The sequence below is a fragment of the Pseudomonas sp. GW821-FHT04D07 genome, assembly GCF_059420225.1.
On record NZ_JBWKTH010000011.1, the window covers coordinates 97,635 to 152,336 of the forward strand.

Below are 54,702 nucleotides of genomic sequence, written 5' to 3' on the forward strand. Positions count from 1 at the left end.
GCTCTAACCAACTGAGCTACGTGCCTGCTGTAGGGCGACATTTTGCGGATTTTCTCGCGACTGTCAACCCCTTTATTTCGCTAACCCCTTGAATATGCATATTTTTTACTGAGTATCCAGCAAACCGGCTTTTTCCCTGGGCGGCTGGCGGGGGTATTTCATCTGAGGTAGGATCAGGCCACTCGTAAAAAATATAAAACAGAGGTTGCAGGATGGCGAACACCCCCTACCCCCAGTCCTATTATGCCGCTTCGGCGAATCCGGTTCCTCAACGCCCTGCCTTGCAGAATGACGTCGAGACCGATGTGTGCGTGATCGGCGCCGGTTATACCGGGCTGTCCAGCGCATTGTTCCTGCTGGAGAACGGTTTCCGGGTCACGGTAGTGGAGGCCGCCAAGGTCGGTTTCGGCGCGTCGGGCCGCAACGGCGGGCAGATCGTCAACAGCTACAGCCGCGACATCGATGTCATCGAGCGCAGCGTTGGCCCCAAACAGGCACAGTTGCTCGGGCAGATGGCCTTCGAAGGGGCCCGGATCATTCGCGAGCGCGTGGCCAAGTACAACATCCAGTGCGACCTCAAGGACGGCGGCGTATTTGCTGCTATTACCAAGAAGCAGATGGGCCATCTCGAATCCCAGAAAAAGCTCTGGGAGCGCTTCGGCCATACCCAACTCGAACTGCTGGACGCGCGCCGTATTCGTGAAGTGGTCGGCTGCGACCAGTACCTGGGCGGCATGCTCGACATGAGCGGCGGCCATATCCATCCGCTGAACCTGGCGCTGGGCGAAGCGGCCGCGGTCGAGTCGCTGGGCGGGATGATCTACGAACAGTCGCCGGCAGTGCGCATCGAACGCGGCGCCAACCCCGTGGTGCATACGCCACAAGGCAAGGTCAGGGCCAAATTCATTATCGTCGCCGGCAACGCCTACCTGGGTAACCTGGTGCCGGAACTGTCCGCCAAGTCGATGCCTTGCGGTACCCAGGTGATCACCACCGAACCCCTGAGCGATGCGCTGGCAAAATCGCTGCTGCCCCAGGACTACTGCGTCGAGGACTGCAACTACCTGCTGGACTACTACCGTCTTTCCGGGGACAAGCGTCTGATCTTCGGCGGCGGCGTGGTGTATGGCGCACGGGACCCGGCCAATATCGAGGCGATCATCCGGCCAAAAATGCTCAAGGCCTTCCCGCAACTCAAGGATGTGAAGATCGACTACGCCTGGACCGGCAACTTCCTGCTGACGCTGTCGCGCCTGCCGCAGGTCGGTCGCCTGGGGGACAATATCTATTACTCCCAGGGCTGCAGCGGTCATGGCGTGACCTACACCCACCTGGCGGGGAAGGTGCTGGCCGAAGCGCTGCGCGGCCAGGCCGAGCGCTTCGACGCCTTTGCCGACCTGCCGCACTACCCTTTCCCCGGTGGCCAGTTACTGCGCACGCCGTTCACCGCCCTGGGAGCCTGGTATTACACGCTGCGGGACAAGCTGGGGGTTTAAACCCCACAGCCTGATGCAAACATTGCCGTCAGTGCCCGGCCAAGGCCTTGGTGGCCTGGGCCGCAGCCTGTTCCTGACCGGCCTGGGCCAGGTCGTTGGCGGCTTTCAACCAGCGTTGCCGATCGACCTGGGCCGGCAATTGCGTTGGCGCCTGGATCAGTACCGCCCAACTCCCGGCATCCTCCCAGGCCGAAGCAAACGCGCTGAACTTCATCGGCGTTCGAGGATGCATGCCCGAGCGCAACAGTACGGTCTGCTTGGTTCGGTTGTAACCGACCAGTACCGCATAGCGCGGGGTCGACCAGACCCGGCCCTCGCTGAACCGCACCATTACCGGATAGCCGGCCGCCACCTGGGCCAGCAACGCCGACAACTCAGGGTCGAGCGGATACACCACCATGCCGTACTCACGGGCCAGGACCTGCATGTTGCGCTCAAGACCGTCCTCGGCCCCCGGTAACTTCAGCGGTTTCTCCAGCAACCCCGGGGTCACGCTGACACTCTGCTGCGACAGCATGGTGGCCAGGGCCATGGTGCCGCCTTGATAGGCCTCCCCACGGAAGAACGGCACCGCATTGAGCTCAACCCGCTCCGGCAGGCGCTGGACGCCTGGCGCAACACCGCCGGCACACCCACCCAACCCCAGCAACAATGCGCCCACCAGCCACAAGCGCCGCCCCGATACCCTTCGCAAACTTGTTGATCCCTTGAACATCTTCACTCTCTTGGTCAATCGCCAGGTCGCTCAACACCTGGCAGGGCCCCTGATCATAGGTCGCGCGCCGACGAGGGTATAGCCTTTCGTTACAGATTGCCTGAGGCGATAGAGCGAAATGACTGGCCCCACACGACCTTTGGTCAATGGACTGAAACACAGCAGCGTCTAGACTGAACCTGGAAAGAGGAAGTGAGTGAGCCTGAACGGGCGAAGGAGGCACTGATGAGCCTTGTAGCGATAATTGCATTGTTGGTGCTCGGCTGGGTAACCGTCGCAGCGGCCATGTTATGGGGAGTACTGAGAATCTCCCGCCGCCATCACCACCCTGCCCTGCCTGCGCAACCCACAGCCAGTGAACAACCCCAAGCCCGGGCCGCCACCGCCCACTGACAGGCTTTCAACGAGAATGGCCGCCTGAATCCAGGCGGCCTTTTTATTGACCCGCCAGGTATCAGCCTTCTGCCACCTGACGCCTGTGCCGGGCACGTCGGGCCAGCATGTTCAAACCTTCAATCATCGCGGAGAAGGTCATGGCCGCGTAGACATAGCCCTTGGGCACATGGGCACCGAAACCTTCGGCGATCAAGGTCATACCGATCATGATCAGGAAGCCCAGGGCCAGCATCACCACCGTCGGGTGGTCATTGATGAACTTCGCCAACGGCTCGGATGCCAGCAACATCACCAGCACCGCCACCACCACCGCGAGCACCATGATCGGCAGGTGCTCGGTCATGCCCACGGCGGTGATGATGCTGTCGATGGAAAAGACCATATCGAGCATCAGAATCTGACCGATCGCCGCGGCGAAACCCAGGGAGATACCGGCCGTGCTGTCTTCAGCCGCCTTGGCCTCGGGGTCCATGCTGTGATGAATCTCGGTGGTGGCCTTCCACACCAGGAACAGGCCACCAGCAATCAGGATCATGTCCTTCCAGGAAAACGCCTGGCCGAACACCTCGATCACCGGCGCGGTGAGCTTGACGATGTAGGCGATGGTGCCCAACAAGCCCAGGCGCAGGATCAAAGCCATGCCGATGCCGATACGCCGGGCCTTGGTGCGAAACTGCGCCGGCAGCTTGTTGGTCAGGATCGAGATGAAGATCAGGTTGTCGATGCCCAGCACGATTTCCATGACGATCAGCGTCGCCAGGGCAATCCAGGCGGTGGGGCTGACGGCGAGTTGCAACAGGTATTCCATGGTTCAGTCCTGATTCCGGGGGAAGGCGGCCACGTCCTGGCCCACCAATAGCGGGCTATTCTAAGGAAGCTAATACTTCAGGAAAATTCGTATTTTTAAGCGCTATACTTCGGTTTTAACGAACTGAATAGTGCCCGATGCTCAACTATCGCCAACTTCACTATTTCTGGGTCGTGGCCAGGACCGGGAGTATCGTCAGGGCCTGCGAGCAGTTGAACCTGACGCCGCAAACCATCAGCGGGCAGATCAGCCTGCTGGAACAGAGCTTCGGCGTGGAGCTGTTTCGCAAGGTCGGGCGGCAGTTGGAACTGACCGAGGCCGGGCGCCAGACCCTACCCTACGCCGAGCAGATGTTCCAACTGGGCAACGAACTGGAAGCCATGTTACGCACCCAGCCGAATGAGCAGCAGCGGCTGCTGCGGGTCGGCGTCGCGGATGTGGTGCCCAAATCCATCGTCTACCGCCTGATCGCACCGACCATGGAGCTGGATGAACCGATCCGCATCACCTGCCGCGAAGACAAACTCGAACGCCTGCTCGCCGACCTGGCGATCCAGCGCCTGGACCTGGTGATTTCCGACAGCCCCATGCCCAGCCATCTGGACATCAAGGGTTATAGCCAGAAACTGGGGGAGTGCGGGATCAGCTTCTTCGCCACGGCTTCACTGGCGGCGCGCCATGCCGATGATTTCCCGCGCTGCCTGCACGCTGCCCCGCTGCTGATTCCCGGACAGGAAAGCATGGTACGCAGCCGGCTCCTGCGCTGGTTTGCCGAACAACAGTTGCACCCGAGGATTGTCGGTGAGTTCGACGACAGCGCCCTGATGCAGGCATTCGGCCAATCCGGCAGCGGGATTTTCATCGCGCCCAGCGTGATTGCCGAGGAAGTGTGCCGACAATATGGTGTCGAGATGATCGGCCAAACGGAGGCGGTGAGCGAGTCGTTCTACGCGATCTCGGTGGAACGCAAGGTCAAGCACCCCGGTATTGTCGCTATTACCGAGGGCGCTCGACGCGAGCTGTTTACCACCCTGGAAGACTAAGCACTGACCGTGCGCGATTTGGCGCTCATCAGCGCCAGCAGGATCGACGGCAGGATAAAACCGGCGGCGGTAAAACCGAGGCTGCCCAGACCCAGGTTGTCGATCACCCGACCACCCACCAGCGCGCCCAGGCCAATCCCCAGGTTGGCGCCGGCAATGTTCAGCGACGCGGCAAAGGCCGGCGCATGGGGGGCGACCTTCATCAGGCGGACATGGCTGACCAGGAACAGCGCCGCCTGGGTCACGCCCCAAACGCCCATGGCGACTGCCAGCCGAGGGTGGAGTGAATGCTCGGCACCAGGGCCACCATGCCGCCAATCATGAAAGTGCAAAAGACCATCGAAGCGATCAGCGGATGGCGATCAACCATACGTCTAACAGAAGGTTTGTGGCAAGCGGGCAGGCCCGCTCGCCACAAGGTCTCACCGGTCAGTCAGGTTTGAACCGGTATCAGCTCGTACGAAATCAGAACGCGCCCATGTAGTCACGCTTGCCGATTTCTACGCCGTTATGGCGCAGGATCGCGTAGGCAGTGGTCACGTGGAAGAAGAACTGTGGCAGGCCGTAGCTCAGCAGGTAGGCCTGGCCAGTGAAGCGCTTCTCTTTCGGGGTGCCCGGACGGGTCACGATCTCGATGCCTTCCTTGCCGTCGATCTGGGCCGGGGTGATGCTGTCGAGGTGAGCCAGCACCTTGCTGATCAACGCCTGCAATTCGGCGAAGGTGGTTTCGCTGTCCGGGTAGGACGGCACTTCGATCTCGGCCAGACGCGAAGAAACGCCCTTGGCGAAGTCGACCGCGATCTGCACCTGGCGGTTCAGCGCGAACATGTCGGGGGCCAGACGGGCTTGTACGAAAACGCTCGGTTCGATGTTCTTCGCCACCGCATGGGCTTCGGCCTTGTTCAGAACGTCGCTCAAGGCATTGAGCATTTGTTTGAAAACCGGAATGGAAGCTGCGTACAGGGAAATGGTCATGAGGATCTCGCAGTGAAAATGGCAGGAGTGACGCTGGGCGATTATAGCCAGGGTCAAGGCCATCGCGGCTTGTCTTTTTACGGCTGAAGGCCCTACGCTTACGACCTTTCAACGCACAGGGAAACGCACAATGGGCAGCGAACAAGAGACTTCCGTCGATCAGCCACAATTGAACAGCACGGAAATCCGCATCCTGGGCTCCCTGATCGAAAAACAGGCCACCAGCCCGGAAACCTATCCCCTGACCCTCAATGCCCTGGTCCTGGCCTGCAACCAGAAAACCAGCCGCGAACCGGTGACGAACCTCAACCAGGGCCAGGTCGGCCAAAGCCTGCGTGCCCTTGAAGGGCGCGGCTTCACTCGCCTGGTCATGGGCAGCCGTGCCGATCGCTGGGAGCATCGGGTCGAAAAAGCGCTGGAACTGGTACCCGCCCAGGTGGTGCTGATCGGCCTGCTGTTCCTGCGCGGTCCGCAGACAGTCAACGAACTGCTGACCCGCAGCGGTCGGATGCATGATTTCGAAGACAGCGAACAGGTCGTGCACCAGTTGGAGCGCCTGATTGCCCGTGGCCTGGCCCTGCTGATTCCACGCCAGGCCGGGCAGCGGGAAGACCGCTACACCCACGCCCTGGGCGACCCGGCGGATATCGAGACGATCCTCGCGGCCCGTCAGCAAGGAGCGGAGCGCAGTGTGGCCGGCGCGGTGTCCGTGGAGCGCATCGAAGAACTGGAAGCCCGGATCGCCGCGCTTGAAGAACGTCTGGCGCGATTGGAATAGCTATTCAGCTGCGCGCAAACGCCACCGCCTTCTGGAACTGTTCGTCATCCGGCCGTACGCCGGTGTACAGCACGAACTGTTCCAGCGCCTGGATGGCAATCACCTCAAGCCCGGTGATCACCCGCTTGCCCTGGGCCCTTCCGCGCAGAATCAGCGGGGTTTCCGAGGGCACCGCGACCACATCGAACAGGGTGTCGGCCGCATCCACCGCCGCGGCCTCGAAGGCCAGTTGATCCGCCTCCGGGCCGCCGCTCATGCCGATCGGCGTGACATTGACCAGCATTTGCGGGCGCAACGCCCCCAACTGCGCCTGCCATTCATAACCGCAACTCTGTGCCAGCGCCCTGCCCGCCACTTCGTTGCGGGCCACGATCACGCCCTGGCGGTAACCGCCGTCACGCAGGGCCGAGGCCACGGCCTTGGCCATGCCGCCGCTACCGCGCAAGGCGAAGCTGATGTCCTTGGGCACCGCATGGGTCTCGAGCAACTGCGCAATGGCGATGTAATCGGTGTTATAGGCCTTCAGGTGGCCGGCGGTATTGACGATGGTGTTGATGGACTGAATCGCCGCGGCGGACGCATCCAGCTCATCGACCAAGGCGATGCACGCCTCCTTGAATGGCATCGACACCCCACAGCCGCGAATGCCCAGGGCCCGAATCCCAGCGACCGCGCCGGGCAGGTCCTGGCTACTGAAGGCCTTGTAGTAAAAGTTCAGGCCTAGTTGCTCATAAAGATGATTGTGGAAACGCAAACCGAAATTCCCGGGGCACCCCGACAACGACATGCATAATTGGGTGTCTTTGTTGGGGTTCATCTGCATGTTTCATCTCCTGATGGGTGTTTTCGGACAAATGGGATTAGGCATTTACCCCACTTTCGTCGATCATAGCGACCAGCTGCAAGGCTCTGGCACCTGCGCTCGGATGCCTGTCAAAGAAGCCGCGCCAAGAACCTTACACAAAATTTACTCAACGGCTGGGCAATTTTTCAGAAAGTCGTTGTCATAGAAGTATCCCCGCGACAGTCCTTGAGTCTATTGCAGACAACAAGCGCTGGGGTTGGAACCCGAGGAATAATCATGATTCGTACAATCCCCAAGATAGCCTTGCTCATTGGTGCACTCGCTGTCGCAGGTCAGGCCTCTGCCCACGGTGGCAACTGGGTCGGCCCTGCCTTGTTGGGTGGCGTGATCGGCGGAGCCATCGTCGGTTCGATGGTAAGCCGCCCGGCTTACGTTGAGCAGCCGGTATATGTGCAACCGGCCCCGGTTTATGTGCAGCAACCACCTCCGGTCTACTACCAACCCGCACCGGTCTATGTACAACCCGCTCCAGTCTATGTCCAGGGTGGTTACTATGGCCGTCCGGTGTACTACGGCCACCCGCATCATTACTACGGCGGTGGTCCACGCTGGTAATCGACAGGCAGAACACCCAGGCCCTGCTCGCAAGAGCGGGGCTTTTTTTGCCTGATCCGCGCACGAATGTCTGAATTGCGCTATCAAAGGTCGCTGGCAAGACAACCGCCCGCCCTCGATAAAAGGCATGATGTGACCTGTCGTCGCCCAGGATGGGCATTAACACGACTGTCATATTTATGCCATGCCCGATCAGCAAGATCTGGCTGACTGATAAGAACAAGGACGAGTCATGCCTACACAAAACCCGCACCGCACCGCCGGCCTCTGCACTTCCAGCAAGGTCTACAGCGCCCTTACCGAGCTCAAGCAGCTCGAAGGCCACCGCACGGCCAAATTTCTCTCGTTGCTGGCCGAAAACCTGGTCCACAAGGGGCTGTTGAATGAGCAGGAAGTATTGAAGATGCTCGATCAGGTCGTCGACTGACGCACTCTATTGCAGCCAGTCGATCTCGTCGATGTCCACTATCGAGCGCGATGATTTTCCTCAGACCGGACCGGGCCTTAAGGTAGCTCCACAGATTGATGGAGGTCCTCATGGCCAAGGTACAAATCATGTCGGTTATCGGCAGCGCCGTTCCCGCCTCGCTCAGAGAGCTGGGCCTGCTCGCCTGCTGGTACCTGGTTCGAGACGGTGTACCGATCAGCGGACCGTTCACCTCGCTACCGGCGGCCAAGGCTTCGTCACAAAGCATCAACCTGCATGCACTGAACGCCTGAGCGGCCCAAGATTCCCGAAAACGTGCGTTGCTCCGCACACCCCTTTGCCCGCATTCGTTGCGGGCTTTTTTATGGGCCAGCGCTAATCAACCACGCTCGGCCAGTGCGGCATTGACCTGGGCCCGGTGGGTGAGCTTCTGCAAGCGTTTCTCCAACTCGATCATCACCACGCGGTCGCTACGCCCACTTTCCAGCTCGTCGATCAGCGCCTGGGTGACCTGGCGCAGCTCATGGCTGATGACGATCCGGTCGTCGTTCAGGTCGTGCTTGTGCGACTCGAACAGGCGCTGCAGGAAATCCTCGAGGGTACGCTGGCAGCGATGCCGGTCCGTGGCCCGCAAGTGAGCCAGGTTGGCGCTGATACGCCCCAACAGGTCCAGCAGTTCGATGCCGAAATAGTGCAACCGCCGCGCGTAACCCACCTCACGCTCACGGCATTGCTTGCGCTGCTCCTGGAACTCCTGTTTGCGCTGGATCGCCGGCACACTGATGGCCACCATCAGGCCGACCACCAGGCCCACGGCCTGGATCCAGCCGTACCAGTCCGCCGATTTAGGGAAGAAGGCGAACCCCAGCAACAGCACCGCCACCATTCCCGCCCAGACCACCATGGGCAGGTAATCCCTGCTGATCAAACCCTTCGGCATTGCCAGACTCCTGAGTCATTGGATCGCGCCGGTTACGCCGCAAGTACCGATGCTAATCGGTGCGCGAGGCCCACACCACCACGTATCAGGCCGGATACACAATTAAATAGCCATCACTCAGGGAAAACCTTAAATTCTTCTTACTTTTTAAGGGTTTTTTACCGCCACTCGAAGAACACGGATAGGCGAACAGCTCATGTGCGAATCGTACGCCGAGCTGAATGTGCAGCCCTGGCCGTATGACCGAAGCACCGATTTCACTCGCTGCCTCTCAGTGCTTCCAGCGACCCGCTCAAGCGCCTGAATAGTGCTCAGTGGAGCAATTACTGTCGCAGGTAGGCGAACATGTGCTGTACGTAATCGGCTTTCCCGAGGGGTACGTCGTTATGGCGCAGGATGTTATATGCCGTGATTAGGTGAACGTAGAACTGTGGCGTGGCCCAGTTCACCGCGTATTCACTACCGGTCATATCGAAAGCTATGCCATTTGGTAACTCAATCACGATTTGGCGCTCCGCGCCTTCATCAATCTGGGTGCGATCCGCCGAAGCAAGAACTGCCAGAGCAGCCTCGATCAGCGCCTTCGCTGCAGCAAAGTTTTCGGGAGGATCAAGCGATTGCAATGGCTGTTTTGCAAGCCGCCGAACAGCCTCCCGCGCCTGAGTACAAGCATACTGAACTTGCCGGGCCAGATCGTGCATATCTGGTGCAAGCCGTGACTCAAGTAGAACTTGCGGATCGTAGCCGCGCTCACGAGCGTAAGTCTCGCCCGTAGACAGCATGGATGATAAGGATCGCAACATCTGCGCGAAACAGGGGATGGTAACTGCGTCGACCGACATGGCTTTTCCCTAAGTAGTCATTCAATCCGGGCACAGGCGATTTACCTTTCTCGTTATCGCCTAGCGCCCTGAATCCTAGCAGATCGCTGCACTTCGACGGCTAACAGCAATTTCCTCTTATCCGACACCACTCGCATGCACTCCCCTCCGCGCCCAACGGCAACCAGCCGAGCATGGGGCTGCCCTACCAGGAAGAGCGCGAAACGTATTGACAGATGGGCGCTTCAAGGTTTTTTCGATTCATCAATAACTATGTCCTGGTCATGCTGAAAAATTATTTCTTTCAGCTGTTTTACCGGATCGAAAAGAGGATCTGCAAGGGGAGCTGGATTGTTCTCCAAGTCCAGCAGTAAACCATCTATACGGCTCCGGCTTAGCCTGTTGCTACGCCACTTCCTTTCAAATCCTCCGGAAGCTGACAAACCGGATAAAGCGGCTGCAACTGCCGTCAGAGTAGACGCGATTATTTTAAAGCGATCCGGCTCTGCTTGGATAATGGCTCCCGCTGCGATACTGCAAATGATTGTCCCGAAAACTGCAACGTGGTGCGCCACACTCCACCACTTCTGGCCCTTTAGATAAAAGCCGTGCCATTTTTTGCACTCGTCTTTCAGTGCTGAGCTTTCCATTTCTACCTCCTTGAGCCAATCGCGTTGCGGATTGGTTCCCACTATTCCGTGGCGAGTTGTCAGCCTAGACACATTTATTGCGCCCTCTAATATCGATTTCTGCTGAGGTTTATTCCGATGAACATAGAAAACAAAGTCGCGTCAAACATCCAGGCAGCGCTCGATTAATCCCGTAACTTCGCCACGACCAAACCGAACATCGGGCTGACTGAAAAAGAGCATATCGAGGGCCTGGCAAACCTGTTGGAACGGACGGTCGCCGGGCGTGATGCCTTGCAACGGCACCTGGACGCAGCGGATCAGCGGACGAACCAGATTGAAGGGTTGTCGCGGCAGTTCTCCAAGACCGCACACGGCAGTTTTCTGGATGACGGCCACACACTGACCACCATCCTGCAAGAGCCTCGCTTGATTAGCTGGAACAAGCAAACAGGCAAGATCAAGGTCTCCGCCAAAGGACGCCACTACATTTGACTTGCCTTCAAAGGTCGTCTGGGTGCGTAAGGAGTCCATCTGCCCCCCCACTCCCTCCCCTTCAAAGTCAGCCGCTATAGCGGCCAAGGAATCGTCAGGCTCAAGGCGCTTACGCGAGGACGGTGATGCTGAACAGTCGCGCCTTGGGCGCCCTGGCCAATGCAGAGGAGATGGCCAGGGCGCGCGACGATGACCTTCGGCGCGTCCGAAAGTCATCTCAATACGTGTTCCAGCCATCAGGAAGCTCCGAATACATCAGGCGCGTCGCGACCCCATCCAGTCACTTCGCCAAGGCCCTGGAAGCCCTGAAAATAAGGGGCCGCAATCCATACAACTGCCGCCATACGTACGCTACTATGTGTCTTATGGCCAGCATGAATCCAGCGTTCATCGCCGGCCAGTTAGGACATAGCGTTCAGGTCCTCCTATCGACCTATGCACGCTGGCTTAGCTCAACCACGGATTGGACCGAGATCGGGAAGCTCGAAGAGAGAATTGGTACAAAATTGGTACAAGAGTAAATTTTGTGTCAGTTAAGCCCAATATCTACAGAGGTATGGCAACTTTCTGAACTATATTCATAAAATGTAACGCTTTTTTTAGAACGACCCGTTGCCAACGGTTTACCCATTATTTTTTGCGAGTCCATCCGCGTGAACATTCGTCATTCCATTTTCGGCCTGGTTTTTGTCCTGGCAGGCGCCGTTATCACCCCCAGCGTAGAAGCCCGCGAAACCGTCTCCGCGCCCCGCGACACCAGTCATTTGCAAGTCGCTTCCGGCAGCGCCCTGGTCGTCGACCTGCAAACCAACAAGACCCTTTACTCCAGCAACCCGGACGTGATCGTGCCAATCGCTTCGGTGACCAAGCTGATGACCGCCATGGTGGTACTGGACGCCAAGCTGCCGATGGACCAGTACATCTCGGTGAACATCGCCGATACCCCGGAAATGAAAGGCGTGTTTTCCCGGGTAAAACTCAACAGCGAGCTGCCACGCAAGGAAATGCTGCTGATCGCCCTGATGTCGTCGGAAAACCGGGCGGCGGCCAGTCTCGCCCACCACTACCCGGGCGGTTATGCGGCTTTTATCGCGGCGATGAACGCCAAGGCCAGGTCCCTGGGCATGATCAACACCCATTATGTGGAGCCCACCGGTCTGTCGATCCACAACGTCTCCACCGCCCGCGACCTCAGCAAGCTGCTGATGGCCGCACGTCACTATCCGATGCTGAGCGAGCTGAGCACCACCAAGGAAAAGACCGTGGCGTTCCGCAAGCCCAACTACAGCCTGGGCTTTCACAACACCGACCATCTGGTCAATAAAGCCAACTGGGACATCAAGATCACCAAGACCGGCTTTACCAACCAGGCCGGCCATTGCCTGGTGCTCGTCACCAACATGGGCGGCCGCCCGGTGGCCCTGGTGATTCTCGACGCATTCGGCAAGTACACCCATTTCGCCGATGCCAGCCGGATTCGCAACTGGATCGAAACCGGCAAGAGCGGCGGCGTGCCGGATGTGGCCTTGCGCTACAAGGCCGACAAGAACCTCAAGAGCCGCGCCCAAGCGGCAAAGTAAGCCCTGATAACGTGGCCCGATTCTTCGGGCCACGTGCTGTCGTGCTTGAGTGCCTGTTCCTGCGCGCCTATCACCTGGCTGAACTGGGCCCGTCAGTCTGCCTCGCTGGCAGCGATGTGACTTCGACTGCCTTGCTCGATCCGCCGCAAGCAGAGTCAAACCCACCGCCATAAGTCCAAAGGTGCCGCCGCGCGCCCAAACCGGCATAATCGCGCTCCGCCTCCGTCGTACAGGACGTCATCCGTGAGCGCCGCCCGCACCCCACCCCGCGAAAGCAAAAACATCGGTCGTCTGCTGCTTGAGCTGCTGGGGCAGCTTCTGGTACTGCTGGTGCCGATGTTCTTCGTGACGATCCTCCCGCCATTCCTCGCCCTGGCCGTGGTCCTCGCCTGCGCCGGGGCGATGTGGGCCTGCGTGAAACTCGGCTGGCCCAAAGGCGGACGGGCCTTTGCCCGGCTGATGATCTCGGCAGTCTTCGGCCTGGGTTTCAGCCTCGGGCGAGCACTGCCCGAATACTGGAATATCGCCGCCGCGGTCCTGACGATTTTCCCCGGGCTGGCTTGCGTGAGCATTTGGGAAAGGCGCCTGGGCCTGGTCAAACCCAGCACGGAAAACCCACCCCCCGGCAACGGGGCCAGTGCCTGGGGTGGCCAGGAGCCAACGCTGACGCCCGAAGGCGAGCCGATCCGGGTATTCAATCAGGGCGAAATCGCCATGGGTGGCCCGGTGATGTGCGACTACCTGTTTCCCGACGGCATCCTGCTCGAAGGGCTCGGCGCCTCGGCGCGCTTTTCCAGTGACGCCCGCTACTTCGCTGCGCCCATTCCGTCGCGCAGCAGTTGGGGCCTGGTAATCCTCGACCGTCCCTTGCGTCGCCTCTATCGCTGCCAGGCCGACCAGTTCTGGGAGCTGGACACCTTCAACGAGCAAGGCCTGGGCGGGCGTTACAGCCCGCTGGTGGACAACGGCTCCCACCAGCAGTCCGTCGAAGACTTGTTGCAAGACGCCGAAGCCATCGACCTGCTCCCGGTCAGCGATCTCTGGCTGGAACCGGGGAACTGGCAACAAGCCCAGGCCCAGCAACAGATCGAATCCCGCTCCCCCGATGGCCAACATCTTCTGGAAGGCCAACTGACCCTGCCCGTCAACCTGCGGGAACTGGAGCAACCGACCGAACCGGTCAAGCATCCTGATTACCGCCTCAGCCTCGATGGCGTGCCCTCGCCCTTGCTGATCACGGCCCAGACGCCGATCGTCTGGAGCGCGGACAGCCGCAGCCTGGTCTGTATCGCCAACACACGCGGACCAGCAGAGCCGCAGCGGGCGCTCTGGCTCTGGCGGCAGAACCTTGGCTGGCGCGCCCTGCGCAGTCCCTGGAGCGCCGCCGACCGCGGTCCCAGCGGATACTGGAGCCAACCGCTGGCGCTGGACGAGCAGCAGGTCTGGCTGGAAAGCGAACTGCCGCTGTCGCAACCCGACAATGGACATTACGGCTACCAGTTGCACAGTATCCACAGCGACTCACACATCCTGGTCGGCCACGGCCCTCTGGGCCGCGAACAGACTGCCGAATGGAACAGGCCGCGCATCCGCCTGATCCTGCCGCTGGACAGCGACGGCAGCGCGGCAAGCGTAAGCATTGAATCAGAGCCACTGGCCGATGGCCGCCGTGCCCGCTTCAACCAGGTCCAGGTCGACCAGGGCGAATCCGTCGGCTACCAGTGCCAGATCGGCGACTGGACCCTGCCCGGCCTCTGGCGCCTGGATCATCGCGTGAGCGACTGCTCCCACTATCTCGCACTGCTGCCGTTTGCCCTGTATCCGGCGGTGTCCAACTGTGCGGTGGTGGCCGATCCCCGGCAACGTCGACTGATCGACAGTCCGCCGATGCGGGTAGCCGCCCTGGTGGATTTCAGGGCCACGACACTGAGCGTTGCGGTGATTGTCGGGCGCTTGCCCCGGGACGTCGCCAGCACGCCGCTGCAACGCTTTACCGAAGCGGCGCCTGAAGCCTCCCAGGCCGCCGAGTTCTGCCGATACCGCGAAGCCTCGCGCCTCTACTACGAGCTGCGCAGACTGCAATTGAGTGCCAACGACCTGCAAGGCTTGCCCGCCTGGCGTTTGGTTCAGCAGCCACAGATCGCCACCGCCGAAGGCGAGTTTATCCAGCCCTCCCCGACCGGCGAGGACGCCGCCTGGCTGTTCGGCACCAGCACCGAATACGGCGATGACCTGGGCCGTGGCCAAACCGCTCGCCTGGGCGGGCACCTGCTGACCGCTTCCGGCTGCGCCCTGTCGGACCTGGCGCCCTCCATGGCCTGGTCGCCAAAGGGGCGTTACCTGGCGCTGACCCGACTGTATCTCGATCACCGCGACTTCGCCGACAGCTACAATCGCCGCGCCTGGAAACTCCTGCTGCTGGACGTCGAGGCGCGCACCTTGCGCACCGCCCCTGGCTGGCTGGGCAACCGACCGCAATTTATCGACTTTGGCGGCGACGCCCTGCACTTGCGCCAGTTCGAAGCGGACTGGGACCTGCGGGATGGCTCCGACCCGGGCATTCGTGTGAAGATCGCCTTGAAAGAGATACTGGAATGGCCGTTCGAACGCTTGCAGCCGCAAGCAGACCTCTGGCTGACAGCAACAGCGGTGGCTCATGCCCAGGCTTGGCAAAACCTGGAAATACCGGAACCGCTTCGGCTTCTGCAGGAAAACGCTACGCTTCAGACCAGTCGCCACCCCGAATCATCCCGCAGCGGACCCACTCATGAGTAAATCGTCCCCAACCCCCCCCGATGACAAGGCCCCCTACTTCTGGCGGGATGAACGCCTGCCCTTCATCGAGGCCCGCTCGATCCAGGACGGTCGCAAGGTCTGCTATTCCCGGCATTCCCACGAACACTTCTCGATCGGTGCGATCACCCAAGGCCAGAGCACCTATATCAACGAGCAGAACCAGTGGCGCGTCGCAGCCGGCACCGTGGTACTCATGAATCCGGGAGAGGTGCATGCCTGCAACCCCATCGAAGACCAGCCCTGGGCCTATCGCATGTTCTATGTCGAAATGGCCTGGCTGACGTCGCTGCAACATGAACTGGGGTTCAGCCCGGATCTGGATTTCCGGGCCTTTTCCACACCCCACACCAGCGATCCGGCACTCTACGATGGCTTGAACAGCCTGTACGAAACCCTGGTGGACGACAACCTCGCGCTGCTGGAAAAACAGTGCGCCCTGGTCGAGTTCTTCACCCTGCTGCAGCACCGCTTGAACCCGGCGCCACGACCGGCCCGGGAGATCAACCAGAAGCTCGAGCGGGCCGCGGCCTATATTCACAAACACTGCACCGAAGCCCTGAAGCTGGAGGACATCTGCGAAGCCGCGCAGTTGTCGGCGTCCTACCTGACCCGTGCCTTCAAGCAGCATTACGGGATGACGCCCCACGCGTTCCTGGTCAACCGACGCATCCAGTACGCGCGTAACCAGCTGCGTCGTGGCGGTCTGATCGCCGACGTCGCGCTGGAGGCCGGCTTCGCCGACCAGGCGCATTTCCAGCGGGCCTTCAAGCAACACCTGGCCGCGACACCGGGGCAATATCGCGGTTGATCCGCCTCAAGGCAGCAACAGGTAAATCGCACTGAGTGCCAGCAGCAAGGCCATCAGCCGGTTGAACAGGCGCATGCCCTTGGGGTTGTCCAGATAGTGACGTAAAAAGGTCCCGGCGAACGCCCAACAGGCAATCGAGCCATAGCAGATCACGAAATACACCGCCGCGAACTGCCACACCAGATGCGCCTCGCCATTGGCCACAAATGCACCCATCCCCGCTACGCAGGCCAGCCAGGCCTTGGGGTTGAGCCACTGCATCACCGCACCGACCGTCATCGTCGGGTGTTTGCCGGGCTGGCGGGTATTCAGGCCACCATCGTCGACTGCCAGCTTCCAGGCCATGTACAACAGGAACGCCACCCCGGCCAACTGGATCCCCCGGGTCAGGCTCGGCACGAACAGCAGCAGTTCATTCAACCCAAGGCCGATCAACACCAGCAACAGGGTGAAGCCCAGGGTCGCGCCGGTCACGTGCCTCATACTGGCACGCCAGCCAAACTGCGCACCGGCACTCAGCGCCACGATATTGACCGGGCCGGGGGTGATGGAAGAGGCCAGCGCAAAGGCCGCCATGGAAACAAGGATGCTCATCGTCTACCTTCTGCATGAATGGATATCGACGCTGAAGGTACCCATGCGCACGGGGCGCGGTATTGAAGAAAACTCCCCTGTACAGCCTTTTGCCCACAGGCGAAATGTTTCATCCAGCAAAACGCTCAAGCGGCGTAAGATGGACAAGGTATTATTCGTGCATCGCATCCAGCCTGGGGAAACCGAACCATGAAGCCGAACCTCGTCAAAGCCGCGCTGGTGCTGAGCGCCCTGCTGTTGGGCGCCTGCTCCGGCACGAGCACGATGACCAGCAACAGCGCCTGCTATACCGAAAGCTGTAATCAACATTATGACAGCCACCCCGTCACCCAGAGTTTTGGCGGCTCGAACCTGGGCAGCAGCTTCCGTGAGTACGGCACCAGCATGCTGCGCGACTAAGCTCAATCGCGAGTCATCGACTGGCTGCATCCCCGGCAGCCACGTTGATTTGCGCGCAAAAAGCCAGGCCCGGTCCTGCTATTCCATAGGAAATGTCCGACTTTCCACTCCATAGCTTTGCGTCGATTATCTGAACCTGGACCGCTGCCCCCGACAGCGCCTGCCCAGCCCTCGCTTTTGACCGGAGCCTGCCGCCAGGCGGTGCCTTCTGGTCACTTGTCCCTTGCAGGAGATACGATGAAGCTCTCGATGAACTTATACGACGCACTGACCACCATCAGCGTGCCCCCGGACAAGGCCAAGGCGGTTGTAAATGCCTGGGAGTCGGATATGGAAAAATTCGCGACAAAGTCTGATTTGCTCCGAACAGAGACACACTTGCAAGCGTCGATTACGCAACTGGGCTCAGAAGTTCGCTCACTGGGCACTGAACTGCGTGCACTGATCAATGAACAGGGTGCGGAACTGCGAGAGTCCATGACAAAACAAGGCGCAGAACTGCGATCCGCCATTACAGAACAGGGTGCAAAATTCCAGGTATCTGTTGCTGAAATGGACTCACAGAACAAGATCCTGCGCTGGCAGCTCAGCATCCTGCTCGTCTGCATCACCATTCCCCTGCTCAAGCTGGCTTACGATATGTTAATCAAGTTCACCTTGAACTGAGTCACTCCAGCCCCGCGCAGACTTGCCGAAGGCACCCGCGCAACCAGCGATGTGCGGGATCGGCATCCAGCCGCGGATGCCAGAGCATGGCCACCGTGAACGTCGGCAGCGAGAACGGAAGTTCAAAGCTGTGCATACGGGTACGCAGGTTACCTGTGTGGCGTTCGGGCACGGTGGCGATCAAATCGGTAGACCGGGCCAGTGACAGTGCGGTCGAAAATCCGGCGACAAACGTAGCCACCTCACGACAAAGCTCAAGCCGCTCCAGCGCCTCATCGACGGCACCCTTGTCGAGTGCTCGTCGCGAAACGCCGATATGCTGGCCAGCCGCATAGCGGGCTGCGGTGATTTCCCCCTGACTCAGCGGATGCTCCCGGCGCACCACGCCAATAAAACGATCGCGAAACAGCGCCTGGGTCAACAACTCCGGACCTTGGCTGCTGCCCACCACACCGGTTTCCAGATCGACACTGCCATCGCGCAGTGGTGCGCTGTCCTTGTCCGGTTTCTGCAGGAACCGTAGGCGCACTCCGGGCGCCTCTTCAGCGATCCGCGCCAGCAGCGCAGGAGCGAAGTTCTCCACAAAACCATCACGAGTACGCAAGGTAAAGGTGCGCACCAGTTGCTTGAGATCCAACTGCCCGACAGGGCGCAGCACGGCTGCGGCGTCCTGCACCAACTGCGCGACTCGCTCGCGCAACTCCAGCGCCCGGGGCGTAGGCACCAGACCGCGCCCGGCCCTGACCAGCAGCGGATCGCCGGTGGTTTCCCGCAGACGCGCCAGCGCCCGGCTCATCGCCGAGGGACTGAGGTGCAAGCGCCGGGCCGCGCGCGCCACACTACCTTCGGCCAGCAGCACATCCAGGGTGACCAGTAGATTGAGATCAGGTGTGGCCATGGACCGCCCCTTGGCATGGCTGGATCGGATAGCGCGCCAAACGCACGAGTACAGTGCAAATGATGCGCCTTCCGCCATATTAGGCGCCGGCGTAGATTTCCGACAGCTCCACGTTGGGAGTGGCCGAAAAGAGAAGCCGCATGAAACCGATCCTTGCAGAACCCGACAAATTCGCGACGGACGCCGAGCCGCATACAGCTTCGGCGCGCTGGGCACTGGCCGGCTTGTCACTGTCAATGCTGCTGTCGTCCCTGGGCACCAGCATCGCCAACGTCGGCCTGCCCACCCTGGCACAGGTGTTCAACGCCTCCTTCCAGAGTGTGCAATGGGTCGTCCTCGCCTATCTCCTGACGATTACCACCCTGATCGTCAGCGTTGGGCGGCTGGGTGATCTCAGCGGCCGGCGGCGCCTGCTACTGACCGGCATCGCCCTGTTCACCCTGGCCTCGACGCTATGTGGTTGCGCCCCCACGCTGGGCCTGCTGATCGGCGCCCGGGCGCTGCAAGGCGTCGGCGCGGCGATCATGATGGCCCTGACCCTGGCGTTTGTCGGCGAGACAGTGCCGAAGGCCAGGACCGGTAGCGCCATGGGTTTGCTCGGCAGCATGTCCGCCGTCGGCACTGCCCTGGGCCCATCGCTGGGTGGTTTCCTGATCGCCGGGCCGGGCTGGCGCGCACTCTTCCTGATCTGCGTGCCGCTGGGCGTGCTGACGTTTGCCCTCGGCTACCGCCATCTGCCCGAGGATCGTCAGGGACCTGCGCGCGGGCGAAGCGGTTTCGACCCACTGGGCACCCTGCTGCTGGCGCTGACACTGGCGGCCTATGCCCTGGCCATGACACTGGGACGCAGTCACTTCGGCCCACTCAATATCAGCCTGCTGGCCGCGGCGGTCCTTGGCCTCGGCCTGTTCGTGCTCACCGAGGCGAAAGTGGCCTCACCGCTGATTCGCCTGGCGATGTTCCGCGACCTCAAGCTAAGCGGGAGTCTGCTCATGAGTGCGTTGGTCTCGACGGTGATGATGGCGACGCTGGTGGTCGGGCCCTTTTATCTGGCGCAAGGACTCGGGCTGGACGCGGCCTCGGTCGGGCTCGCGCTCTCGGCCGGACCCTGCGTCTCGGCACTGACCGGAGTACCGGCGGGCCGACTGGCGGATCGTTTTGGCGCACAGCGTATGAGCGTTACCGGGTTGATGGCTATGGCGATCGGCTGCCTCGCATTATCGCTGTTACCGCAACCCCTTGGTCTGGGCGGCTATATCAGCCCGCTGGTGGTCGTCACCTTCGGCTATGCCCTGTTCCAGGCCGCCAACAACAGCGCCGTCATGAGCGAGGTCAGCACGCAACAACGAGGCGTTGTCTCCGGCCTGCTCAATCTGTCGCGCAATCTCGGTCTGATCACTGGCGCATCGGCGTTGGGCGCGGTGTTTGTGCTCGCCTCAAAGGCCGCCGACATCAGCACCGCAGCCCCCGAGGCCGTCGCCAGCGGCCTGCAAGCGACCTTCGCCACGGCACTGGCGCTGGTTGTCGTCGCACTGGCCGTTGCACTGATCGTCAAGAAAAGGTGAGCATCGATTTTGTCGGAGCTGGCTTACCGGCGATGGCAACCGAACAGACGGTGCAAGGCTTACTGGCCTCATCGCCGGCAAGCCGGCTCCTACATTTTTTGCGGTGTTTTCAAGATCCCATTTCATCCAGACTCTGTACAACGCCGCGACTACAGCGCAGGACGCTGAAACCCGACCCACTCCTGCACGGCCGGCCGTTGCCATTGGCGCCGCGCGTATTCCGCCAGGACCGGCGGCACCACATCACCGTTGAGTACCAGCCGGTTGAGCATCAGCGCCAAGTCGACATCGGCAATCGACCATTGACCGAACAGGTGCTCGCGACCGTCCGCCAGCAGCGCCAGGGCCGCCGCGAACAGCTTGCGCGTCGCCGCCTCGGCCGCCGGCGACAAGGGCCCCGACTTGATGCCATAGAACACCACCACGGTGGAGCGCTCCTGCCGGATCGGTATCAGGTCACTGCGCAGCCAGGCCTGGATCTGCCGAGCCTTCGCACGTTGTTGACGGTCCTGCGGATAAACCGGCACCTGCGGGAAGGTTTCTTCCAGATATTCGGCAATCGCCGACGACTCGGACAAGGCAAAGTCGCCATGCACAAGAGTGGGTACCCGTTGGGTCAGCGACAGGCTGGCGTAGTCCTCTGCCTGATTTTCCAAGGTCTCGAGGTCCAGCGGGATCACATCAAAGTCGATGCCCTTTTCCCGCAACACAACGAAATCCGACATGGCATAAGGGCTGGTGAATTGGGCATCAACGTACAGGCGCAGGCGAGAATCACTCACGACACATCTCCATATCCATAGGCGGGAGAGGACACGCTACGAGATTCGGCGCCATAAATAAAATGCATGATTTTCATGCGCGCATTCCCGACGGGAATACCGTGCTTTCAGCGTGCCAAAGCGCTCTGTACGCACCAGGACAATGGCAACGTCAGCAGCACCGTGGCCGCCAGGGTCATCACCGCGACCGGGATACCCGTCACATCCCCCAGCCCGCCGAACAACACCGGAGCCAGGGCCCCACCGCCGATGGTCCCCGTATAGAACAGCGCGAACGCCTGCTCGCGCTTGCCCGCTTCCGACAACTCCGGCACCACGCCATAGAGCACCGACGATGTCCCGTTCAGGACCAGCCCCAGCAACGGCAGCATCGCCATGATGGCGGGCAGCGGCAGATACACCGCCAGCACGATCAACAGCGCAGTAGCCGACTCCGTCAGCCACACGGTTTTCATCATGCCGATACGCGCCCCCAGGTAACCGCAGAACAACTTGCCGAACGCACCGCCCACGAACAACAGCATCAACGCCAGGCCGATGCCCGCCGTCCCGGCTCCCTTGCTGCTCAACAGGAACGGCAGGAAGGTGAGAAAGCCCATGCGCACCGCACTGTCCAGCGTGCCCGTCAGCAGCAACGCACGCAGCCCGTCGGCGGAACCTTTCCCTGTCAGGGCCGTGGAGGTTTTGCGCGGCCCGAGCGAGTTGAGCGCCGATGTCGGGACCAGCCACCACAGCAGCGCGGCCGCCGCCAGGCCAAGCACGCCCATCAGCGTGACACTGGCACGCCAACTGACAACCGTCAGTAGCAGACCGACCAGTCCCGGGAGCAACGTCTTGCCGATATCGCCGGAAAAGTTGTATTGCGACAGCGCCTCCTTGACCCCACCGCCCGCCTCGTGGGTATCGGTGATCAGCGAGGACGCCAACGGGTGCTGGGTGCTGGCGCCCAATCCGCCCAGCAACAGCGCCAACAGCAACACCGTCAAGCCGCCGGCCTGGCCGACGAGCAGGTACGCCAAGCCGGCCAATGCCGTGCCGCCCACCAGCAGACGCTCACGTCCCCAGCGCCTCGCGGCCCGGCTCGCCAGCAGTTGGAAACCGGCCATCATCCCGGAGTAGGCACCGCGCAACAGCCCCACCTGCGCGTAGCTCATACCGAACTGCGCCTGCCAGATCGGCAGCAACACATAGATCACGTCGGTCAGGCCATCATGCACCGCATGGGCGCTACAGGCCGCCAGCAGAGATCGGCGACGCAAAGAGGTCTCGGCGGGTTGCGGGTCGCCCAATGTGAGCTGGCTTTTCAGATCATTCATCGTGTTAACTCACCGAGCCTCTCGTTTTATGACGAAAAGGCTTTATAGAATACGTCGGCTAGCGAAGACCAATACCAAATTCGAACCGATCAATACCCAAGGACCAGGATGCTCGATCTACGCAGGTTGCGTTACTTCTTGACCGTTGCCGAGGAGCTGCATTTTGGCCGCGCAGCACTGCGCCTGCATCTCGCCCAACCGCCCCTGACCCGGCAGATTTCAGCCCTGGAAGTCGAACTGGGGTTTCGCCTTTTCGACCGCACCAGCCGCAGCGTATCGCTCACACCCCAGGGCCGCACCTTCCTGCCTTACGCCCGCGCCGTGCTGGAGCAAGTCGACCTCGCCACCGTCATCGCTGGCAAATTGGCGGCTGGCAGTGCCGGCCAACTTGTCCTGGGGTATGCCAGTTCGATTGCCCTGTCGGATATTTTCAGCCAGGCCATCCGGGCCTTCGCCGAGCGTTTTCCGGAGGTTCAACTGACGTTGCTGGAAAGTGCATCAGGAGCCCTGGTGGCGCAGATCGTCGACGGGCGCATCGATATCGGCATGAGCCGCCTGCAGCCGTCTGGCGGGCAAACCGAGGTCCATTCACTGTCCCTGGGCGAGGAGCAACTGGTGGCTGCCCTCTCCAGCGACGACCCACTGGCCGAGCAATCCGAGGTGACCCTGGCGCAACTCAGTGCGCAGCCGTTGATACGCTATCCGACCGATTACGGCTCGGGGCTCAACACGATTATCGAGCACCTCTACCAACGCCATGGTCTACCCTTGCAGCCCGGGCCGGCGGGGCGGCAAATCACCTCGATCATCGCCCTCGTGGCCGCCGGCCAGGGTGTCGCACTGGTGCCCCACTGCACCCAAACCCTGGCGAAAAAAGGCGTGACCTACCGGCCCCTGACCGATCTCGATGCCTGTGCGCCTCTGCTGGTACTCACTCGCGCACAAGGACGCAGCCTGCTGGTCGAGGCGTTCATGGGGGTGATCGACGAACTCCGTCAAGCCAGCGAATCCCAGGTAAAAACAAACAGTCCCTCCATCTGACAAGCGTCCTTTTGGGAAAAAGACAGAGCAATCCCAAATTGCCATCATCCTGATGAAAAGGAATACTCGGCCCTCAAGCTGATACGAATCGCCCTCTTCTGTACACCAAGGACCGGTTAGCCAATGAAACTCGCCTGCCTGGCGCTTGCCGCGTGTTTGATTTTCCAGCCTGCTTTCGCCAGGTCTGATACTGATCGCCAAATCGTCACCCCTGACGAATCGCAGCTGATCGAACATGGTTCATATACCAATAAAGACGGGAACACCGTACACAGCCCTGCCCACACCAAGTCAGATCAAGTGCCGGAAGGCGCCACGGCCAAGTGCAGCGACAAGACTTACAGTTTTAGCCAACATCGGCGGGGGACCTGCTCACGGCATGGTGGTGTGATGGCTTGGTTGTAGAGAGCGTCCAGGAAATAATGAAACGCTTATTCGCAATCCTCCAGGAGCCAGACAATGACGAAACCCTTGTGCGTCACCCTCGCCTTCACATTGCTCCTTGCACTATCAAATGCAGCCTTCGCTGAAACGGCTAATGAAGCAGCCCGCAGCTTCATTGCCCAATCCCATGCTGGCGATGATCTCGCCGCCATTGCACTGTCGGCCGCCAAGCGCACGCAAACTTATGGGACGCTCGTTGCAAAGCTGGGGGATGCCGAGGCCAACACTACCTTATCCCACGAGATCAACGCCCTACTCCCGCAGTACCAGCCGAAATGGGACCAGAATCTTGCAATCGCTTATGAGAAGTCGTTCTCTCCAGAAGAACTGTCATCACTCGCGTCTAAAGGTCGAGACTCAAAATACGCAGGCAAGGTGATAGAGCGACAATCCGAAATCGGAAAAGCAATGCAGTCGAGTTCAGGCCCGATTTTGATTTCCCTGGTCACTGAGGCACTCGAGGCATGTCTTTCCAAAAATGGCCTGTAAACAACACTCCCTGTCACAAACTCTCATATCCCTTGAGCTATCCTCGGCGGACTGGACCGGATCCACACCAAAGGAATGAAGATGACATTGACCACCGAAGGTTTGCTCAGTTTGGCCATGGCTAACCCGGTAAACGCTCAGATCGCCTCGCGCCTGCCTTCCCTCGGCTTGAGTCAATGCATGCTCACGGCGGGCTGCCTGTTCCAGGCCGCCTGGAATCAGCATTCGGACCTGCCACCCGAGTGGGGTGTCAAGGATTACGACGTTTTCTACTTCGACAATGACCTCTCCTGGGAAGCCGAAAACGAGGTTATCCAGGCCACCCAAAAGCTCTTCCAGGACCTTGGCGTCAACATCGATATCAAAAACCAGGCGCGCGTCCATCTTTGGTACGCCCAGCGGTTCGGGCGGACCTATGCTCGGCTGGAGTCGGCCAAAGACGGTATCGATCGTTACCTCATTGCCGGCACCTGCATCGGGCTGGATGTTGCCACGGGAGAGGTCTATGCACCCTACGGCCTGAGCGATATCGAGCAGGGCCTGCTTCGGATCAATCCAGCCCATCGCGAACCCGACTTGTTCGAGCACAAGGCGAAGAGTTATCAGGCTCGCTGGCCTTGGCTGAAAGTCGTGGAAACCACCCCATCATAAAGGCCGACAGTCTTGCCAGGCGGCTCAAGGAAGTTGGGCCGCCTGGCAAGAATGGACAACACTTGCGCGAGCGCGTCGTGGAAAAATCGGTTTGCCTCCTGAATATGTCTGTTTGCACACATTTTTATCCGGAACCTAATGTCAGAACCGATCATTTCTGGCAATAATCCACCTGTTTTGCCAATAAGCGGTCTCCCCGCGCGCAGGAATCCCCTAGCCCCGCTCACCGCCTCCGGACAAGGACCGTCGCCACCATGCCCTCGATCTACCAACTCAAACCTCGCTTCCAGAGCCTGCTGCGGCCCGTCGTCCAGCGCCTCTTCGACAATGGCACCAGCGCCAACCAGGTCACCCTGAGCGCCGCCGTGATTTCCTTGCTGGTGGGCGCCGTGGTCGCCACCTTCGCCGGATACGCCGGGGTGTTTGTGCTCATCCCGCTGTGGATGATCCTGCGCATGGCCCTGAATGCCATCGACGGCATGCTCGCCCGGGAATTCGGTCAGCAATCGAAGCTCGGCGCCTACTTGAACGAACTCTGCGACATCGTCGCCGACAGCGCGTTGATCCTGCCGTTTGCCTTGTTGCCCGAGGTCAGCCTGCTGGCGGTGCTGCTGGTGACCCTGCTGGCGCTGTTCAGCGAATATGCCGGCGTCCTGGGACCGATGATCGGTGCCTCACGCCGCTACGACGGCCCCATGGGCAAGAGCGATCGCGCATTTGCCCTGGGCGTCATTGCCACCGGCGTGGCCTTCGGCCTGATCAATGCCCAATGGATAAATGGCCTGTTCGGACTGATGGCCGCGCTGCTGCTGGTCACGCTGGTCAATCGGGTACGACAAGGTTTGAAAGAAGCCGGAACAATCGCGGAACAGCCGGTCCAATAACCCGAATCGCAAAACCGCTGCCACAGAGATTTGCCCCCAGCCTCCACTCTCCAAAATCCGGCAAAAGGACATTGCAATGCGCGACGAGCAAACCCAGACTTTCAGTACCCATGATGGCGTTGAACTGTTTTATCGCCACTGGCCAGCCACAGCACCTGTCGCCGGCGAGCCACGCAAGGCCATCCTGCTGTTCCACCGCGGGCATGAGCATTCCGGACGGATTGCCCACCTGGTGGACGAACTCGACCTGCCGGAGTTCGATTTCTTCGCCTGGGACGCCCGTGGCCACGGCCAGTCGCCGGGCGCACGTGGCGACAGCCCGAGCTTCGCCACCAGCGTGCGGGATGTGCAGACCTTCTGCGATCACCTCGGCGCTACCCTCGCGATCGCCGAAGAAAATATCGCGGTGGTCGCCCAGAGCGTCGGCGCAGTGATCGTCGCCACCTGGGTTCATGACTACGCACCCAGAATCCGCGCCCTGGTACTCGCCTCCCCAGCCTTCAAGGTCAAGCTCTACGTGCCTTTCGCTCGCCCGGGCCTGGCCCTGATGCGGCGCTTTCGCGGCAACTTTTTCGTCAACAGCTACGTCAAGGCCAAGTTTCTCAGTCACGACCCGGAACGCATTGCCTCCTATGACAGCGATCCGCTGATCACCAAGGCCATTTCGGTGAATGTCCTGCTCGGGCTCTACGAGGCCGCCGACCGCGTGGTCGCCGATGCCAATGCGATCCAGGTGCCGACCCAGTTGCTGATTTCCGGCGCGGACTTCGTGGTCCACCGCAAACCCCAGGAACAATTCTTCCAGCGCCTGGGCAGCCTGAAAAAAGAACGGCACGTACTCCCCGGTTTCTTCCACGACACCCTTGGCGAGCGCGACCGGCACCTGGCCGTCAGCCGCGCCAAGCGCTTTATCGAACAGAACTTCCTCTCGCCGGTCAACCGCCCGGCCCTGCTCGATGCTGATCGCATCGGCGAGACCTGTGCCGAATCCGAGTCTCTGGCCGCGCCCTTGCCGCACAACTCGCCACGCGATCTCTACTGGCGTCTGACCCGCGCCAGCATGGGTCTGGGCAGCAAGCTGTCGGCCGGGGTCAAGCTCGGCTTCGACACCGGTTTCGACTCCGGCAGTACCCTGGACTACGTCTACCGCAACACCCCCACCGGGCATACCGCGCTGGGCCGGATGATCGACCAGAACTACCTCAACTCCATCGGCTGGCGCGGCATCCGCCAGCGCAAGCTGCATGTCGAGGAGCTGCTGCGTCTGGCCATGGCCCATCTGCGCGAGCAAGGCCGCGAAGTGCGGATCGTCGACATCGCCGCCGGCCACGGGCGCTATATCCTTGAAGCCCTGCACGGAGTGACGCCGCTGCCCGAGTCGATCCTGCTGCGCGACTACAGCGATATCAACGTGCGTGACGGCAGCGCGCTGATCGTCGAAAAAGGCCTGGGCGATATCGCCCGGTTCGTCAAGGGCGACGCCTTTGACCGCGCCGACCTCGCCGCACTGGAGCCCAAGCCGAGCCTCGCGGTGGTGTCCGGTCTGTACGAACTGTTCGCCGACAACACGATGGTCGGCAACTCACTCGCCGGCTTGGCCGAGGCCTGTGAACCGGGCGCTTATCTGGTCTATACCGGGCAACCCTGGCATCCGCAGCTGGAACTGATTGCCCGCGCCCTGACCAGTCACCGTCAAGGCCAGGCCTGGGTCATGCGCCGTCGCAGCCAGGCGGAAATGGACCAGTTGGTGGAGGCCGCCGGGTTTCGCAAGATCACTCAACGGGTCGATGAATGGGGGATCTTCAGCGTGTCCCTGGCGCAACGCGTGCAATGATGAACAACACCCCCCGCGAAGCCGGCCTGCTGAAACGCGCCGTGCTCTGGCTGGTCCTGCTGGCGCCGTTGTTCTTCGCCAGCTACGGCTTCGCCACCTGGTACACCGCCCGGCGCAGCGATGTCGGCAGCTATGTGTTCGACTGGGAAAGCCACATGCCGTTCTGGGCCTGGACCATCGTGCCCTACTGGTCCATCGACCTGCTTTACGGCTTGTCGCTGCTGCTGCCCAGGAGCAAGCGTGAACTCGATCGACACGCCTTGCGCCTGCTGACAGCCCAGGTGATCGCCGTGTCCTGCTTCCTCCTCTGGCCGCTGACCTTTACCTTCACCCGGCCACCGCTGGACGGCGTGTTCGGCTGGCTGTTCGCGGTGCTGGCGGGCTTCGACAAACCCTTCAACCAGGCGCCTTCGCTGCATATCGCCTTGCTGGTGATTCTGTGGGTCATGTACCGCCGGCATTTCAGCGGTGCCGGGCGCTGGCTGGTGCACGGCTGGTTCGCGCTGATCGGCGTGTCGGTGCTGACCACCTATCAACACCACTTTATCGACCTCCCCACCGGCGCCCTGGCCGGCTGGTTGTGCGTCTGGCTGTGGCCGGACGATCGTGCCAACCCGTTGGCCGTCGCGCGTCTGGCGCGCAATGACAACCGCTTCGCCCCTGCGGCTTACTACGGGCTGGGAGCGGCGCTGTTGGCCATCGCCGGCTCCAGCTTCGCCGGTGCCGCGTTGTGGTTGCTCTGGCCGGCTCTGGCCTTGGCGCTGGTGGCACTCAATTACGCGGTGTTCGGCGCCCAGGGTTTCCAGAAACGCGCCGACGGCAGCTTGAGCCCGGCGGCACGCTGGCTGTTTGCGCCTTACCGGGCGGGCGCCTGGATCAATTCGCGGCTCTGGACAAGATCACATCCACAACCCGACCACGTTATCGACGACCTTTGGCTTGGGCGACTGCCAAGCCGACGCGAACTTCAAGCCGGCTCGTTCGCCGCCATCGTCGATCTGTGTGCCGAACTGCCGCTGGCTCCACAGGGCCGGACCTATCGCAGTATCCCTGTTTTGGACCTGATCACACCGTCAGCCGAGCAATGTCGGGAAGCCGCCCTGAGTATCGATGAACTGCGCCAGCACGGACCGTTGCTGGTCTGCTGCGCCCTGGGCTATTCGCGCAGTGCCACGGCGCTCGCCGCCTGGTTGTTGCACAGTGGTCGAGCGCCAGAGATCGATGAGGCCTTGGCGCTGATACGCGCGGCACGTCCCGGCGTGGTCTTGCATCCTCAGCATCGCCAGGCGCTGGAGGCGATGCTCGACCTCATGCCCATTGACGCATCCGACCGTTTGAGGAGCATCGATGTCCGCTGACCTGCAACTGCACGTGCTCGCCAGCCTGCTACGGCGCGGCCGCGCACTGGACCAGCTCTCCATGGGGCTGACCCTACTCGGTGTTCTGCTGGGCCTGGCACCGCTGCTCCTCAGTTGCTTCAGCCTGTGGTGCCTCGCGGTCAGCGCCTGGCTGGTACTGTCAGGCCTGCTGCAAAAATACTGGGCCTTGCGCGTCGCTTTCGACGCCGACCTGTTCCAGTTGATGGCACAGGACCCCAGCAATCTGAGCGAGCGCACCGAGGCACTGGACCAGGCATTGCAAGACCTCGGCCTGCAATCGCGGCAATCCACCAACCGCCCCTGGACCGAACGCAGCCGCGGCGCACTGGGCCTGCTCAAGCGTCAGGCGTTGTTGCTGCTCGTGCAAATTTCTCTGCCACTGCTCGTCATTCTGGCCAGCCCCTGGCTGCCCTTCGCCGGATAAGGAATCGTCATGTTCGAACCCGTGGTTGCCACTCTCATCACCTCCGGCGCCCGCCTGATCACCGGCGCCCGCAGCCTGTGGATCGGCTGCGGGCCCAATCCGCAGCAGCGCATCTACTTCGCCAACCACAGCAGCCACGGTGACTTCGTCCTGCTCTGGGCCTCGCTGCCACCGGCGCTACGCAAACTCACGCGGCCGGTCGCCGGCGCCGACTACTGGAATAAAAGTGCCCTGCGCCGCTACATCATCAAGCGGGTCTTCAACGGCGTGCTGATCGACCGCGAACGCAAGGCGCCCGGGGACAACCCGCTGCAACCGATGCTCGATGCGCTGGAACAAGGCCACTCGCTGATCATTTTTCCCGAAGGCACACGCAACCAAGAGGACGGCCTGCTGCCGTTCAAGAGCGGGATCTTCCACTTGACCCGAAGCTACCCACAGGCGCAGTTGATTCCGGTGTGGATCGCCAACCTCAACCGGGTCATGCCCAAGGGTCGTGTACTGCCCCTGCCCCTGCTGTGCACCACCAGTTTCGGCGCCCCGCTGCGACTCGAAGACGACGAAAGCAAAGAACACTTCCTGCAACGCAGCCGCGATGCGCTGCTGGCCCTGGCACCGGAGCAACACTGAAATGGATAGGCAGACCCTGATGTTATTCGCCGGGATCGGCATGATCCTGGTCCTGGCTTCGCTGATCGGCTTTGTCCTCAAGTGGCGTACCCGTGGCACGCCGAACGCGGTCATCGACAACCTCAACGCCCGGATCAATGCCTGGTGGGTGATGGTGCTGGTGATCGGTATCGCCTTCTGGCTGGGCACCGGCGCGGTGATCCTGCTGTTCTATGCGGTGTCCTTCTACGCCCTGCGCGAGTTCCTGACCCTGACGCCAACCCGGCGCAGCGACTACCCGGCGCTGGTGGCGGCGTTCTACCTGGCGCTGCCGCTACAGTACCTGCTGATCTACAGCGACTGGTACGGACTGTTCTCGATCTTCATTCCGGTCTACGTGTTCCTGCTGCTGCCGATCCTCGCTTCGTTGGGCGGTGACAGCACGCACTTCCTCGAGCGGGCGTCGAAAGTCCAGTGGGGCTTGATGATCGCGGTGTTCTGCGTGTCGTTCGTGCCGGCGCTGCTGACCCTGGAGATTGCCGGCTATGAAGGTCGCAACCTGCTGCTGATCGCTTACCTGGTGATCGTGGTGCAGTTGTCCGACGTACTCCAGTACGTCTGCGGCAAGCTGTTCGGCAAACGCAAGATCGCGCCCAACCTGTCGCCGTCGAAAACCGTCGAAGGCTTTGTCGGCGGCATTACCCTGGCCTCGTTGATCGGTGGCGCGCTGTTCTGGATTACCCCGTTCAATCCCTGGCAAGCGGCACTGATCGCATTGTTGATCAACCTGCTGGGGTTTGCCGGTGGCATCGTCATGTCGGCGATCAAGCGCGACCGTGGGGTCAAGGACTGGGGCCATATGATCGAAGGCCACGGCGGCATGCTCGACCGGCTGGACTCGGTGTGCTTCGCCGCGCCGATCTTCTTCCATCTGGTGCGCTACTGGTGGACATGAAGAAAACCACCAGCCTTCGCGCACTGAGCGTTGCGCTGCTGCTCGCCGGGTGCACCAACGTCAAGGGCAACGGCAATGAGTGAGAAAGCCAGCGCAACGCCCGACCGAAAAGCGCCCTGGCACACCAGCCACCCACCTTGCCGGCCGCCGGCCTTATGCGGGGGCCCATGCCGTTGAAAAGTCGTTTCGCAACCGCCGCTCTTGTCCTGGTGGCCATCATGCTCAGCGCCTGCTCCAGTGTGGTCGAGACCCTCAATGATGGCATGGAGTATTCGTACGTCGTGGCGTACCCCATCCGAGGGCCTGAATATGTTCTGAGCGATCTTGGCGGCGAGCGGTATCTGCTGGCACAGCAATCCCTCGACTATCGCGGTCAGCTGTCGAAGAACCTTCGCTACTTCGACCGTCGCACGGGCGTGCTCACGCCAATGGGAGACGTGTTCCTGAACAGCGAGGACAACATCCCCATCCGCTATTCGAGCGACGATCCCCAGGTGGTGGTATTCCTACAGTACGGCGTCTCGCGCGATCTGAAAAAAGAATGCCTTCGCGGCTCCACGCTGGAAGAACGCTTGAAGACCCACTGCTACTACATCCGCATCGAGCTTTCGATGGACGGCGGCAAGACTTTCGCACTGATGCATGTGGAGGTTCCATCGGTCTTGAACGCTGGCAGCGGCGAGAACAACTTTGCGTTTGCAAGCGTGCGCAAGCATGTTCTGTACGTCGGCCTCAAGGCCTACAACGACGACAGCGGCCAGACAAAGGTTGCGCTTCGTCGCATGCTGACGCGTCCCGGTTTCAACGGCGTGATCCTTGCCGCGGCGCTGCCGCCGCAAGGCCGCACCCCGGAGCGCATCAACAATCCGCACCTCGTTGCGGACCGGCTGACTGGCAAGGAACTGGAAGACTTTGTCATCGAGCCGGCCCACAACACCCTGCGCGCAGTGCCAAAGGAACTTGACCTGCAATACGGCATCGCCATCCACGCGAGCGAAAGACACAAGTACGTGGATGAACTAAGCGCCAGCTATCCGGAATGGGCCAAGCAGCAGCGACTGGACATTCCCGAAGAGCCCCAGGAAGAAAATCGCGACGAACAAAATAAACGCGCCGCCGCGATACCCGCATGGCGTGACGATCCCATCGAATGGATTCGCTTCGGTGAAGGTGGCTGAAATCATGAAAGAACTCATTCCCCTCGAGCGGGATCGCCGCGCACGGGCGATCAAGGTGCTCGAAGGCCCGCTCGACAACTTCCGGGTCGCCGTCACCACGTCGATGGATATCGGCCGAGTGCGGTTTGCTCTCGACGGTATCGTGGTCGACGCTCGCCTGCGCGAGCAGAACACCACCCCCGAGACGCTGCAGATCCTGGCCGAGCAACGCACGCCGGTTGTGGCTGGCGTTTTCGAGCTGCACGACGGCGCGCACAGACTCGACTGGCTGCTGCCGCAAGGCGCGCAGCAACCCATCGCACCCGAGCCACCGCAGGTGCGCGCCGAAAAGACCTGGCGCTCGCTGCCGCGCGCACTGCGGCTGGCCGCAGCCGGCGGCCTGATCGGAGCTGGCGCGTTCTTTCTGGCGCTGCAGATCAAATCCGCCTGGAATTTCCCGTTTCTGATTGTCGGAGCCCTGGCCATGGCAACCTTGATATTCTCATTGTTGCAGATCGCCTTTTCCTGCAGCGATCTCTGGGAGAGTTTCAGCCGCAGGCGGACCTTGCAGTTGATGGCAGCGGTGAGGGTGAAGTACTGCGGGGTACACGCTGATGGCCGCTGAACTGCCCGACATTCAGCGGGTCGAGGGACGGCTGAAGAAGCTGACGGCGAAGTCGCTCTACAAGCGGGGTAACGCCTACAGCTTCGTCGTCAATGGTCAATCGATGTGGTTCCTCACCCGCGAGCGTTCATGGCACCCGAGCGCACCTTTCCTGGCCGAAGGGGACCGCGTCGAGCTGGCCGTGCTGGAGACGCCGCTCACATCAACCGGCGAGCAGCGGGTGTACGCCCTGCGCAACCTGGAAGACGATTGCGTCTACGTCACGCACTTCGCCTGGCAAGGCAGTTCGGAGCCTTATGCCGCAACACGCATCCCACCCGGAAGCGAATACCGCTACGTCCTGGCATCGACCGCTCTGCTGATTGCCATTCTCGCAATGGGGGCCTGCATTGGCGCGGTGACGGGAAAGAACGACTCATTCTCGCTCTTTCTGGGTGGCCTGTGCGTCGGTGCATGGCTGCTCTTCGCGGTTCCGCTGTCCGTCATTCGCTGGCGCTGGAAAGCCGGACTCCCCACACGCAGGCAGCGTGTCATGGAGGCCGCCTATCGCTGCCTGGCGCTGGGGTCGCCGCTGGCGCCGAACAGGTCCGTTCGGGCCGTGTAGTGGGCCGCAGGATCGCTGGCGTCAATCGGGAGTGGTGCGCTACTGATTGGCCGCCTGAACCCGCTGCCAGAACATCGTGTTCGCCAGAATGAACGCCAGCCCGCACTTGCGGCGCGGCTCTTCGAGCTGGCGGTCCTGGCGATCACGCATCAGGTCAGTGTCACCGGGAGTGAGGGGGCCAGCAGCCATAAAAAAAGCCGGAGCACGAGAACCTGCTCCGGCGGCTGATTCAGCCCAGGTTGTCACGCCAGCTCTTTACGCAGTTGGCGCGCGGCGCTGACCATGTGCACCAGGGCCGCTTCGGTTTCCGGCCAGCCACGGGTTTTCAGACCGCAGTCCGGGTTGACCCACAGACGTTCGGCGGGGATACGCTGGGCGGCTTTGCGCAACAGGTTGGCCATCTCCGAAGCATCCGGCACCCGTGGCGAGTGAATGTCGTAGACACCCGGCCCGATTTCATTCGGGTAAGCGAAGGCTTCGAACGCATCCAGCAGCTCCATGTCCGAACGCGAGGTTTCAATGGTGATGACGTCGGCATCCATGGCGGCAATGGACTCGATCACATCGTTGAACTCGCTGTAGCACATGTGGGTGTGGATCTGGGTTTCATCACGCACACCGCAGGCGCACAGACGGAAGACCTCGGTGGCCCAATCCAGGTAGTGCTGCCATTGCGCCCGGCGTAGCGGCAGACCTTCGCGGAACGCCGCTTCGTCGATCTGCACGACCTTGATGCCGGCGGCTTCCAGGTCCAGCACTTCGTCACGAATGGCCAGGGCCAGTTGGCGCGCCTGCTCTTCACGGGACACGTCTTCACGGGGGAAGGACCACATCAGCATGGTCACCGGGCCGGTCAACATGCCCTTCATCACTTTGTCGGTGAGACTCTGGGCGTAGCGGATCCACTCCACGGTCATGGCCTTCGGACGGCTCAGATCGCCGAAGATCAGCGCCGGTTTCACGCACCGCGAACCGTAGCTCTGGACCCAGCCAAAGCGGCTGAAGGCATAACCGTCGAGTTGCTCGGCGAAGTATTCGACCATGTCGTTACGCTCGGCTTCACCGTGCACCAGCACATCCAGGCCCAGGCGTTCCTGCACTTGCACGGCATGGCGAATCTCGCTCTGCATCGCTTCGGTGTATTCAGCTTCGCTCAATTTGCCTTGCTTGAACGATTGGCGCGCCAGGCGGATGGCCGTCGTTTGCGGGAATGAACCGATGGTCGTGGTTGGGAACAGTGGCAGATTCAGGCCGGCACGCTGCTTCTCGATACGGGTGGCGAACAACGAGTGACGCTGGCTGTCCTTGGCGGTAATCGCGGCAACACGAGCCTGCACAGCCGGCTTGTGGATGCGCGGCGAGGCGGCACGGCTGGCTTGAACCGCACGGCTCTTGGCCAGTGCTTCCAGGACTGGAGCCGCTTCTGGTTCGTTGATGGCACGAGCCAGAATCGCGACTTCTTCACACTTCTGCACAGCAAAGGCCAGCCAGCTCTTCAGTTCGGCGTCCAGCTTGTCTTCACGGCCCAGGTCGACCGGGCTGTGCAGCAACGAACAGGAAGGCGCGACCCACAGGCGATCGCCCAGGCGTTCATCGGCGTGTTGCAAGACCGCCAGGGCTTTTTCCAGGTCGCAACCCCAGACGTTACGGCCGTTGACCAGGCCCAGCGACAGTACCTTGTAAGCAGGCAGACGATCGAGGATCGTCGGGTACTGCTCAGGCGCCCGAACCAAGTCGATGTGCAGACCGTCGACCGGCAGGTTGGCCGCCAGGCCGAGGTTCTCTTCCAGGCCGCCGAAGTAGGTGGCCACCAGCTTCTTCAGTGGATCGCGCTGGATCAGGTTATAGGCACGCTCAAAGGCGTTTTTCCACTCCTGCGGCAGGTCCAGGACCAGGATCGGCTCGTCGATCTGAACCCACTCAACGCCCAGGGCAGCCAGGCGCTGGAAGATCTGACCGTACAACGGCAGCAAGCGCTCGAGCAGATCGAGCTTGTCAAAATCGCCACCTTTGGCCTTGCCCAGCCACAGGTATGTCAGCGGCCCGATAACCACGGGCTTGACGTTGTGGCCCAGTGCGCGCGCTTCTTCGACTTCTTCGAACAGCTGATCCCAGCCGAGCTGGAACTGCTGGTCGGCGCTGAATTCCGGCACCAGGTAGTGGTAGTTGGTATCAAACCACTTGGTCATTTCCTGGGCGTGCGCACCGCCGCAGCAGCTGTCGCTGACGCCACGGGCCATGCCGAACAGGGTTTGCAGGGTGGCGGGGCCTTCTTGTGGGCGGAAGCGCTCCGGGATCACGCCGAACATCAGCGAGTGGGTCAGGACCTGGTCGTACCAGGCAAAGTCGCCGACCGGCAACAGCTCGACGCCGGCTTTCTTCTGCAGGTCCCAATGCGCCTTGCGCAGCTCGCTGCCCACGGCACGCAGGCCCGCTTCGTTCAATTCACCTTTCCAGAAGGCTTCTTGAGCTTTCTTCAGTTCGCGGTCGCGACCAATACGCGGAAATCCTAGGGAATGAGCCAAGGCCATGACAAAAAACTCCAATATGTTTGATGGGAGCCATTGTCGACACTCAGGCCATACTGAGACAAACTCATTTTAATCCAGATGATCACAAGTTTAATTCATGATTCTGGAATCTATATTGCTCACGTGAAAGCCCTTCAAGACCGGGCATCGGCATTTAGGTTCTACACTAGGCCGGAACTTGCCTCGCCAAAGGTAGCGCCCAGATGGAACGTCTCACCGCGAAAGACTTTGCCCCTGAACTGCTTGAGCTGTACGACTACTACGTCCACGGCAAGATCAACCGCCGGGAGTTTCTCGATCGTGCGGCAAAGTTCACCCTCGGTGGCCTGGCCGCCAGCAGCCTGCTGGCGGCGTTGAGCCCAAACTATGCGCTGGCCGAACAGGTGCCGTTTACCGACCCGGACATCGTCGCCGAATACATCACCTACCCCTCCCCCAAGGGCCACGGGCAAGTGCGTGCTTATCAGGTACGTCCGGCCAAGGCCAGCGGCAAGGTGTCGGCGGTGGTGGTGGTGCATGAAAACCGTGGGCTCAATCCCTATATCGAGGACGTGGCCCGGCGTGTGGCCAAGGCCGGATACATCGCCCTGGCCCCGGATGGTCTGTCATCGGTCGGCGGTTATCCCGGCAATGACGAAAAAGGCCGGGAGCTGCAGCTGACCGTCGACCCGGAAAAGCTGATGAACGACTTTTTCGCCGCTATCGAATGGCTGATGCACCACGACAGCACCACCGGCAAAGTCGGCATCACCGGCTTCTGCTATGGCGGCGGGGTCGCCAATGCCGCCGCCGTGGCCTATCCGGAACTCAGTGCCGCCGTGCCCTTCTATGGCCGCCAGCCAAAGGCCGAAGAGGTGGTGCGGATCAAGGCGCCCCTGCTGCTGCACTATGCCGAACTGGACAAGGCCATCACCGACGGCTGGCCCGCCTATGAGCAGGCCTTGAAAGCCGCCGGCAAGGTCTATGAAGCGCATATCTACGCCGGGGTTAACCACGGCTTTCACAATGACTCCACGCCGAGGTACGACGAGGCCGCCGCCAAACTGGCCTGGGACAGGACCCTGGGGTGGTTTCGGCGTTATCTGGTTTAGGGGGTTATGTCGGAGAAATCGTGGCCAGGAGGCCAATCGCAATCGTCAGTATGAGAAATCCACCCAGGAACATCGCCATCTTGGCCATAAGGCCTCCTCAACTATAAGGTCAGGGCATAACGCGGGTCGCGTAATGAGTTTACGGAGCAGAGCAAACAGAGGTCCGTGGCCCTGCATCACAAGCTATAGCCCCGGGCATCTGCAGAAGGCTGATCCGTAGGTTCATTGTCGGCCGTGGGCCAAATACATTACAGAGGCAGATGATGATGAAAAATACGGATCAGAACAGCGGCCCGAGCACCCCTTGCACTTTGACCAGTGCAATCCGAAGGGTCTCCATGTCCACGGAACCCAAGGCCAGGCGGATCGCATGGGGCACATGCACCGAGGTTGTAAAAGGCTCGGCGGTGGAGACTGAAATCTGCTCGCGCATCAGCGTCACTGCGATCTGATCGGCCCGCGCCTCTTCCGGCAGGGGCAGCCAGAGAAAGTAGGAAGACGGATGGCGTACGGTGCGCAGCCCGACCAGCAGCTCGTCAGCCATGACCTGCCTAGCCTGGGCATCCTTGCGCTTTTGTACCTCGAGTCTGGCGACGGTGCCGTCCTCGATCCAGGCGGTGGCGATTGCCGTCAACACACCCGGCGTGTTCCAGGTGGTCGCCCGGATGGTTCGTTCCAGCGCCGCCACCCGCTGCAGCGGCGCCACGACAAATCCGACCCGCAACCCGGCTGCCACGTTCTTGGACAGACCGGAAACATAGAGAGTCCTTTCCGGCGCCAACTCGGCTAGCGGCGGCGGCGCTTGCTCCGCCAGGTAGGCGTAGGCCGCGTCCTCGATAATCAACAGATCATGCTGGCGCGCAATCGACACCAGTTGTTCACGCTGATCGGCCGCCATCACCCAGCCCATCGGGTTATGCAGGGTCGGCATGCTGTAGACGGCGCGCACCGGACGGCTGCGGCAAAGTTGCGCCAGGGCATCGAGATCGGGTCCCTGGTCGGTGACGGGAATCGGCACGACCTCAAGGTGCAACGCCTGCGCCAACACCTTGAATCCGGGGTAGGTCAAGGCATCTGCGGCGATCACGTCGCCGGGTTGCAGGAACGCCATTAGAACCACCGTCAAGCCATGCTGGGCGCCGCTGACAATCAGCACCTGCTCGGCCGCCACCCTCAGTCCGCGCGTCCCCAGGTGACGGGCGACCGCTGCTCGTTCGTGCAAGCGACCGGCATGCGGGTGGTAACGCAGCAAGGACTCCAGGTCGCCGGACAACGCCAACTGACGCAAAGCCATACGCAGTTGCTCGGCCTGTCCTGGCGACGACGGATAGTTGAAGTTGAGATCGACCATCCCCAAAGCCACGTCGGGTTGGTCGATGCCCAGGCCGGAAGGCAGGGACGTCTCCCGGACAAAGGTGCCACGCCCCGTTTCCCCGCTGACCAGGCCCATCGCCTCAAGCTCCGCGTAGACCCGACTGGCCGTGACCAGAGCCAGGCCATGGGTCGCGGCCAGTTGGCGATGGGTCGGCAAGCGGGCACCGGGCGGCAGGCGCCCCGAGCGGATATCGGCAGCAAAAACGTCAACCAGCGACTTGTACCGGGAACGCGGCATGGGCAGATGTATCCATGACAATATTTTGATTGTATCAATAGTCAATCATAGGATGTGCCTCAAGCAACCCGAACCTTGAGTGTGACGCGAAAATGGAACGTATCTCGCCCCTGAACACCCCGGCGATCGCCAAAAGCAGCCGTGGCTGGCTCAATGGATTTATCGGTGTATTGATCTTCAGTGGTTCGTTGCCCGCGACACGGGTGGCGGTCCGGGAGTTCGACCCGGTGTTTCTGACCGTGGCCCGGGCGAGCATCGCCGGGGTTCTGGCGCTGTGCCTGCTGTTGCTGTTCAGGGAGAAGCGCCCTGCCCGCCACCAACTGCTGTCGCTGCTGGTGGTGGCCATCGGTGTTGTACTGGGGTTCCCGCTGTTGACGGCACTGGCGTTGCAGTACGTGACCTCGGCGCACTCCATTGTTTTCCTCGGCCTGTTGCCGCTGGCGACCGCCGCCTTCGGTGTCCTGCGCGGTGGCGAGCGGCCACGGCCGGTGTTCTGGTGCTTTTCCGTGCTGGGCAGCCTGTTGGTGGTGGGGTTCGCCGTGTCCCAGGGGCTGAGCGCCTCGCCCCGGGGCGATATCCTGATGCTGCTGGCGGTGCTGGTCTGCGGCCTGGGTTATGCCGAAGGAGCGAAACTCTCCCGGGCGCTGGGAGGCTGGCAGGTAATTTCCTGGGCGCTGGTCCTGTCGCTGCCGGTAATGCTCGTGCTGACGGGGTTGCTGACGCCCCCCTCGTTCACAGGGATCAGCACACCGGCCTGGTTGAGCCTGGCATATGTCTCGTTGTTCAGCATGCTGATCGGTTTTGTGTTCTGGTATCGCGGTTTGGCCCAGGGCGGGATTGCCGCCGTGGGACAGTTACAACTCCTGCAGCCGTTTTTCGGCTTGGCGCTGGCGGCGACCTTGCTCCACGAGCAGGTCAGCCTGGGCATGTTGGGGGTCACGGTGGCGGTGATCCTCTGCGTGGCCGGCGCGAGAAAATTCTCCAAATAAACGCCGTCCCTTGTAGGAGCCTGGCTTGCCAGCGATGAGGCCCTCAAGCCCTGCATCGATCATCCGACCGCCATCGCCGGCAAGCCGGGCTCCTACATTGACCGCGTTGACCTGAAGACGGTATCGCCCGCCCTACACCCAGCGCTTGAACAACACACTGGCATTGACCCCACCAAAACCGAAGCCATTGGAGAGTGCATACTCCATAGGCAACTGCCGGGCCTGACCACGGATCAGATCAAGACCTTCGGCGAGGTCATCAGGGTTATCCAGATTGAGCGTCGCCGGCGCCACCTGGTCACGCAATGCCAGCACCGTGAAGATCGCCTCGATCCCACCCGCGGCGCCCAACAGATGCCCGGTAGCGGATTTGGTCGAACTGATGGCTGGACCACCCGCTGTCCCGAACACCGCCTTGATGGCCGCCAATTCGCCCTTGTCACCCACCGGCGTCGAAGTGGCATGCGCATTCAGATGCTGGACCTGCGACGGCTCGATCCCGGCCTGGCGCAATGCCTGCTGCATGGCCCGACGGGCACCGTCACCGTCTTCCGGGCCGGCAGTCATATGGTAGGCATCGGAGCTGGTGCCGTAGCCCACCAACTCGGCGAGCGGTTTGGCGCCACGCGCCAAGGCATGCTCCAACTCCTCGATCACCAGCAGGCCGGCCCCCTCGCCCATGACAAAGCCATCGCGGGCCTGATCGAAAGGCCGCGAGGCGAGCTGTGGCGTCTCGTTGTAATCACTTGAAAGCGCCCGGGCCGCCGCGAACCCGGCCAGACTGACCCGGTGGATACACGCTTCCGCGCCACCGCAGACCGCGACATCAATCTCCCCCGCACGGATCATCCGGGCAGCATCGCCGATGGCCTGGACGCCGGCGGCACAGGCGGTCACCGGAGAACCCAGTGGCCCCTTGAGACCGTAGCGGATCGAGACGTGACCGGCCGCCATATTGCTGAGAAACGAGGGGATGGTGAACGGCGACAGACGCCGCGGCCCCTTGCTGTCCGTGGTCCGCACCGCTTCGGCGATAGCCGGAAAACCACCGACACCGGAAGCAATGATGGTTGCCGTGCGCTCCTGCGCCTCAGGGGAGTCGGGCGCCCAGCCGGCCTGGGCCAAGGCTTCATCCGCCGCCGCCAGGGCGAACAGGATGAAGCGGTCCATCTTGCGCTGCTCCTTGGCCGCCAGCAGTTGATCCGGATCGAAGCCGGCCTCCGGGTCCTGGGCACGGTCCGGGACCTGGCCGCCGATGCTGATCGACAGGTCGCCGATCAACTCCGTCGGCAACTGTCGGATCCCGGACTGTCCGGCCAGCAGGCGCTGCCAGATCTGTTCGACCCCGCAACCCAGCGGGGTCAGCGCGCCCATGCCCGTGACAACGATGCGTTTGTTCATGACGATCCAACTCCTTCAGGTGATTGAGCGAGGTAATGGCTTGTGGACGCTACTATCATCATGAAAGTAACATACCCGCCTCACAAATATCCGAGCACCCCGACAGGAACCACCATGCAACGCAAAACCCTGAGCCATGCCGAATGCCCGGTTGCCCGCAGCCTTGAACGGGTGGGCGAGTGGTGGAGTATCTTGATCATGCGCGACGCCCTGCATGGCCTGAAGCGCTTCGACGAATTCTCCCGCAGCCTGGAAATTGCCCCGAACATGCTGACCCGGCGCCTGAATGCGCTGGTGGAGGCGGGCCTGCTCGAACGCGTGCCCTATAGCCAGCGCCCGCTGCGCTATGAATATCTGCCAACCACCAAGGGCGAGGATTTTCGCGTGGTGCTGATGGCATTTGTGGAATGGGGTAATCGCCATTACGCGCCGGAAGGCGAAAGCGTGCAAATCGTCGAATGCGAGAGCGGGCGACCGTTGCAATTGATGATGGCGGATATCGCCGATGGGCGTCCGGTGCCGTTGAGCCGGAGCACCGTGCAAGCCGGGCCGGCAGCCAGTGAGCAGATGCGTCTGCGGCTGGCATGATCTCAGGTACGAGAAGGAAAATGGCAGGGGCGGCTGGATTCGAACCAACGCATGGCAGGATCAAAACCTGCTGCCTTACCGCTTGGCGACGCCCCTGTAGCTGTTGCGACGAGTGCGTAACACTCGTGTCTTGACCTTGCAGCTTGCGAACCCGAGAAGGGCCACTGCAAGAGTGCGCGAAATTTATCAACTTTCGCGGCGCCTGTGAAGCCCCCTCTTACACAAATTTGTTTTAAAACAGCGACTTATTCTTGGTCGCGGCCAAGGTCTGCGCGCAACTGGCTGATTCGACGATTTTTGCTCGCCGCTCTACGTTTGGCACCGATGAACCGTACACCTGCGTGACAAGTTTCAGGCACAGATGGGGAAAGGCTCCGACGCTCTGGCGTCGGATCAATATTGTTGTCGGGGCCGCTTCGGTGCTGCTGATGGCGCGACGGGCCTGAGTATCTGGCCCCATCCGTTACTCGTAAACCGAGACCCGATTGCGCCCACTCTTCTTCGACGCATACAACGCCTGGTCCGCCCAGGCGATCAGGTCGGCGTGACTGATTGAAGGCAGGCTCAGATCAGCCACCCCCAGGCTGATGGTGAAGCGGATGCTCTGGCCTTCGTGCATCACTTCCAGGCCTTCGATCGCCTTGCGCAAGCGTTCGGCAAAAAAGCGCGCGCCGGCCTTGTCGGTGTCCGACAGCACCACGCCAAACTCTTCGCCGCCATAACGTCCGGCCACGTCGCTGTCGCGCACATGCTCGCGGACCATATCGGCCACATGCTCGATGACCTTGTCCCCCGCCTGGTGGCCATAGGTGTCGTTGACCCGCTTGAAGTGGTCGATGTCGAACATCACCAGGCTCGTGGCATTGCCATACCGCTGGTTTCGGGCATAGGCGGCCTTCAGGCTTTCCTCCCAGTGCCCACGGTTGTACAGGCCGGTCAGGCGGTCGGTGCTGGAGAGTTTCTGCAGCTTGGCATTGGCGGCCTGGAGCTGGTGGCGGTTGGTGGCCACGTCGGTGACGTCATAGATCACCAGGCAGATATGGGTGATGCTGCTGTTGGTGGAACGCAACGGCAACATGGTGGTGTTCTGGTACATGAAATCTTCCTGGCCGGTGATCGGCTGGTAGTTCTTGAACCGCACCAGATAAGGCCGCTGCTCCCAGATGGTGAACGCCGGCGTGCCCAGGGTCGCGACACTCTCGACCTTGCGGCTGAACCATTCGCGGTCCACCTCGGGAAACAGGCTGAAGAACGACTGGCTGTTGGCGTCCTTGGGCTGCACCCCGGAACGGTTTTCCATGAAGGTGTTCCAGACCTGCACACAGTAGTCGCGGTCCAGCACCACCACGCCGACGTCGATGCTCTGGACAATCGCCAGTAACCAGTGAAACTCGTTCAGATCGAGAGTGTCGTTCATGGCTCAGCTCATCAGGTAGGCGAGTTTGTCGGTCAACCGCTGGATGGAGTCTTCCGTGAACAGCAACAGCAAGTCGAAATGAATATCGTGCCCTTCCAGGCTGTAGCTGATTTCTACCGCCAGGGTCTTTTTCCAGCGTTGCTGGTTGACCCGGATCAGTTCGTCGATGGCCGCGTGCTGCCCGAGAATCTGTGGGTGGCCCTGGGAAAACACCACGTCGATCTGTTCGGCAATACTGCTCAGGCACGCACCGATCAGCACACTGGAGAGGTCCAGCAACATTTCCAGGTCCGAATACTCGGTGCCCTGGCGCTGCATCAACTGCGCCATGTCGGCGATTTCCGAATCATGGAACATCAGCAAGGCCTCACCGGCGATACCACTGCCGATAAAACCCTGGCAAATGGCGGTGAGCTGGTTGCCGTTGCCAGCATCCATCAGCGCCATGTGCAGTTCGCCCACCTCGAGGATATTCACGTTCGGCACCGGCAAGTGCACAAACACCCCGAGGACCTTGGCGATCAACGCCGCCGCGCGACCAATGGCGACGTTGACCGTTTCGCGAAAGGCATCGCGAAAGCTGACTTCAGCCGTCGGTTCAAGGCGAGCGGCCAACGGCGCCGGACCGGGAGCATTCAGCAGCCCCAGTCGGTCGAGGGTCTCGCGCAACTCGTCCTGGTCAAACGGCTTTTTCAGGAACGCCAACGCACCCAACTCGTGCACCCGGCGGACCGCCTCTTCCTGGACATCGCCGGAGATCACGATCACCTGTGCCTGCAAGCCTTCGGCACGGATCGCCGAGAGCACCTGGTAACCATCCATTTCCGGCATGGTCAGGTCGAGCAACACCACCTGCCCCAATCCCTGGCGAATGGCATCCAGCCCCTGCCGACCATCGCTGGCCTGGGTGATCGAGACCTGCCAGTCTGCCGGCAGCGCCCGTAAAACCTGCTTACGGGCCATGTTGGAGTCGTCACACACAAGTAGGGGAATCACTGACACAGACCGGTGCTCATCTTATTGGGGTATCAGGGAAAACATTAATGGCATGATGCCATAATTTTTACAAACCATGCTTAACGTACAGGTTTATTGCGAACTACGTCCGATATTCCAACAGCTTAGGTGTATTCGATGCTCAGGGGATGGCTTAGGTCAACGAAGTGGATCGACGGCGTCACCCAGCGGGGTCTTATGGCCGCGCTGAAAAGCGCTCGCGATAGGCCTGTGGCGTGACACTCAGGGCCCGCAGAAAACTGCGGCGCAGGGTTTCCTCGCTGCCGAAACCACAGCGGCTGGCGATGCGCTTGATCGGCATCGCGGTGTCGCCCAGCAGGCGCCGGGCGGTTTCCACCCGGATCTGCTCGATGGCCCGGGCCGGCGTCTGCCCGGTTTCGGCGCGGTAGTGACGGACGAAACTGCGCTCGCTCATGCCCGCCTGCTGCGCCAGGATCGAAATCGACAGGTCCTGCGCCAGGTGCTCGGCGATCCAGGCCTGCAAGTCGCCGAAGCGGCTGCCGGCCTTCTGCAAGGACAGGGTCGCGCTGAATTGTGCCTGCCCGCCCGGACGCTTCAGGAACACCACCAGATGCCGGGCGACCTCCAACGCCACAGGACGCCCCAGGTCCGCCTCAACCAGCGCCAGGGACAAATCGATACCCGCCGTCACCCCGGCCGAGGTCCAGACCGGGCCATCGTTGATAAAGATCGGATTGGGCTCGACCTGCACCCGCGGGTACTGCGCGGCCAATTGTTCGCAGCGGGTCCAGTGGGTCGCCACTCGCCGGCCGTCCAGCCAGCCGCTGGCCGCCAGCAGGAACGCCCCGGTGCAGACCGAGGCGACCCGTCGCGCGCAACCGGCCTGCTGGCGCACCCAGGCCACCAGCGCCGAGTCCTCGGCGGCCGCATAAGTGCCCCAGCCACCCGCGATGATCAGGGTGTCGCAAGGCACCCCCGTCGCCGGTAAAGGATTGGCCACCAGGGCCAGCCCCGCCGAACTCATCACCGGTTCGCGCTGGTCGGCAATGACGCTCACGGCATAAGGCAGCGGCAGGCCCTCGGCACGGGCGAGGTCGTTGGCCGAGGCAAAGACCTGCAACGGCCCCGTGACATCGAGCACCTGCACATTGGGAAACGCCAGGATGCGGATCGTTCTGGGTGTGTTCATGGGTATTGGCGTGAAACGTGGGGTCAATGGCAGATACGCCAAAGCCTACGGAACTACAGTGAAACCGTCCAGCCTTGCAGGACCCGCCCATTTACTTCCAAGGAGCTATTACATGACGCTGCATATCGGCTTTCTGTTGTTCCCCAAAGTCCAACAGCTTGACCTCACCGGCCCCTACGACGTCCTGGCCTCGTTGCCTGATGCACGGATCCACCTGATCTGGAAGGACCTGGCACCCGTCACCTCCAGCACCGGCCTGGTCTTTACGCCGACGACGACTTTCGAAGACTGCCCGCCCCTGGACGTGATCTGTATTCCAGGAGGGGCCGGGGTAGGCCCCTTGATGGAAGATGCCGAGACCCTCTCATTCATCGTCCGCCAGGCCGCCCAGGCGCGATATGTCACCTCAGTCTGCACAGGTTCTCTGGTGCTGGGCGCCGCCGGGCTGCTGCACGGCCGCAAGGCCACCACGCACTGGGCCTATCACGATCTGCTGGCGACTCTCGGCGCGATACCGGTGAAGGACCGCGTGGTGCGTGACGGCAACCTGCTGACCGGCGGCGGCATCACCGCAGGGATCGATTTTGCCCTGACCCTGGTCGCTGAACTGGTGGGGGCGCAAGAGGCCCAGGCGATCCAGTTGCAGCTGGAATACGCACCGGCGCCGCCGTTCAATGCCGGCAGCCCGGAGACGGCGCCCGCGGACGTGCTGGCCATTGCCCTGCAACGGGTGGCGGAGTCGCAAAAGCAACGCACTCTGATCACCGAACGTGTCGCCCAGCGCTTGAAACAAGTGGGTTAATCGCGCTCCCACGGCATATCCAGCAACGCCGAGCCCAGGCTCTTGCCGTGGGCATCCAGCGCCAGGGAACGGGTCACCCCGCCACGGAGGATGCCCGGCAAGACAAAATTCAAGGCGCGCACGCCCGGTACCGCGTAACGCCGTACCGGTCCGGCTGCCGGATCGAGCAAGGACGCAAAGTAGTCCGCCACCCGCTCGGCCGTCAGCCATTCGCATAACCCTGGGTAGTCCTCGGCACGGTAGGCGATCACCGAGATATTCGAGGTATCGCCTTTGTCGCCCGTGCGCGAATGGGCAAAGGCGCGCAATTCAAGACCGCTCATGACCGCTCCTCCAGATGAACCGTTGCCGCCAGGTGTTCCCGTGGCAACAGCAGCGACGCCACCGCCACCACCTGCCGCACGCTTTTACTCGCACCGCCACCGCCTGACGGGCCGTTGGTATACAGCGTCTCCACTTCATTGCCGATCCGCAGCGCATCGGCTCGCTCAAGACAACGCGCCGCCACCCGCAGGCGCACCTCCCAGGGCTCGCCCTGCCCTCGCGCACTCAGCACTTCACCATACAGGGCATCGACACCCATCAACTCCGCGCAGACTTCCTCAGCCTTGACGCCGATGATTTCCAGGCGCTGCAAGACAATCTCCCGCGCCAGCCGCGCCCGAGCCAGTGCACCCGGTCCGCCGTAGGACATCTGCCCCTCACCGATCCAGCCGTCCAGGTAACCGACCGAGACCTTCAGGGTGTCCGGCCGCTGGCGCCCACTCGCGCCCTGCACGCCGACCCGGTTCACACCCTGCTCGACAAAACTCACATTCTGGAAGTCCGCCGTGACATCCGGCGTCAGGTAGGCCGCCGGGTCATGCACTTCATAGAGCAATTGCTCCGTGCAGGTCGCTGCGTCCACCCGCCCGCCGCTGCCAGCGACCTTGGTAATGGTCGCCCGGCCCTCGGCATCCACTTCGGCCAGGGGAAAGCCCAGGTGCGCCAGGTCCGGCACCTCCTTGACGCCCGGATCGGCGAAGTACCCACCGGTAATCTGCCCCGCGCACTCCAGCAGATGGCCGATCAGGGTGCCACGACCAAGGCGCGGCCAATCGTCCGCCGCCCAACCGAACTCGAAGCACTGCGGCGCGAGAAACAGCGACGGGTCGGCCACCCGGCCAGTGATCACCACATCGGCATCGGCCGCCAGGGCCTGGACAATGCCTTCCGCGCCCAGGTAGGCATTGGCCGAGACCAGCCGCTCACCCAACTGCTCGACCCGCAAGCCGTTGTCCAGCAAACGACTCGGCTCGGCGCGCAGCACCTCAAGCACATCGTCGCCCGTCACCGCGGCAATCTTGAGTCCGTGCAAGCCCAGCTCGGCAGCGATCCGCCGGACCTCCCGCGCGGCGGCCAGGGGATTGGCCGCGCCCATATTGGTGATGATTCGCAGGCGCCGTCCGGCACCGGCCACAAAGGGCAGCACCCGCTCCATCCGCTCACGCAACAAGGGGTCATAACCGCCCTCGGGATCGCTGAGCCGGGCCTGTTGCGCGAGGGCGATGGTCCGTTCGGCCAGGCACTCGAACACCAGGTAATCCAGCTCGCCCTTGGCCGCCAGTTCCACCGCCGGTTCAATGCGGTCGCCCGAATAGCCGGCACCGGAGCCGATACGCAAGGTTTTCATCGCCAGGTCCCTCATGTCAAAAGATGCCCAGAAGCAACGCCGTCAGGGTCATCAGCACCGAGGCGGCGAGCAGGAAAGGAATAGTGAAACGCTGGTGATCGGCCAGTTCGATCTTGCACAGACCCACCAGCAAAAAGGTCGCGGGGGTCAGCGGGCTGACCGGGAACCCAGTGGTGTGCACGCCCAGCAACGATGCCTGGGCCACCTGCAACGGCTCCACGCCCAAGGCCTTGCCGACCTCGGCAATCACCGGCATCACCCCGAAGTAAAAGGAGTCCGGGTCGAACAACAGGCTCAGCGGCATCGACAGGAAACCCACCAGCGCCGGAATCAGCTTGCCGTGGCCGGCCGGGATCTGCGCCACCGCCACTTCGGCCATGGCCTTGAGCATGCCGGTGCCCTGCATGATGCCGGTAAAGACCCCGGCCGCCAGGAGAATGCTGGCCATGGTCAGGGCGGTCTTGGCGTGGGCATCGATGCGGGCGCGCTGGGCGTCGACATTCGGGTAGTTGAGGCACAGCGCGACCACGGTGCCGAGCATGAACATCACCACCGGGTCGACCCAGCCAGCGATCATCACCGCCATCACCAGCACCGTCAGCAGCAGGTTGGCCCAGAACAGGCGGGGGCGACGCAGGACTTCTTCCGCCTGGCTGATCACCCGGCTCGGCACGCCGCCCGTGGCCAGATCGGCGCCCAGGCCCAGACGCCGTTCTTCACGCCGGCCCAACCACCAGGCGCAGGCGAAGACAAACAGCAAGCCGACGATCTGCACCGGAATCAACGGCTGGAACAGATCCGCCACCGGCACATGCAAGGCCGCCGACGAACGCAGCACCGGGCCGGTCCAGGGCAGGAAATTCACCCCGGCGGCCATGGCCGCGACACAGGCGAGGATCCGTCGGTCAATGCCCAGCCGCGTATACAACGGCAACATCGCCGGGACGGTCACCAGAAAGGTCACCGCCCCGGAGCCGTCGAGGTGCACCAGCAACGCCAGCAAGGCCGTGCCCATGACAATGCGCGTGGGCCGCGTGCCCACCGTGCGCAGGATGCGGTCGATGATCGGGTCGAGCATGCCGGCATCCGTCATCACCCCGAAGAACAGGATGGCGAACACGAACATGCCCACCACCGGGGCGACGTTCTTGATGCCGGTGACGATAAAAGCACTGGTTTGCAGACCGAAACCGCCGAGCAGCGCGGCAATGATCGGCAAGGCGATCAGCGCGACCAGGGGCGAGAGACGCTTGCTCATGACAGCCGCAAGCAGACAGACGATGGTGATGACACCCAGCGTGGCGAGCATGGGAAGACTCCGGGGCCGCTCGACGGCGGACAGTTATTGTTTTCCCCCGAGTATTGGAACGCGGTTAAGCTTTGTAAATTGGAATGTTCACCGCCATGCATTCGGAAAAACAGAATGAAGAACGCCGTCCAGCATATCCGCGCCTTTCTCACCGTCGCCCAGACCGGCAGCTTCGCCCGCGCCGCTGTCCTGCTGCACCTTTCGCCTTCGGCGCTGACGGTGCAGGTCCAGCAGTTGGAAGAGTGGCTCGGCGTGACCCTGCTGGAGCGCAGCCCGCGCCAGGTCAGCCTGACCGGCGCCGGCCAGCAGGCCCGCGGGCCCATGGAGAAACTGTTGCTGGACCTGGACAACATCGTCAGCGGTTCCCGTGACCTGGCCAGCCTGCAACGCGGCGTGGTAACCCTGGCCGCCTTGCCGTCGATCTGCTCCGGCGCTCTGCCACCGTTGCTCAAGCAGTTTCGCCAGGCCTTTCCCGGTATCGAAATCCGCCTGCGGGACGTGGTCGCCCAGCGCATCGACAGCCTGGTGCGGGAGAACGAAGTGGACTTCGGGCTGGGTGTACGAGCCCGGCTCAACCATGGCCTGGACTTTGAAGTGGTCATGGTCGATCACCTGTGCCTGTTCCTCCCCGCCGAACACCCGTTGGCGCACCAGACAAGCATCAGCCTGGCGGATATGAGCGGCCAACCGATGATCCTCACCGGACGCGACAGCAGCGTGCGCGAACGGGTCGAGCAACTCTTCGACGCACAAGGCCTGACGCTGGTACCTGGGCTGGAAGCCAACTATATGTCCACGGTCCTGGCGCTGGTGCGCCAGGGGCTGGGCATGGCGCTGCTGCCGGAGTCGGCGGATGACGGCCTGAGCGGCTTGCACAAACGCGTGGTGGAACACCCTGGCGTCAGCCGCGAGATCGGTCTGATCACCCGTAGCGGGCAACCCTTGTCGCCGGCCGCGACGCGATTCGTGAGCTTGATTCGAGAAGGCCTGGCCCCGCCCCGACTTCTTGACAAACCTTGAACCACTCGGGCATTGTCTGACAACCTGACTACCGAGCCCGACCTTCATGCTGGAACTCCAACGCCCCGACTCCCTGGTTGAACGAGTGGTCAGTGCCATTCGCGCGGAAATCGATACCGGGCGGCTGGCGGCCGAAGCGCGCCTGCCGACTGAACAGCAGTTGGCGGAACAGTTGAATGTCAGCCGCTCGGTGGTCCGCGAAGCCATCGCCCAGCTCAAGGCCGACGGCGTACTGATCGCCCGGCGCGGACTCGGCTCGTATATTTCCCAGACACCAGCCGGCACGGTGTTTCGCTTTCCCAAGAGCGAGGGGCGCAAGACCGATCTGGCGCAGATGTTCGAAATGCGCCTGTGGATCGAGACCCAGGCCGCGTCGATTGCCGCGCAACGGCGTGACGAAGCGGACCTGCAACGCATGCAGGCGGCCTTGCAGGAAATGCACGACAAACGCACCGACTTCGATGCCGCCGCCGCCGCCGATGTGGCCTTTCACCGGGCCATCGCCGAGGCCAGCAAGAACGAGTATTTCGTCGCCTTCCATGACTTTCTGCGCGGCCAGTTGGCCGAAGCGCGGCGCACCGCCTGGGAAAACTCCGCCAGCCGTTCCGTCGGCGGTTCGGCCGACGCCGGGCGTGAACACCAGGCCTTGTACCAAGCCATCGCCGATGGCAATCGCCAGGCCGCCGCCGCTTGTGCCGAGGCGCATCTGCGGGCCTCGGCCAAACGCTTGCAACTGGAACTGCCGGCCATGAACTGAATCGATCCGCCCTGCGCTGCACCCGCAGCGCCCGGGCAAGCAGACCCAATTTGGCGTGCCTGCATTAGTCTGACAACCTGATAACTAGACATGAACAATAACAAGGTAGGTTCCCTGCATGATTTATGACTTCTGCATCATCGGCGGCGGCATCGTCGGCCTGGCCACGGCCATGGAGTTGCTCAAGCGCCAGCCCGGCGCCTCGCTGCTGATCCTGGAAAAGGAAGCCAGCCTCGCCCGCCACCAGACCGGTCATAACAGCGGCGTGATCCATGCCGGTATCTACTACGCACCGGGCAGCCTCAAGGCCGACCTGTGCAAGCGCGGGGCCCAGGCGACAAAAGACTTCTGTCGCGAACACGGAATCCGCTTCGAGGTCTGCGGCAAGTTGCTGGTGGCCTCCACCGCCCTCGAAGTGCAGCGCATGCAGGCCCTGTATGAACGCTCGCAACTCAACGGCATGCGCGTCGAGCGTCTCGACGCCGCTGAGCTGCAGCGGCGTGAACCAAACATCGTCGGCCTCGGCGGCCTGTTCCTCGACGCCACGGGCATCGTCGACTACCGCGAAATCTGCCAGGCCATGGCCCGAGTCATCACGGCCGGCGGCGGCGAGATCCAACTCGACACCACGGTCACGGCCATCCAGGAAGACGGCGACAAAGTCACCGTCAGCAGCCACGACCGCGTCTGGCAGGCCCGCAAGCTGGTAGCCTGTGCCGGCCTGCAATCCGACCGCCTGGCGAGACTGGCCGGCATTTCCATCGACCATCAGATCATTCCCTTTCGCGGCGAATACTTCCGCCTGCCAGCGACGAAGAACAACATCGTCAATCACCTGATCTACCCGATCCCCGATCCCGACCTGCCGTTCCTCGGCGTGCACCTGACCCGGATGATCGACGGCAGCGTCACAGTCGGTCCGAACGCCGTACTGGGCCTGGGCCGGGAGAACTACCGCAAGTTTTCCATCAACTGGCGGGACGTCGCGCAATACGCCGCCTTCCCCGGTTTCTGGAAAACCCTGTGGCAGAACCTGGGTTCCGGCAGCCAGGAAATGAAGAACTCATTGTTCAAGCGTGGCTACCTGGAACAGTGCCGCAAGTACTGCCCATCCCTGGTCGTCGAAGACCTGCTGCCCTATGAGGCCGGGATCCGCGCCCAGGCGGTGATGCGCGACGGCAGCCTGGTGCATGACTTCCTGTTCGCCGAAACGTCGCGGATGGTCCACGTCTGCAATGCACCGTCGCCCGCCGCCACCTCCGCCATGCCGATCGGCGAGATGATCGCCGACCGGCTGTTCGCCCCTCATTAACCAGAAAATCCTCCCGCGTACAGGAGTACGCCCTCTCCGCCGGCCCTGAAAAGGCCAACGGGGCGCACCAGCGATCACTTGAAAATAACTATAAAGACCTACAAGGAACCCACTGATGTCGGTATATAAAGCGTCCGAATCGCCCGTCGAAACCCCGCAACAGACTCGCAAGCGCCTGCGCAAGGTCGCCGCCGCGACCATCTTCGGCTCGATGCTGGAGTGGTATGACTTCTACCTCTACGCGACCATGGCGGCGATTGTCTTCGCGAAGATCTTCTTCGACGCCAGCAACCCGCAAACCGCCTCGCTGCTGGCCTTCTCCACCTTTGCCATCGGCTTTATCGCCCGGCCATTCGGCGGCATCCTGTTCGGCTACCTGGGCGACAAGTTCGGCCGCAAGCAGGTGCTGGTCCTGACATTCTGCATGATGGGCGTCTGCACCACGCTTATCGGTCTGATTCCCAGCTACGCCGCCATCGGTCTCTGGGCACCCGCCCTGCTGGTGGTGATCCGCATCATCCAGGGCCTGGGGGCCGGCGCTGAACTCTCGGGGGCCGCCGTGACCTCCTATGAACACGCCGCCCAGGGCAAGCGCGGCAGCCAGGGCGCCTGGCCGGCGCTGGGCCTGAACCTCGGCCTGCTGCTGTCCTCGCTGACCATTTACCTGTTGACCCTGAACGGCAATGCATTCCTGCTCGAAGGCGGCTGGCGCATCCCCTTCGTCTGCAGCATCGCCCTGGTCGGGGTCGGCCTGTGGGTCCGCAACAGCATTCCGGAAACCCCGGAGTTCAAGGAACTGAACCAACAGAAGCGCGCGCAACCCAAGGTCTCGCCGCTGAAAGCGCTGCTGAAGAACGACCTCAAAGGCCTGGCCGTGGTGTTCTTCGTCGCCATCGGCTACAACGCCCTGAGCTATATCTTCAAGACCTTTTCCCTGGCCTACCTGACCCAATACAAAGGCGTCGACGTGCACGTGACCTCTTTGTCGGTGACCCTCGCCAGCCTGGTAGCCATTGTCGCCGTGCCATTTTTCGGCTGGTTGTGCGACCGCTGGAGCAGCAAGGCGGTCCTGGTCCTGGGCGGGGCATTTTCACTGCTGTTCGCCTACCCCTTCCTGATGCTGCTGAGCAGCGGTGAAAACTGGCAGGTCTACCTGGCGATCGGCATTGGCACCGGGGTCCTGGCCCCCATGATGTTTGCGCCGCAAGGCTCATTTCTCAGTCGTCAGTTCCCGACCCAGACCCGCTCCTCGGGCTTTGGCACCGGGCGCGAAATCGGCACGGCGGTGGCCGGTGGACTGGCACCCCTGGGTGCCCTGTCGCTGGTCTCGGCCTCGGCGACCCACTCCACCGACGGCGTGGCCCTGATCCTGGCGATCGCGGCAGTCTGCGTGGTGGTCTTCGCCTTGTGCGACCAGGGCAAAAAGCACTCGGCGTTCAAGAACTGACAGGGCCTGGCAGTCACCTAGAACGTCATTGAATGCTTGCGATCCAGGCTTTCGCCAAAGCCGCGGATCACCTCCAGCAGCGACTTCACCCGCAGCGGCAGACTCCCGGCCGGATACACCGCGTGCATCTGCGGGCTCTCGCCGCTGCTGGAAGTAAGCTTGTATTCGGGGCAGACCCGGACCAGGCGCCCGGCGTCCACCTCGGGTTCCGCCAACCAGTCCGCCAGCCGGGCGATCCCAACGCCCGCCAGAGCCGCGTGGAACACCGCCGCGCCCGAGCTGAAGCGAAATTTCGGATGCACCCGAAAGCTGATGGCCTGCTCTTCGTTGCGAAAATTCCACTCCTTGAGGATCCGTGGCGCCGTATGCAGGATCAGCGAGTGCGCCTCCAGCGCCTCGATCGAATCGGGCATCCCGCGACGCTCCAGATACCCGGGACTGGCATACAGGTAGCGTGAGTAACTCCAGAGCGGAAAGCCGATCAGGTCGCTGGATTGCGGAAACGCCCCGCGAATCGAGAAGTCCAGCTTGCTCTTGGCCGGGTCGAGGGTCTCATCGGTGAAAATCACATCGACACTCACATCCGGATAACGCTCGCAGTACTGGGCGATCAGCTTGGGCAAGACCCCATGGCCGAGAAACTCGGGGGCGGAAAAGCGGATCCAGCCGTGGGCCAGGCCGCTGAGACCGGCCAGGTCTTCATCCGCCTCACGTTGCAGATCCAGCATTCTGTAGGCGTGGGGCAAAAAGCATTCACCGGCCTCGGTCAGGCTCACCGCATTCGACGAGCGGTTGAACAACTTGACCCCAGCGCTTTCCTCCAGGGCCTGCACGGCACGGGTCAACGAGCTGGGAGAGCGCCCCAGCGCGCGGGCCGCGGCGATAAAGCTACGCTTACGTGCCACTGTCGCGAAGGCTTCCAATTCCCCCAACATATCCAGGGCCATTTCCTCACCTCATTGCACTTTTCACAATATGGCATTGCAACACAAAAAAGGCCCTTCCGTTAGCCTTCCCGCTCAACCCACAGGGACGTAGGCAAACAGGAGCAAACGGACGTGTCAAAGCTGGATGAAATAGTCGGGAAATCTGCGGCGCTGATCGGTGAAGAAATTCGCGAATGGCTGGGAAAAAAATCCGCGAC

General features: G+C 61.8%; 58 protein-coding genes, 2 tRNA genes and 1 pseudogene (2 of these 61 running past the window's edge). 35 read left to right on the plus strand and 26 right to left on the minus strand.

What is annotated here, in order from left to right; translation table 11 throughout:
- A tRNA-Val gene (locus AC07T0_RS15520) sits at positions 1-26 on the minus strand (it extends 151 nt beyond the left edge of the window).
- A gap of 186 nt (positions 27-212) precedes the next feature.
- On the opposite strand from AC07T0_RS15520, the gene AC07T0_RS15525 reads away from it, so the two are divergent.
- Complete coding sequence (locus tag AC07T0_RS15525; RefSeq protein ID WP_495002020.1) at positions 213-1,496, plus strand: NAD(P)/FAD-dependent oxidoreductase; 1,284 nt, start codon at positions 213-215, stop codon at positions 1,494-1,496.
- Positions 1,497-1,524: 28 nt separating this feature from the next.
- Here the strand turns inward: AC07T0_RS15525 and AC07T0_RS15530 are convergent, their stop codons facing one another.
- Positions 1,525-2,211, minus strand: a complete 687-nt coding sequence (locus tag AC07T0_RS15530; protein WP_495002021.1) for a peptidase C39 family protein — start codon at positions 2,209-2,211, stop codon at positions 1,525-1,527.
- Between the two features lie 454 nt (positions 2,212-2,665).
- Entirely contained in the window at positions 2,666-3,415 is a 750-nt protein-coding gene (locus AC07T0_RS15535; protein ID WP_495002022.1) for a TerC family protein, read from the minus strand.
- A 137-nt stretch (positions 3,416-3,552) separates the two neighbouring features.
- Between AC07T0_RS15535 and nhaR the strand changes: the two genes are divergently transcribed.
- Complete coding sequence (nhaR, locus tag AC07T0_RS15540) at positions 3,553-4,458, plus strand: transcriptional activator NhaR (RefSeq protein ID WP_495002023.1); 906 nt, start codon at positions 3,553-3,555, stop codon at positions 4,456-4,458.
- Here the strand turns inward: nhaR and AC07T0_RS15545 are convergent.
- Together AC07T0_RS15545 and AC07T0_RS15550 are read right to left on the minus strand one after the other, a co-directional pair.
- Positions 4,455-4,831: pseudogene (locus AC07T0_RS15545) on the minus strand (MFS transporter); the annotation flags it as partial. The gene nhaR and the pseudogene AC07T0_RS15545 sit on opposite strands and share 4 nt — an antisense overlap.
- Before the next feature lie 92 nt (positions 4,832-4,923).
- On the minus strand, positions 4,924-5,433 hold the full coding sequence (locus AC07T0_RS15550) for a DUF1993 domain-containing protein (RefSeq protein WP_495002024.1): 510 nt from the start codon (positions 5,431-5,433) through the stop codon (positions 4,924-4,926).
- Positions 5,434-5,563: 130 nt separating this feature from the next.
- Here AC07T0_RS15550 and AC07T0_RS15555 point away from each other — a divergent pair, with 130 nt between their 5' ends.
- Positions 5,564-6,211, plus strand: a complete 648-nt coding sequence (locus AC07T0_RS15555; RefSeq protein WP_495002025.1) for a YceH family protein — start codon at positions 5,564-5,566, stop codon at positions 6,209-6,211.
- 4 nt (positions 6,212-6,215) lie between these two features.
- Here the strand turns inward: AC07T0_RS15555 and AC07T0_RS15560 are convergent, their stop codons facing one another.
- Positions 6,216-7,034: a shikimate 5-dehydrogenase gene (locus AC07T0_RS15560; RefSeq protein ID WP_495002026.1), complete on the minus strand. Its 819-nt coding sequence runs from the start codon at positions 7,032-7,034 to the stop codon at positions 6,216-6,218.
- 258 nt (positions 7,035-7,292) lie between these two features.
- On the opposite strand from AC07T0_RS15560, the gene AC07T0_RS15565 reads away from it, so the two are divergent.
- The 3 genes from AC07T0_RS15565 (at position 7,293) to AC07T0_RS15575 (ending at position 8,351) form a co-directional block, all read left to right on the plus strand.
- Positions 7,293-7,631, plus strand: a complete 339-nt coding sequence (locus tag AC07T0_RS15565; RefSeq protein WP_495002027.1) for a hypothetical protein — start codon at positions 7,293-7,295, stop codon at positions 7,629-7,631.
- Between the two features lie 232 nt (positions 7,632-7,863).
- The gene (locus tag AC07T0_RS15570) at positions 7,864-8,058 is read left to right on the plus strand and encodes a hypothetical protein (protein WP_495002028.1); all 195 of its coding nucleotides are present in this window, start codon (positions 7,864-7,866) and stop codon (positions 8,056-8,058) included.
- 110 nt (positions 8,059-8,168) lie between these two features.
- A complete protein-coding gene (locus AC07T0_RS15575; RefSeq protein WP_495002029.1) occupies positions 8,169-8,351 on the plus strand; it encodes a hypothetical protein in 183 nt (60 codons plus the stop codon).
- Positions 8,352-8,437: 86 nt separating this feature from the next.
- Here the strand turns inward: AC07T0_RS15575 and AC07T0_RS15580 are convergent, their stop codons facing one another.
- From AC07T0_RS15580 to AC07T0_RS15595, 4 genes are all read right to left on the minus strand, one after another.
- Positions 8,438-8,998, minus strand: coding sequence for a hypothetical protein (locus tag AC07T0_RS15580; RefSeq protein ID WP_495002030.1), 561 nt, complete (start codon positions 8,996-8,998; stop codon positions 8,438-8,440).
- Between the two features lie 323 nt (positions 8,999-9,321).
- Positions 9,322-9,840, minus strand: coding sequence for a DUF1993 domain-containing protein (locus AC07T0_RS15585; RefSeq protein WP_495002031.1), 519 nt, complete (start codon positions 9,838-9,840; stop codon positions 9,322-9,324).
- A gap of 224 nt (positions 9,841-10,064) precedes the next feature.
- Complete coding sequence (locus tag AC07T0_RS15590) at positions 10,065-10,469, minus strand: hypothetical protein (RefSeq protein WP_495002032.1); 405 nt, start codon at positions 10,467-10,469, stop codon at positions 10,065-10,067.
- A gap of 141 nt (positions 10,470-10,610) precedes the next feature.
- Positions 10,611-10,982, minus strand: coding sequence for a hypothetical protein (locus AC07T0_RS15595; protein ID WP_495002033.1), 372 nt, complete (start codon positions 10,980-10,982; stop codon positions 10,611-10,613).
- A 614-nt stretch (positions 10,983-11,596) separates the two neighbouring features.
- On the opposite strand from AC07T0_RS15595, the gene pbpG reads away from it, so the two are divergent.
- The 3 genes from pbpG to AC07T0_RS15610 all read left to right on the plus strand — a co-directional run bounded on the left by pbpG (position 11,597) and on the right by AC07T0_RS15610 (position 16,127).
- On the plus strand, positions 11,597-12,523 hold the full coding sequence (gene pbpG / locus AC07T0_RS15600) for a D-alanyl-D-alanine endopeptidase (RefSeq protein ID WP_495002034.1): 927 nt from the start codon (positions 11,597-11,599) through the stop codon (positions 12,521-12,523).
- Positions 12,524-12,766: 243 nt separating this feature from the next.
- Positions 12,767-15,298 (plus strand): hypothetical protein, encoded by a 2,532-nt coding sequence (locus AC07T0_RS15605; RefSeq protein ID WP_495002035.1) that lies wholly within the window; start codon positions 12,767-12,769, stop codon positions 15,296-15,298.
- On the plus strand, positions 15,291-16,127 hold the full coding sequence (locus tag AC07T0_RS15610) for an AraC family transcriptional regulator (RefSeq protein ID WP_495002036.1): 837 nt from the start codon (positions 15,291-15,293) through the stop codon (positions 16,125-16,127). The genes AC07T0_RS15605 and AC07T0_RS15610 overlap by 8 nt, the downstream gene beginning before the upstream one ends.
- Before the next feature lie 6 nt (positions 16,128-16,133).
- On the opposite strand, the gene AC07T0_RS15615 is transcribed toward AC07T0_RS15610, so the two are convergent.
- Positions 16,134-16,721, minus strand: coding sequence for a LysE family translocator (locus tag AC07T0_RS15615; RefSeq protein WP_495002037.1), 588 nt, complete (start codon positions 16,719-16,721; stop codon positions 16,134-16,136).
- Here AC07T0_RS15615 and AC07T0_RS15620 point away from each other — a divergent pair.
- The 3 genes from AC07T0_RS15620 to AC07T0_RS15630 all read left to right on the plus strand — a co-directional run bounded on the left by AC07T0_RS15620 (position 16,714) and on the right by AC07T0_RS15630 (position 17,786).
- Positions 16,714-16,914: a hypothetical protein gene (locus tag AC07T0_RS15620; protein WP_495002038.1), complete on the plus strand. Its 201-nt coding sequence runs from the start codon at positions 16,714-16,716 to the stop codon at positions 16,912-16,914. The genes AC07T0_RS15615 and AC07T0_RS15620 overlap by 8 nt on opposite strands.
- The gene (locus AC07T0_RS15625) at positions 16,911-17,120 is read left to right on the plus strand and encodes a hypothetical protein (protein WP_177094172.1); all 210 of its coding nucleotides are present in this window, start codon (positions 16,911-16,913) and stop codon (positions 17,118-17,120) included. The genes AC07T0_RS15620 and AC07T0_RS15625 overlap by 4 nt, the downstream gene beginning before the upstream one ends.
- 237 nt (positions 17,121-17,357) lie before the next feature.
- Positions 17,358-17,786, plus strand: a complete 429-nt coding sequence (locus AC07T0_RS15630; protein ID WP_495002039.1) for a DUF1640 domain-containing protein — start codon at positions 17,358-17,360, stop codon at positions 17,784-17,786.
- A gap of 1 nt (position 17,787) precedes the next feature.
- On the opposite strand, the gene AC07T0_RS15635 is transcribed toward AC07T0_RS15630, so the two are convergent.
- The gene (locus tag AC07T0_RS15635; RefSeq protein WP_495002040.1) at positions 17,788-18,684 is read right to left on the minus strand and encodes a LysR family transcriptional regulator; all 897 of its coding nucleotides are present in this window, start codon (positions 18,682-18,684) and stop codon (positions 17,788-17,790) included.
- Positions 18,685-18,824: 140 nt separating this feature from the next.
- Here AC07T0_RS15635 and AC07T0_RS15640 point away from each other — a divergent pair, with 140 nt between their 5' ends.
- The gene (locus AC07T0_RS15640; RefSeq protein ID WP_495002041.1) at positions 18,825-20,249 is read left to right on the plus strand and encodes an MFS transporter; all 1,425 of its coding nucleotides are present in this window, start codon (positions 18,825-18,827) and stop codon (positions 20,247-20,249) included.
- A 149-nt stretch (positions 20,250-20,398) separates the two neighbouring features.
- Here the strand turns inward: AC07T0_RS15640 and yfcF are convergent, their stop codons facing one another.
- Both yfcF and AC07T0_RS15650 read right to left on the minus strand, forming a co-directional pair.
- Complete coding sequence (gene yfcF / locus AC07T0_RS15645; RefSeq protein WP_495002042.1) at positions 20,399-21,031, minus strand: glutathione transferase; 633 nt, start codon at positions 21,029-21,031, stop codon at positions 20,399-20,401.
- A gap of 107 nt (positions 21,032-21,138) precedes the next feature.
- Positions 21,139-22,347 (minus strand): MFS transporter, encoded by a 1,209-nt coding sequence (locus tag AC07T0_RS15650; protein ID WP_495002043.1) that lies wholly within the window; start codon positions 22,345-22,347, stop codon positions 21,139-21,141.
- Between the two features lie 108 nt (positions 22,348-22,455).
- On the opposite strand from AC07T0_RS15650, the gene AC07T0_RS15655 reads away from it, so the two are divergent.
- From AC07T0_RS15655 to AC07T0_RS15715, 13 genes are all read left to right on the plus strand, one after another.
- On the plus strand, positions 22,456-23,388 hold the full coding sequence (locus tag AC07T0_RS15655; protein ID WP_495002044.1) for a LysR family transcriptional regulator: 933 nt from the start codon (positions 22,456-22,458) through the stop codon (positions 23,386-23,388).
- A gap of 123 nt (positions 23,389-23,511) precedes the next feature.
- Complete coding sequence (locus tag AC07T0_RS15660; protein WP_495002045.1) at positions 23,512-23,793, plus strand: DUF3761 domain-containing protein; 282 nt, start codon at positions 23,512-23,514, stop codon at positions 23,791-23,793.
- 54 nt (positions 23,794-23,847) lie between these two features.
- Complete coding sequence (locus AC07T0_RS15665; RefSeq protein ID WP_495002046.1) at positions 23,848-24,321, plus strand: hypothetical protein; 474 nt, start codon at positions 23,848-23,850, stop codon at positions 24,319-24,321.
- 81 nt (positions 24,322-24,402) lie between these two features.
- A complete protein-coding gene (locus AC07T0_RS15670) occupies positions 24,403-24,972 on the plus strand; it encodes a nucleotidyltransferase family protein (protein WP_495002047.1) in 570 nt (189 codons plus the stop codon).
- A 254-nt stretch (positions 24,973-25,226) separates the two neighbouring features.
- Positions 25,227-25,856, plus strand: coding sequence for a CDP-alcohol phosphatidyltransferase family protein (locus tag AC07T0_RS15675; RefSeq protein WP_495002048.1), 630 nt, complete (start codon positions 25,227-25,229; stop codon positions 25,854-25,856).
- A 76-nt stretch (positions 25,857-25,932) separates the two neighbouring features.
- On the plus strand, positions 25,933-27,690 hold the full coding sequence (locus AC07T0_RS15680) for a bifunctional alpha/beta hydrolase/class I SAM-dependent methyltransferase (RefSeq protein WP_495002049.1): 1,758 nt from the start codon (positions 25,933-25,935) through the stop codon (positions 27,688-27,690).
- Positions 27,687-29,048: a phosphatase PAP2/dual specificity phosphatase family protein gene (locus AC07T0_RS15685; RefSeq protein WP_495002050.1), complete on the plus strand. Its 1,362-nt coding sequence runs from the start codon at positions 27,687-27,689 to the stop codon at positions 29,046-29,048. Before AC07T0_RS15680 ends, AC07T0_RS15685 begins: the two co-directional genes overlap by 4 nt.
- Positions 29,038-29,493 carry a hypothetical protein gene (locus tag AC07T0_RS15690; protein WP_495002051.1) on the plus strand — a complete coding sequence of 152 codons (456 nt, stop codon included), beginning with the start codon at positions 29,038-29,040 and terminating at the stop codon, positions 29,491-29,493. The genes AC07T0_RS15685 and AC07T0_RS15690 overlap by 11 nt, the downstream gene beginning before the upstream one ends.
- A gap of 9 nt (positions 29,494-29,502) precedes the next feature.
- The gene (locus AC07T0_RS15695) at positions 29,503-30,123 is read left to right on the plus strand and encodes a lysophospholipid acyltransferase family protein (protein ID WP_495002052.1); all 621 of its coding nucleotides are present in this window, start codon (positions 29,503-29,505) and stop codon (positions 30,121-30,123) included.
- A gap of 1 nt (position 30,124) precedes the next feature.
- On the plus strand, positions 30,125-31,057 hold the full coding sequence (locus AC07T0_RS15700; protein ID WP_100942822.1) for a phosphatidate cytidylyltransferase: 933 nt from the start codon (positions 30,125-30,127) through the stop codon (positions 31,055-31,057).
- 167 nt (positions 31,058-31,224) lie between these two features.
- Entirely contained in the window at positions 31,225-32,235 is a 1,011-nt protein-coding gene (locus tag AC07T0_RS15705; RefSeq protein ID WP_495002053.1) for a hypothetical protein, read from the plus strand.
- A 4-nt stretch (positions 32,236-32,239) separates the two neighbouring features.
- Positions 32,240-32,839 (plus strand): hypothetical protein, encoded by a 600-nt coding sequence (locus AC07T0_RS15710; RefSeq protein ID WP_495002054.1) that lies wholly within the window; start codon positions 32,240-32,242, stop codon positions 32,837-32,839.
- A complete protein-coding gene (locus AC07T0_RS15715; RefSeq protein ID WP_495002055.1) occupies positions 32,829-33,443 on the plus strand; it encodes a hypothetical protein in 615 nt (204 codons plus the stop codon). Before AC07T0_RS15710 ends, AC07T0_RS15715 begins: the two co-directional genes overlap by 11 nt.
- 39 nt (positions 33,444-33,482) lie before the next feature.
- Here the strand turns inward: AC07T0_RS15715 and AC07T0_RS15720 are convergent, their stop codons facing one another.
- On the minus strand, positions 33,483-33,632 hold the full coding sequence (locus AC07T0_RS15720) for a hypothetical protein (protein WP_495002056.1): 150 nt from the start codon (positions 33,630-33,632) through the stop codon (positions 33,483-33,485).
- A gap of 53 nt (positions 33,633-33,685) precedes the next feature.
- The gene (gene metE / locus AC07T0_RS15725) at positions 33,686-35,974 is read right to left on the minus strand and encodes a 5-methyltetrahydropteroyltriglutamate--homocysteine S-methyltransferase (protein ID WP_495002057.1); all 2,289 of its coding nucleotides are present in this window, start codon (positions 35,972-35,974) and stop codon (positions 33,686-33,688) included.
- A 203-nt stretch (positions 35,975-36,177) separates the two neighbouring features.
- Between metE and yghX the strand changes: the two genes are divergently transcribed.
- The gene (gene yghX / locus AC07T0_RS15730) at positions 36,178-37,065 is read left to right on the plus strand and encodes a YghX family hydrolase (protein WP_495002058.1); all 888 of its coding nucleotides are present in this window, start codon (positions 36,178-36,180) and stop codon (positions 37,063-37,065) included.
- A gap of 280 nt (positions 37,066-37,345) precedes the next feature.
- On the opposite strand, the gene AC07T0_RS15735 is transcribed toward yghX, so the two are convergent.
- Positions 37,346-38,677: an aminotransferase-like domain-containing protein gene (locus AC07T0_RS15735; protein WP_495002059.1), complete on the minus strand. Its 1,332-nt coding sequence runs from the start codon at positions 38,675-38,677 to the stop codon at positions 37,346-37,348.
- Between the two features lie 92 nt (positions 38,678-38,769).
- Between AC07T0_RS15735 and AC07T0_RS15740 the strand changes: the two genes are divergently transcribed.
- Positions 38,770-39,666 carry a DMT family transporter gene (locus AC07T0_RS15740; protein ID WP_495002060.1) on the plus strand — a complete coding sequence of 299 codons (897 nt, stop codon included), beginning with the start codon at positions 38,770-38,772 and terminating at the stop codon, positions 39,664-39,666.
- Between the two features lie 132 nt (positions 39,667-39,798).
- On the opposite strand, the gene fabF is transcribed toward AC07T0_RS15740, so the two are convergent.
- Positions 39,799-41,067, minus strand: a complete 1,269-nt coding sequence (fabF, locus tag AC07T0_RS15745) for a beta-ketoacyl-ACP synthase II (protein WP_495002061.1) — start codon at positions 41,065-41,067, stop codon at positions 39,799-39,801.
- A gap of 114 nt (positions 41,068-41,181) precedes the next feature.
- Here fabF and AC07T0_RS15750 point away from each other — a divergent pair, with 114 nt between their 5' ends.
- Positions 41,182-41,655: a winged helix-turn-helix transcriptional regulator gene (locus AC07T0_RS15750; protein WP_495002062.1), complete on the plus strand. Its 474-nt coding sequence runs from the start codon at positions 41,182-41,184 to the stop codon at positions 41,653-41,655.
- Positions 41,656-41,676: 21 nt separating this feature from the next.
- On the opposite strand, the gene AC07T0_RS15755 is transcribed toward AC07T0_RS15750, so the two are convergent.
- From AC07T0_RS15755 to AC07T0_RS15770, 4 genes are all read right to left on the minus strand, one after another.
- Positions 41,677-41,751: transfer RNA gene (locus AC07T0_RS15755), tRNA-Gln, on the minus strand.
- Positions 41,752-42,118: 367 nt separating this feature from the next.
- Positions 42,119-43,072 (minus strand): sensor domain-containing diguanylate cyclase, encoded by a 954-nt coding sequence (locus tag AC07T0_RS15760; protein ID WP_495002063.1) that lies wholly within the window; start codon positions 43,070-43,072, stop codon positions 42,119-42,121.
- A gap of 3 nt (positions 43,073-43,075) precedes the next feature.
- Entirely contained in the window at positions 43,076-44,074 is a 999-nt protein-coding gene (locus tag AC07T0_RS15765) for a response regulator (RefSeq protein WP_495002064.1), read from the minus strand.
- 190 nt (positions 44,075-44,264) lie between these two features.
- Positions 44,265-45,239, minus strand: coding sequence for a GlxA family transcriptional regulator (locus AC07T0_RS15770; RefSeq protein WP_495002065.1), 975 nt, complete (start codon positions 45,237-45,239; stop codon positions 44,265-44,267).
- A 112-nt stretch (positions 45,240-45,351) separates the two neighbouring features.
- On the opposite strand from AC07T0_RS15770, the gene inhA reads away from it, so the two are divergent.
- Complete coding sequence (gene inhA, locus AC07T0_RS15775) at positions 45,352-46,041, plus strand: isonitrile hydratase (protein WP_495002066.1); 690 nt, start codon at positions 45,352-45,354, stop codon at positions 46,039-46,041.
- Here the strand turns inward: inhA and AC07T0_RS15780 are convergent.
- The 3 genes from AC07T0_RS15780 to AC07T0_RS15790 are packed head-to-tail and all read right to left on the minus strand — an operon-like array spanning position 46,038 to position 49,022.
- Positions 46,038-46,364 (minus strand): AtuA-related protein, encoded by a 327-nt coding sequence (locus AC07T0_RS15780; protein ID WP_495002067.1) that lies wholly within the window; start codon positions 46,362-46,364, stop codon positions 46,038-46,040. The genes inhA and AC07T0_RS15780 overlap by 4 nt on opposite strands.
- The gene (locus AC07T0_RS15785; RefSeq protein WP_495002068.1) at positions 46,361-47,713 is read right to left on the minus strand and encodes an acyclic terpene utilization AtuA family protein; all 1,353 of its coding nucleotides are present in this window, start codon (positions 47,711-47,713) and stop codon (positions 46,361-46,363) included. Before AC07T0_RS15785 ends, AC07T0_RS15780 begins: the two co-directional genes overlap by 4 nt.
- Positions 47,714-47,729: 16 nt before the next feature.
- Positions 47,730-49,022 carry a CitMHS family transporter gene (locus AC07T0_RS15790; protein ID WP_495002069.1) on the minus strand — a complete coding sequence of 431 codons (1,293 nt, stop codon included), beginning with the start codon at positions 49,020-49,022 and terminating at the stop codon, positions 47,730-47,732.
- Positions 49,023-49,136: 114 nt separating this feature from the next.
- Between AC07T0_RS15790 and AC07T0_RS15795 the strand changes: the two genes are divergently transcribed.
- The 4 genes from AC07T0_RS15795 to AC07T0_RS15810 all read left to right on the plus strand — a co-directional run bounded on the left by AC07T0_RS15795 (position 49,137) and on the right by AC07T0_RS15810 (position 53,558).
- Entirely contained in the window at positions 49,137-50,042 is a 906-nt protein-coding gene (locus AC07T0_RS15795; RefSeq protein ID WP_495002070.1) for a LysR family transcriptional regulator, read from the plus strand.
- Positions 50,043-50,088: 46 nt separating this feature from the next.
- Entirely contained in the window at positions 50,089-50,799 is a 711-nt protein-coding gene (locus tag AC07T0_RS15800) for a FadR/GntR family transcriptional regulator (protein ID WP_495002071.1), read from the plus strand.
- A gap of 118 nt (positions 50,800-50,917) precedes the next feature.
- Positions 50,918-52,111, plus strand: a complete 1,194-nt coding sequence (gene lhgO, locus AC07T0_RS15805; protein WP_495002072.1) for an L-2-hydroxyglutarate oxidase — start codon at positions 50,918-50,920, stop codon at positions 52,109-52,111.
- Between the two features lie 115 nt (positions 52,112-52,226).
- A complete protein-coding gene (locus AC07T0_RS15810; protein WP_495002073.1) occupies positions 52,227-53,558 on the plus strand; it encodes an MFS transporter in 1,332 nt (443 codons plus the stop codon).
- A gap of 17 nt (positions 53,559-53,575) precedes the next feature.
- Here the strand turns inward: AC07T0_RS15810 and AC07T0_RS15815 are convergent, their stop codons facing one another.
- Positions 53,576-54,505 carry a LysR family transcriptional regulator gene (locus tag AC07T0_RS15815; protein ID WP_495002074.1) on the minus strand — a complete coding sequence of 310 codons (930 nt, stop codon included), beginning with the start codon at positions 54,503-54,505 and terminating at the stop codon, positions 53,576-53,578.
- A 111-nt stretch (positions 54,506-54,616) separates the two neighbouring features.
- Between AC07T0_RS15815 and AC07T0_RS15820 the strand changes: the two genes are divergently transcribed.
- Positions 54,617-54,702: the beginning of a TauD/TfdA family dioxygenase gene (locus AC07T0_RS15820; protein WP_495002075.1), read on the plus strand. Its footprint extends 1,000 nt past the window's final position; 86 of the gene's 1,086 nt are visible here — the first part of the coding sequence; its start codon is at positions 54,617-54,619; its stop codon lies off the right edge, out of view.

Bases quoted from the DNA above. Each gene is read 5' to 3' on its own strand.
- AC07T0_RS15800 (WP_495002071.1), top strand. From the start codon at position 50,089: ATGCTGGAACTCCAACGCCCCGACTCCCTGGTTGAACGAGTGGTCAGT.
- AC07T0_RS15815 (WP_495002074.1), bottom strand. From the start codon at position 54,505: ATGGCCCTGGATATGTTGGGGGAATTGGAAGCCTTCGCGACAGTGGCA.
- AC07T0_RS15715 (WP_495002055.1), top strand. From the start codon at position 32,829: ATGGCCGCTGAACTGCCCGACATTCAGCGGGTCGAGGGACGGCTGAAG.
- AC07T0_RS15555 (WP_495002025.1), top strand. From the start codon at position 5,564: ATGGGCAGCGAACAAGAGACTTCCGTCGATCAGCCACAATTGAACAGC.
- AC07T0_RS15670 (WP_495002047.1), top strand. From the start codon at position 24,403: ATGACATTGACCACCGAAGGTTTGCTCAGTTTGGCCATGGCTAACCCG.
- AC07T0_RS15535 (WP_495002022.1), bottom strand. From the start codon at position 3,415: ATGGAATACCTGTTGCAACTCGCCGTCAGCCCCACCGCCTGGATTGCC.
- AC07T0_RS15630 (WP_495002039.1), top strand. From the start codon at position 17,358: ATGAAGCTCTCGATGAACTTATACGACGCACTGACCACCATCAGCGTG.
- AC07T0_RS15695 (WP_495002052.1), top strand. From the start codon at position 29,503: ATGTTCGAACCCGTGGTTGCCACTCTCATCACCTCCGGCGCCCGCCTG.
- AC07T0_RS15785 (WP_495002068.1), bottom strand. From the start codon at position 47,713: ATGAAAACCTTGCGTATCGGCTCCGGTGCCGGCTATTCGGGCGACCGC.
- AC07T0_RS15740 (WP_495002060.1), top strand. From the start codon at position 38,770: ATGGAACGTATCTCGCCCCTGAACACCCCGGCGATCGCCAAAAGCAGC.
- AC07T0_RS15750 (WP_495002062.1), top strand. From the start codon at position 41,182: ATGCAACGCAAAACCCTGAGCCATGCCGAATGCCCGGTTGCCCGCAGC.
- AC07T0_RS15690 (WP_495002051.1), top strand. From the start codon at position 29,038: ATGTCCGCTGACCTGCAACTGCACGTGCTCGCCAGCCTGCTACGGCGC.
- AC07T0_RS15650 (WP_495002043.1), bottom strand. From the start codon at position 22,347: ATGAATGATCTGAAAAGCCAGCTCACATTGGGCGACCCGCAACCCGCC.
- AC07T0_RS15675 (WP_495002048.1), top strand. From the start codon at position 25,227: ATGCCCTCGATCTACCAACTCAAACCTCGCTTCCAGAGCCTGCTGCGG.
- AC07T0_RS15810 (WP_495002073.1), top strand. From the start codon at position 52,227: ATGTCGGTATATAAAGCGTCCGAATCGCCCGTCGAAACCCCGCAACAG.
- AC07T0_RS15635 (WP_495002040.1), bottom strand. From the start codon at position 18,684: ATGGCCACACCTGATCTCAATCTACTGGTCACCCTGGATGTGCTGCTG.
- AC07T0_RS15795 (WP_495002070.1), top strand. From the start codon at position 49,137: ATGAAGAACGCCGTCCAGCATATCCGCGCCTTTCTCACCGTCGCCCAG.
- AC07T0_RS15660 (WP_495002045.1), top strand. From the start codon at position 23,512: ATGAAACTCGCCTGCCTGGCGCTTGCCGCGTGTTTGATTTTCCAGCCT.
- AC07T0_RS15680 (WP_495002049.1), top strand. From the start codon at position 25,933: ATGCGCGACGAGCAAACCCAGACTTTCAGTACCCATGATGGCGTTGAA.
- fabF (WP_495002061.1), bottom strand. From the start codon at position 41,067: ATGAACAAACGCATCGTTGTCACGGGCATGGGCGCGCTGACCCCGCTG.
- AC07T0_RS15580 (WP_495002030.1), bottom strand. From the start codon at position 8,998: ATGCCGAAGGGTTTGATCAGCAGGGATTACCTGCCCATGGTGGTCTGG.
- AC07T0_RS15655 (WP_495002044.1), top strand. From the start codon at position 22,456: ATGCTCGATCTACGCAGGTTGCGTTACTTCTTGACCGTTGCCGAGGAG.
- AC07T0_RS15685 (WP_495002050.1), top strand. From the start codon at position 27,687: ATGATGAACAACACCCCCCGCGAAGCCGGCCTGCTGAAACGCGCCGTG.
- AC07T0_RS15530 (WP_495002021.1), bottom strand. From the start codon at position 2,211: ATGTTCAAGGGATCAACAAGTTTGCGAAGGGTATCGGGGCGGCGCTTG.
- AC07T0_RS15615 (WP_495002037.1), bottom strand. From the start codon at position 16,721: ATGAGCATCCTTGTTTCCATGGCGGCCTTTGCGCTGGCCTCTTCCATC.
- AC07T0_RS15780 (WP_495002067.1), bottom strand. From the start codon at position 46,364: ATGAGCGGTCTTGAATTGCGCGCCTTTGCCCATTCGCGCACGGGCGAC.
- AC07T0_RS15560 (WP_495002026.1), bottom strand. From the start codon at position 7,034: ATGCAGATGAACCCCAACAAAGACACCCAATTATGCATGTCGTTGTCG.
- AC07T0_RS15590 (WP_495002032.1), bottom strand. From the start codon at position 10,469: ATGGAAAGCTCAGCACTGAAAGACGAGTGCAAAAAATGGCACGGCTTT.
- AC07T0_RS15565 (WP_495002027.1), top strand. From the start codon at position 7,293: ATGATTCGTACAATCCCCAAGATAGCCTTGCTCATTGGTGCACTCGCT.
- AC07T0_RS15700 (WP_100942822.1), top strand. From the start codon at position 30,125: ATGGATAGGCAGACCCTGATGTTATTCGCCGGGATCGGCATGATCCTG.
- AC07T0_RS15585 (WP_495002031.1), bottom strand. From the start codon at position 9,840: ATGTCGGTCGACGCAGTTACCATCCCCTGTTTCGCGCAGATGTTGCGA.
- AC07T0_RS15595 (WP_495002033.1), bottom strand. From the start codon at position 10,982: ATGGACTCCTTACGCACCCAGACGACCTTTGAAGGCAAGTCAAATGTA.
- AC07T0_RS15790 (WP_495002069.1), bottom strand. From the start codon at position 49,022: ATGCTCGCCACGCTGGGTGTCATCACCATCGTCTGTCTGCTTGCGGCT.
- AC07T0_RS15610 (WP_495002036.1), top strand. From the start codon at position 15,291: ATGAGTAAATCGTCCCCAACCCCCCCCGATGACAAGGCCCCCTACTTC.
- AC07T0_RS15640 (WP_495002041.1), top strand. From the start codon at position 18,825: ATGAAACCGATCCTTGCAGAACCCGACAAATTCGCGACGGACGCCGAG.
- AC07T0_RS15735 (WP_495002059.1), bottom strand. From the start codon at position 38,677: ATGCCGCGTTCCCGGTACAAGTCGCTGGTTGACGTTTTTGCTGCCGAT.
- lhgO (WP_495002072.1), top strand. From the start codon at position 50,918: ATGATTTATGACTTCTGCATCATCGGCGGCGGCATCGTCGGCCTGGCC.
- AC07T0_RS15710 (WP_495002054.1), top strand. From the start codon at position 32,240: ATGAAAGAACTCATTCCCCTCGAGCGGGATCGCCGCGCACGGGCGATC.
- AC07T0_RS15705 (WP_495002053.1), top strand. From the start codon at position 31,225: ATGCCGTTGAAAAGTCGTTTCGCAACCGCCGCTCTTGTCCTGGTGGCC.
- AC07T0_RS15760 (WP_495002063.1), bottom strand. From the start codon at position 43,072: ATGAACGACACTCTCGATCTGAACGAGTTTCACTGGTTACTGGCGATT.
- AC07T0_RS15525 (WP_495002020.1), top strand. From the start codon at position 213: ATGGCGAACACCCCCTACCCCCAGTCCTATTATGCCGCTTCGGCGAAT.
- AC07T0_RS15570 (WP_495002028.1), top strand. From the start codon at position 7,864: ATGCCTACACAAAACCCGCACCGCACCGCCGGCCTCTGCACTTCCAGC.
- nhaR (WP_495002023.1), top strand. From the start codon at position 3,553: ATGCTCAACTATCGCCAACTTCACTATTTCTGGGTCGTGGCCAGGACC.
- AC07T0_RS15550 (WP_495002024.1), bottom strand. From the start codon at position 5,433: ATGACCATTTCCCTGTACGCAGCTTCCATTCCGGTTTTCAAACAAATG.
- yghX (WP_495002058.1), top strand. From the start codon at position 36,178: ATGGAACGTCTCACCGCGAAAGACTTTGCCCCTGAACTGCTTGAGCTG.
- inhA (WP_495002066.1), top strand. From the start codon at position 45,352: ATGACGCTGCATATCGGCTTTCTGTTGTTCCCCAAAGTCCAACAGCTT.
- AC07T0_RS15625 (WP_177094172.1), top strand. From the start codon at position 16,911: ATGAAGCCGAACCTCGTCAAAGCCGCGCTGGTGCTGAGCGCCCTGCTG.
- AC07T0_RS15575 (WP_495002029.1), top strand. From the start codon at position 8,169: ATGGCCAAGGTACAAATCATGTCGGTTATCGGCAGCGCCGTTCCCGCC.
- AC07T0_RS15665 (WP_495002046.1), top strand. From the start codon at position 23,848: ATGACGAAACCCTTGTGCGTCACCCTCGCCTTCACATTGCTCCTTGCA.
- AC07T0_RS15620 (WP_495002038.1), top strand. From the start codon at position 16,714: ATGCTCATCGTCTACCTTCTGCATGAATGGATATCGACGCTGAAGGTA.
- AC07T0_RS15770 (WP_495002065.1), bottom strand. From the start codon at position 45,239: ATGAACACACCCAGAACGATCCGCATCCTGGCGTTTCCCAATGTGCAG.
- metE (WP_495002057.1), bottom strand. From the start codon at position 35,974: ATGGCCTTGGCTCATTCCCTAGGATTTCCGCGTATTGGTCGCGACCGC.
- AC07T0_RS15720 (WP_495002056.1), bottom strand. From the start codon at position 33,632: ATGGCTGCTGGCCCCCTCACTCCCGGTGACACTGACCTGATGCGTGAT.